51 protein-coding genes, 1 tRNA gene and 3 rRNA genes (1 of these 55 running past the window's edge) are annotated in these 57,671 nt (G+C 47.1%); 50 read left to right on the top strand and 5 right to left on the bottom strand.

Translation table 11 applies throughout. The features are described from left to right. The 17 genes from dnaX to rsmI form a co-directional block, all read left to right on the top strand. Positions 1-1,134 carry the 3' portion of a DNA polymerase III subunit gamma/tau gene (gene dnaX / locus BN1080_RS00275; RefSeq protein ID WP_052649539.1) on the top strand. It extends 606 nt beyond the left edge of the window, so only the last 1,134 of its 1,740 coding nucleotides appear in the window; its start codon lies beyond the left edge, outside the window; its stop codon occupies positions 1,132-1,134. 28 nt (positions 1,135-1,162) lie between these two features. Next, positions 1,163-1,483: a YbaB/EbfC family nucleoid-associated protein gene (locus BN1080_RS00270; RefSeq protein ID WP_052649538.1), complete on the top strand. Its 321-nt coding sequence runs from the start codon at positions 1,163-1,165 to the stop codon at positions 1,481-1,483. 11 nt (positions 1,484-1,494) lie between these two features. Continuing rightward, positions 1,495-2,091, top strand: coding sequence for a recombination mediator RecR (gene recR, locus BN1080_RS00265; RefSeq protein ID WP_052649537.1), 597 nt, complete (start codon positions 1,495-1,497; stop codon positions 2,089-2,091). Positions 2,092-2,184: 93 nt separating this feature from the next. After that, positions 2,185-2,400, top strand: coding sequence for a YaaL family protein (locus BN1080_RS00260; RefSeq protein ID WP_052649536.1), 216 nt, complete (start codon positions 2,185-2,187; stop codon positions 2,398-2,400). A 781-nt stretch (positions 2,401-3,181) separates the two neighbouring features. Continuing rightward, positions 3,182-6,115, top strand: a 23S ribosomal RNA gene (locus BN1080_RS00255). 231 nt (positions 6,116-6,346) lie between these two features. After that, positions 6,347-6,462, top strand: a 5S ribosomal RNA gene (gene rrf, locus BN1080_RS00250). Positions 6,463-6,598: 136 nt separating this feature from the next. After that, complete coding sequence (locus tag BN1080_RS00245) at positions 6,599-8,026, top strand: aminotransferase class I/II-fold pyridoxal phosphate-dependent enzyme (RefSeq protein ID WP_199876562.1); 1,428 nt, start codon at positions 6,599-6,601, stop codon at positions 8,024-8,026. A gap of 16 nt (positions 8,027-8,042) precedes the next feature. Continuing rightward, positions 8,043-9,611: an exopolyphosphatase gene (ppx, locus tag BN1080_RS00240; protein ID WP_407674793.1), complete on the top strand. Its 1,569-nt coding sequence runs from the start codon at positions 8,043-8,045 to the stop codon at positions 9,609-9,611. Between the two features lie 92 nt (positions 9,612-9,703). Beyond that, positions 9,704-11,818 carry an RNA degradosome polyphosphate kinase gene (locus BN1080_RS00235; protein WP_052649534.1) on the top strand — a complete coding sequence of 705 codons (2,115 nt, stop codon included), beginning with the start codon at positions 9,704-9,706 and terminating at the stop codon, positions 11,816-11,818. 122 nt (positions 11,819-11,940) lie between these two features. Further along, on the top strand, positions 11,941-12,576 hold the full coding sequence (gene tmk, locus BN1080_RS00230; protein ID WP_052649533.1) for a dTMP kinase: 636 nt from the start codon (positions 11,941-11,943) through the stop codon (positions 12,574-12,576). Between the two features lie 94 nt (positions 12,577-12,670). Further along, entirely contained in the window at positions 12,671-13,000 is a 330-nt protein-coding gene (locus BN1080_RS00225) for a cyclic-di-AMP receptor (protein WP_052649532.1), read from the top strand. A 390-nt stretch (positions 13,001-13,390) separates the two neighbouring features. Next, positions 13,391-14,383 carry a DNA polymerase III subunit delta' gene (gene holB / locus BN1080_RS00220; RefSeq protein ID WP_052649531.1) on the top strand — a complete coding sequence of 331 codons (993 nt, stop codon included), beginning with the start codon at positions 13,391-13,393 and terminating at the stop codon, positions 14,381-14,383. Between the two features lie 4 nt (positions 14,384-14,387). Beyond that, positions 14,388-15,200, top strand: coding sequence for a PSP1 domain-containing protein (locus BN1080_RS00215; protein WP_052649530.1), 813 nt, complete (start codon positions 14,388-14,390; stop codon positions 15,198-15,200). A 10-nt stretch (positions 15,201-15,210) separates the two neighbouring features. After that, a complete protein-coding gene (yabA, locus tag BN1080_RS00210; RefSeq protein ID WP_052649529.1) occupies positions 15,211-15,570 on the top strand; it encodes a DNA replication initiation control protein YabA in 360 nt (119 codons plus the stop codon). Positions 15,571-15,682: 112 nt separating this feature from the next. Continuing rightward, entirely contained in the window at positions 15,683-16,420 is a 738-nt protein-coding gene (locus tag BN1080_RS00205; protein ID WP_052649528.1) for a tRNA1(Val) (adenine(37)-N6)-methyltransferase, read from the top strand. After that, entirely contained in the window at positions 16,407-16,676 is a 270-nt protein-coding gene (locus BN1080_RS00200) for a GIY-YIG nuclease family protein (protein WP_052649527.1), read from the top strand. Before BN1080_RS00205 ends, BN1080_RS00200 begins: the two co-directional genes overlap by 14 nt. Next, positions 16,673-17,542 carry a 16S rRNA (cytidine(1402)-2'-O)-methyltransferase gene (rsmI, locus tag BN1080_RS00195; protein ID WP_052649526.1) on the top strand — a complete coding sequence of 290 codons (870 nt, stop codon included), beginning with the start codon at positions 16,673-16,675 and terminating at the stop codon, positions 17,540-17,542. Before BN1080_RS00200 ends, rsmI begins: the two co-directional genes overlap by 4 nt. A gap of 63 nt (positions 17,543-17,605) precedes the next feature. Here the strand turns inward: rsmI and BN1080_RS00190 are convergent, their stop codons facing one another. Continuing rightward, on the bottom strand, positions 17,606-17,890 hold the full coding sequence (locus BN1080_RS00190; RefSeq protein WP_199876640.1) for an AbrB/MazE/SpoVT family DNA-binding domain-containing protein: 285 nt from the start codon (positions 17,888-17,890) through the stop codon (positions 17,606-17,608). A gap of 326 nt (positions 17,891-18,216) precedes the next feature. Between BN1080_RS00190 and metG the strand changes: the two genes are divergently transcribed. The 18 genes from metG to BN1080_RS00100 all read left to right on the top strand — a co-directional run bounded on the left by metG (position 18,217) and on the right by BN1080_RS00100 (position 38,548). After that, positions 18,217-20,184 (top strand): methionine--tRNA ligase, encoded by a 1,968-nt coding sequence (gene metG, locus BN1080_RS00185; protein ID WP_052649524.1) that lies wholly within the window; start codon positions 18,217-18,219, stop codon positions 20,182-20,184. Between the two features lie 212 nt (positions 20,185-20,396). After that, complete coding sequence (locus BN1080_RS00180; RefSeq protein WP_052649523.1) at positions 20,397-21,164, top strand: TatD family hydrolase; 768 nt, start codon at positions 20,397-20,399, stop codon at positions 21,162-21,164. Positions 21,165-21,308: 144 nt separating this feature from the next. Next, a complete protein-coding gene (locus BN1080_RS00175; RefSeq protein WP_052649522.1) occupies positions 21,309-22,580 on the top strand; it encodes a G5 and 3D domain-containing protein in 1,272 nt (423 codons plus the stop codon). Between the two features lie 106 nt (positions 22,581-22,686). Beyond that, a complete protein-coding gene (gene rnmV / locus BN1080_RS00170; RefSeq protein WP_052649521.1) occupies positions 22,687-23,244 on the top strand; it encodes a ribonuclease M5 in 558 nt (185 codons plus the stop codon). Next, positions 23,244-24,122, top strand: a complete 879-nt coding sequence (rsmA, locus tag BN1080_RS00165) for a 16S rRNA (adenine(1518)-N(6)/adenine(1519)-N(6))-dimethyltransferase RsmA (protein ID WP_052649520.1) — start codon at positions 23,244-23,246, stop codon at positions 24,120-24,122. The genes rnmV and rsmA overlap by 1 nt, the downstream gene beginning before the upstream one ends. Positions 24,123-24,282: 160 nt before the next feature. After that, positions 24,283-24,546 carry a biofilm formation stimulator Veg gene (gene veg, locus BN1080_RS00160; protein ID WP_052649519.1) on the top strand — a complete coding sequence of 88 codons (264 nt, stop codon included), beginning with the start codon at positions 24,283-24,285 and terminating at the stop codon, positions 24,544-24,546. Between the two features lie 165 nt (positions 24,547-24,711). Next, positions 24,712-25,575, top strand: a complete 864-nt coding sequence (gene ispE / locus BN1080_RS00155) for a 4-(cytidine 5'-diphospho)-2-C-methyl-D-erythritol kinase (RefSeq protein ID WP_052649518.1) — start codon at positions 24,712-24,714, stop codon at positions 25,573-25,575. Between the two features lie 56 nt (positions 25,576-25,631). Then, positions 25,632-26,459, top strand: a complete 828-nt coding sequence (purR, locus tag BN1080_RS00150; protein WP_052649517.1) for a pur operon repressor — start codon at positions 25,632-25,634, stop codon at positions 26,457-26,459. A gap of 1 nt (position 26,460) precedes the next feature. Then, positions 26,461-26,838: a RidA family protein gene (locus BN1080_RS00145; protein ID WP_052649516.1), complete on the top strand. Its 378-nt coding sequence runs from the start codon at positions 26,461-26,463 to the stop codon at positions 26,836-26,838. Positions 26,839-27,138: 300 nt separating this feature from the next. After that, complete coding sequence (spoVG, locus tag BN1080_RS00140; protein WP_052649515.1) at positions 27,139-27,423, top strand: septation regulator SpoVG; 285 nt, start codon at positions 27,139-27,141, stop codon at positions 27,421-27,423. 326 nt (positions 27,424-27,749) lie between these two features. Next, positions 27,750-29,123, top strand: a complete 1,374-nt coding sequence (gene glmU, locus BN1080_RS00135; protein WP_052649514.1) for a bifunctional UDP-N-acetylglucosamine diphosphorylase/glucosamine-1-phosphate N-acetyltransferase GlmU — start codon at positions 27,750-27,752, stop codon at positions 29,121-29,123. A 15-nt stretch (positions 29,124-29,138) separates the two neighbouring features. Next, positions 29,139-30,107, top strand: coding sequence for a ribose-phosphate diphosphokinase (locus BN1080_RS00130; protein ID WP_052649513.1), 969 nt, complete (start codon positions 29,139-29,141; stop codon positions 30,105-30,107). Positions 30,108-30,200: 93 nt separating this feature from the next. Then, complete coding sequence (locus tag BN1080_RS00125) at positions 30,201-30,851, top strand: 50S ribosomal protein L25/general stress protein Ctc (protein WP_052649512.1); 651 nt, start codon at positions 30,201-30,203, stop codon at positions 30,849-30,851. Positions 30,852-30,955: 104 nt separating this feature from the next. Continuing rightward, complete coding sequence (gene pth / locus BN1080_RS00120) at positions 30,956-31,525, top strand: aminoacyl-tRNA hydrolase (protein WP_052649511.1); 570 nt, start codon at positions 30,956-30,958, stop codon at positions 31,523-31,525. A gap of 101 nt (positions 31,526-31,626) precedes the next feature. Further along, positions 31,627-35,160, top strand: a complete 3,534-nt coding sequence (gene mfd, locus BN1080_RS00115; RefSeq protein ID WP_052649510.1) for a transcription-repair coupling factor — start codon at positions 31,627-31,629, stop codon at positions 35,158-35,160. Between the two features lie 45 nt (positions 35,161-35,205). Next, positions 35,206-36,795, top strand: coding sequence for a putative polysaccharide biosynthesis protein (locus BN1080_RS00110; RefSeq protein WP_110925680.1), 1,590 nt, complete (start codon positions 35,206-35,208; stop codon positions 36,793-36,795). Further along, positions 36,792-38,255 (top strand): bifunctional methyltransferase/pyrophosphohydrolase YabN, encoded by a 1,464-nt coding sequence (gene yabN / locus BN1080_RS00105; protein ID WP_052649508.1) that lies wholly within the window; start codon positions 36,792-36,794, stop codon positions 38,253-38,255. Before BN1080_RS00110 ends, yabN begins: the two co-directional genes overlap by 4 nt. A 2-nt stretch (positions 38,256-38,257) precedes the next feature. Next, the gene (locus BN1080_RS00100; RefSeq protein WP_052654258.1) at positions 38,258-38,548 is read left to right on the top strand and encodes an RNA-binding S4 domain-containing protein; all 291 of its coding nucleotides are present in this window, start codon (positions 38,258-38,260) and stop codon (positions 38,546-38,548) included. 61 nt (positions 38,549-38,609) lie between these two features. Here BN1080_RS00100 and argF read toward each other — a convergent pair whose 3' ends face one another. The 3 genes from argF to BN1080_RS00085 are packed head-to-tail and all read right to left on the bottom strand — an operon-like array spanning position 38,610 to position 43,718. Then, entirely contained in the window at positions 38,610-39,563 is a 954-nt protein-coding gene (gene argF, locus BN1080_RS00095; protein ID WP_052649507.1) for an ornithine carbamoyltransferase, read from the bottom strand. Next, complete coding sequence (gene carB / locus BN1080_RS00090; protein WP_052649506.1) at positions 39,560-42,655, bottom strand: carbamoyl-phosphate synthase (glutamine-hydrolyzing) large subunit; 3,096 nt, start codon at positions 42,653-42,655, stop codon at positions 39,560-39,562. Before carB ends, argF begins: the two co-directional genes overlap by 4 nt. Next, entirely contained in the window at positions 42,648-43,718 is a 1,071-nt protein-coding gene (locus tag BN1080_RS00085; protein WP_052649505.1) for a carbamoyl phosphate synthase small subunit, read from the bottom strand. Before BN1080_RS00085 ends, carB begins: the two co-directional genes overlap by 8 nt. A 279-nt stretch (positions 43,719-43,997) precedes the next feature. Here BN1080_RS00085 and BN1080_RS00080 point away from each other — a divergent pair, with 279 nt between their 5' ends. The 3 genes from BN1080_RS00080 (at position 43,998) to BN1080_RS00070 (ending at position 45,547) form a co-directional block, all read left to right on the top strand. Continuing rightward, entirely contained in the window at positions 43,998-44,420 is a 423-nt protein-coding gene (locus BN1080_RS00080; protein ID WP_052649504.1) for an FtsB family cell division protein, read from the top strand. 115 nt (positions 44,421-44,535) lie between these two features. After that, complete coding sequence (locus tag BN1080_RS00075; RefSeq protein ID WP_052649503.1) at positions 44,536-44,967, top strand: S1 domain-containing RNA-binding protein; 432 nt, start codon at positions 44,536-44,538, stop codon at positions 44,965-44,967. Positions 44,968-45,085: 118 nt separating this feature from the next. Beyond that, the gene (locus BN1080_RS00070) at positions 45,086-45,547 is read left to right on the top strand and encodes a DinB family protein (protein ID WP_052649502.1); all 462 of its coding nucleotides are present in this window, start codon (positions 45,086-45,088) and stop codon (positions 45,545-45,547) included. A 43-nt stretch (positions 45,548-45,590) separates the two neighbouring features. Here BN1080_RS00070 and BN1080_RS00065 read toward each other — a convergent pair. After that, positions 45,591-45,664 (bottom strand) — tRNA-Met (locus BN1080_RS00065). 118 nt (positions 45,665-45,782) lie between these two features. On the opposite strand from BN1080_RS00065, the gene tilS reads away from it, so the two are divergent. From tilS to BN1080_RS00005, 12 genes are all read left to right on the top strand, one after another. Beyond that, positions 45,783-47,192 carry a tRNA lysidine(34) synthetase TilS gene (gene tilS / locus BN1080_RS00060; protein ID WP_052649501.1) on the top strand — a complete coding sequence of 470 codons (1,410 nt, stop codon included), beginning with the start codon at positions 45,783-45,785 and terminating at the stop codon, positions 47,190-47,192. A 10-nt stretch (positions 47,193-47,202) separates the two neighbouring features. Beyond that, a complete protein-coding gene (gene hpt / locus BN1080_RS00055; RefSeq protein WP_052649500.1) occupies positions 47,203-47,754 on the top strand; it encodes a hypoxanthine phosphoribosyltransferase in 552 nt (183 codons plus the stop codon). A 120-nt stretch (positions 47,755-47,874) separates the two neighbouring features. Continuing rightward, positions 47,875-49,896 (top strand): ATP-dependent zinc metalloprotease FtsH, encoded by a 2,022-nt coding sequence (ftsH, locus tag BN1080_RS00050; protein ID WP_052649499.1) that lies wholly within the window; start codon positions 47,875-47,877, stop codon positions 49,894-49,896. 145 nt (positions 49,897-50,041) lie between these two features. Further along, a complete protein-coding gene (locus BN1080_RS00045; protein ID WP_052649498.1) occupies positions 50,042-50,809 on the top strand; it encodes a type III pantothenate kinase in 768 nt (255 codons plus the stop codon). 17 nt (positions 50,810-50,826) lie between these two features. Then, a complete protein-coding gene (gene hslO, locus BN1080_RS00040) occupies positions 50,827-51,708 on the top strand; it encodes an Hsp33 family molecular chaperone HslO (RefSeq protein ID WP_052649497.1) in 882 nt (293 codons plus the stop codon). Beyond that, entirely contained in the window at positions 51,692-52,639 is a 948-nt protein-coding gene (locus BN1080_RS00035; protein WP_052649496.1) for a peptidyl-prolyl cis-trans isomerase, read from the top strand. Before hslO ends, BN1080_RS00035 begins: the two co-directional genes overlap by 17 nt. Positions 52,640-52,827: 188 nt before the next feature. Further along, positions 52,828-53,769, top strand: a complete 942-nt coding sequence (gene cysK, locus BN1080_RS00030) for a cysteine synthase A (RefSeq protein ID WP_052649495.1) — start codon at positions 52,828-52,830, stop codon at positions 53,767-53,769. A gap of 113 nt (positions 53,770-53,882) precedes the next feature. Next, complete coding sequence (gene folP, locus BN1080_RS00025; RefSeq protein WP_052649494.1) at positions 53,883-54,695, top strand: dihydropteroate synthase; 813 nt, start codon at positions 53,883-53,885, stop codon at positions 54,693-54,695. Further along, entirely contained in the window at positions 54,695-55,060 is a 366-nt protein-coding gene (gene folB, locus BN1080_RS00020; protein ID WP_052649493.1) for a dihydroneopterin aldolase, read from the top strand. Before folP ends, folB begins: the two co-directional genes overlap by 1 nt. Further along, positions 55,057-55,539, top strand: coding sequence for a 2-amino-4-hydroxy-6-hydroxymethyldihydropteridine diphosphokinase (gene folK / locus BN1080_RS00015; protein WP_052649492.1), 483 nt, complete (start codon positions 55,057-55,059; stop codon positions 55,537-55,539). The genes folB and folK overlap by 4 nt, the downstream gene beginning before the upstream one ends. Before the next feature lie 145 nt (positions 55,540-55,684). Next, positions 55,685-57,169 (top strand): lysine--tRNA ligase, encoded by a 1,485-nt coding sequence (gene lysS, locus BN1080_RS00010; RefSeq protein WP_052649491.1) that lies wholly within the window; start codon positions 55,685-55,687, stop codon positions 57,167-57,169. A 410-nt stretch (positions 57,170-57,579) separates the two neighbouring features. After that, positions 57,580-57,671: ribosomal RNA gene (locus BN1080_RS00005) — 16S ribosomal RNA — on the top strand; the annotation flags it as partial.

Genomic DNA, 57,671 nt, shown 5'->3' with positions numbered 1-57,671 from the left:
CTGAAAGTGATTGCGCAGGCTGCTGCAGGCGGGATGCGGGATGCCCTAAGCTTACTCGACCAAGTCGTTTCTTTCAGCGGAGATGAAATGACGCTTGAAGATGCGTTGCTCGTGACTGGATCGATTAGCCAAGACATGTTCTACGACATTGCCGAAGCGTTGGTGGCAAAAGACATCGGACAAGCGCTTACGCTGCTTGAACAATTGGTGCGGGACGGGAAAGATCCGGTCCGTTTAGTGGAGGATTTCATCACTTTCTTCCGCGATCTGTTATTAATCCAGACAGCGCCCGATCTGCACGATATGCTGGAGCTTGCGAGCCACGAATCGCGTTTTGAAGAGTTGGCGAAACAATTTAATCCAGCGACATTATATGAGTGGATTGACGTTCTCACGAAAACACAGCAGGAAATGCGCTTTTCCAACCATACAAAAATCTATATGGAAACAGCCTTGCTGAAAATGGTGCAAGCGGACGCCCCGGCCTTAACTTCTGCTTCTCAAGCTTCCGCTTCGCCGGAATTGGAAGCAAAAGTGAATCAGCTGGAGCAATTGGTCATCCAACTTCAGCAGCAGCTGAAAAATGGAGCTGCGGCAGCACCGGCTGGGGCCGCTGCAGAACCGAAGAGACGCCAGCGTTCGCAAAGCAGCTATAAGACGCCGGTTGGCCGGATTGAAGATGTCTTGAGAAATGCGACGAAACCGGATATCCAGGCGATTAAAACCAATTGGGCGACGGTGATGGCCCAGCTGCAGAAATCCCATTCGGCTTTATTGAACGAAGCGGAGCCCGTAGCGGCTTCACCGGATGCTTTTGTGTTAAAATTCAAGTATGATATTCATTGTCAGATGGCAGCAGATAACCAAACTTTTTCTGTTGCTTTCAGCCAGCTGCTTGAGCAATATACAGGGAAAGCGTATACGCCCATCTTTGTACCGGATGAAAGCTGGCTGAAAATCCGAGAAGATTTCATTAAGAGCAATGGATTGAAATCAGGTGCAGAGGAAAGACAGGCAGAGTCGGAAGAAGAACATCCTTTCTCGGCGGAAGGCGAAGCAGCGGAAGAAGATCCGTTCATTGCTGAAGCGGAGCGGCTTTTCGGAAAAGACTTTGTCGAAGTACAGGAAGACTAATTAAACGAATCTTAAGGAGGAAACAATTATGCGCGGTGGCGGAAATATGCAAGGCATGATGAAACAAATGCAGAAAATGCAAAAACAGATGGCAGAGGCCCAAGAAGAATTAGGAACATTGAAATTTGAAGGATCAGCTGGCGGCGGCATGGTGAAAGTTACCGTATCAGGCCACAAAGAAGTTTTGGATTTCGTATTGGATCCATCTGTTGTTGATCCGGAAGATGTTGAAATGTTGCAGGATTTATTGATCGTAGCTACAAACGAAGCATTTAAAAAAGCGGATGAACATGCGAATTCCACAATGGGGAAATTCACTAAGGGCTTAAATATTCCTGGCATGTTCTAGGAGGAAACAGTATGCATTACCCTGAACCAATTTCAAAATTAATGGAGAGTTTTATGAAATTGCCAGGAATCGGGCCGAAAACAGCGGCCCGGCTGGCATTTTTTGTGCTCGGAATGAAAGAAGATACTGTTCTTGATTTTGCGAAAGCGTTAGTGGATGCAAAGCGGAATTTAAGTTTTTGTTCTAATTGCGGCCATATTACGGACATCGATCCTTGCCATATCTGCCAGGACCAAAGCCGTGACCGTTCCACTATCTGTGTAGTGCAAGATCCAAAAGATGTTATTGCAATGGAAAAGATGCGCGATTACACGGGTCTGTATCATGTGCTGCAAGGTGCGATCTCTCCAATGGATGGAATCGGGCCGGAAGACATTAACGTACCGTCATTGTTGAAGCGGCTTCAAGACGAGACCGTAAAGGAATTGATCTTGGCGACGAACCCGACAATCGAGGGGGAAGCAACGGCTATGTACATTTCCCGTCTCGTGAAGCCATCCGGCATCAAGACGACAAGAATTGCCCACGGCCTTCCAGTCGGCGGAGATTTAGAGTATGCAGATGAAGTGACTTTATCAAAAGCTTTAGAAGGCCGGCGTGAACTCTAATACCAGATTTGTAATTATAGTTAAGCATTCTCCCACTTGCAAAAGTGGGAGTTTTACTGCCCAGTAAGATAGGGCTGAAGAGGAGATTGGCAAATGCTGTTTTCAAAAAGAGGGAAATTGAAAAAAGAATTCGATGAACAGCTCATCAACCAGTTCATTGAAATAAAGCAAAGTCTTCAGAAAGCCCAAAGGCTTGAGGAACTCTCAGATGATTACGACCTATTCGTCATCACAGAGAGAAAAGTCATCGAAAGCAAATACCTGTTTCTGCTGAAAGAAGCAAGGAACCGAAAAGTGAAGATCCGATAAAAGCAGTGCTTATCAAGCGCTGTTTTTTAATGCTGGATATTTGAAAAGGAAGGTAAATGTTAATGAATCAAACGGCTTTTTATCAAACGCTTATATAGAAGAAACTCATTAACAATAGTGGAATACTTTTTAAATATAATATTTATCGTAAAAAGTGTTGACACCTATGAAAACATGCTTTAATATAATAGGAGTCGCCAAGAGAGAAACAAAAAACGAATAACATCTGAGCGGCAACATGAACCTTGAAAACTGAACAGCAAAACGTCAACAAAAGATGTCACGAGCGCTTCGGCGCGAGAACGGCTTTTGCGAGGGTTGCCGTTAGGCAATCGGAGCAAGGCTGCTTTCATCCGGGTGTTCGTGACTTAACTTACTGATCAGGCTTTGCCAGATCAAAGCGAATCGTGCGCCTCATTAGAGGCGGCGATGCGCCAGCATTGAGCAATCAATACTACTCTATAATGGAGAGTTTGATCCTGGCTCAGGACGAACGCTGGCGGCGTGCCTAATACATGATTGGGGTGAAGTCGTAACAAGGTAGCCGTATCGGAAGGTGCGGCTGGATCACCTCCTTTCTAAGGATTTATTCGGAACCAAGAGCGCAGCTCTTGGGTTGACGTTTTGCGTTCAGTTTTGAAGGTTCACCTTCAGGCGAAAGCCGGGGGAACGTTCAAACTTGTTCTTTGAAAACTGGATAGAACGACATTGAAACAAAGTGAAACAAGCGATTTTCTGTAAGCACGATCCCAGCCGGGATCAACTTTTTAACAAACCACTTGGTTAAGTTAGAAAGGGCGCACGGTGAATGCCTTGGCACTAGGAGCCGAAGAAGGACGGCACTAACACCGATATGCTTCGGGGAGCTGTAAGTGAGCTGTGATCCGGAGATTTCCGAATGGGGGAACCCACCGCCTTTAATGGGGCGGTATCCATGTGTGAATTCATAGCACATGAGAAGGCAGACCCAGGGAACTGAAACATCTAAGTACCTGGAGGAAGAGAAAGCAAATGCGATTCCCTGAGTAGCGGCGAGCGAAACGGGAACAGCCCAAACCAAGAGGCTTGCCTCTTGGGGTTGTAGGACACTCAATGTGGAGTTACAAAATCCGAATTTAAGCGAAGCGACCTGGAACGGTCCGCGGCACAAGGTAACAGCCCTGTAGCTGAAAAGTTCGGATCTCCCGAGTGGATCCTGAGTACGGCGGAACACGTGAAATTCCGTCGGAATCCGGGAGGACCATCTCCCAAGGCTAAATACTCCCTAGTGACCGATAGTGAACCAGTACCGTGAGGGAAAGGTGAAAAGCACCCCGGAAGGGGAGTGAAACAGATCCTGAAACCGTGTGCCTACAAGTAGTCAAAGCCCGTTTATGGGTGATGGCGTGCCTTTTGTAGAATGAACCGGCGAGTTACGATTGCATGCAAGGTTAAGCTGAGAAGGCGGAGCCGCAGCGAAAGCGAGTCTGAATAGGGCGCATGAGTATGCAGTTGTAGACCCGAAACCAGGTGATCTACCCATGTCCAGGGTGAAGGTAAGGTAACACTTACTGGAGGCCCGAACCCACGCACGTTGAAAAGTGCGGGGATGAGGTGTGGGTAGCGGAGAAATTCCAATCGAACCTGGAGATAGCTGGTTCTCTCCGAAATAGCTTTAGGGCTAGCCTCAATCTTTGAGAATCCTGGAGGTAGAGCACTGTTTGGACTAGGGGCCCATCCCGGGTTACCGAATTCAGACAAACTCCGAATGCCAGTGATTTATGATTGGGAGTCAGACTGCGAGTGATAAGATCCGTAGTCAAGAGGGAAACAGCCCAGACCACCAGCTAAGGTCCCCAAATATCCGTTAAGTGGAAAAGGATGTGGCGTTGCTTAGACAACCAGGATGTTGGCTTAGAAGCAGCCATCATTTAAAGAGTGCGTAATAGCTCACTGGTCGAGTGACACTGCGCCGAAAATGTACCGGGGCTAAACGGATTACCGAAGCTGTGGATGGACCTCGTCTGAGGTCCGTGGTAGGAGAGCGTTCTAAGGGCGTTGAAGTCAGACCGGAAGGACTGGTGGAGCGCTTAGAAGTGAGAATGCCGGTATGAGTAACGAAAGACGGGTGAGAATCCCGTCCACCGAATGCCTAAGGTTTCCTGAGGAAGGCTCGTCCGCTCAGGGTCAGTCGGGACCTAAGTCGAGGCCGATAGGCGTAGACGATGGACAACAGGTTGATATTCCTGTACCACCTCCCCGCCGTTTGAGCAATGGGGGGACGCAGAAGGATAAGGCGAGCGCGCCGTTGGTTGTGCGCGTCCAAGCAGTGAGGCGTGGAATGAGGCAAATCCCATTCCTGATACGTTAAGCTGTGATGGCGAGAGGATTCATCCTCGAGTCCCTGATTTCACACTGCCAAGAAAAGCCTCTAGCGAGGCGGGAGGTGCCCGTACCGCAAACCGACACAGGTAGGCGAGAAGAGAATTCTAAGGTGAGCGAGTGAACTCTCGTTAAGGAACTCGGCAAAATGACCCCGTAACTTCGGGAGAAGGGGTGCTCTGGTAGGGTGAATAGCCCGAGAGAGCCGCAGTGAATAGGCCCAGGCGACTGTTTAGCAAAAACACAGGTCTCTGCAAAACCGTAAGGTGACGTATAGGGGCTGACGCCTGCCCGGTGCTGGAAGGTTAAGGGGAGTGCTTAGCGCAAGCGAAGGTGCGAACTGAAGCCCCAGTAAACGGCGGCCGTAACTATAACGGTCCTAAGGTAGCGAAATTCCTTGTCGGGTAAGTTCCGACCCGCACGAAAGGCGTAACGATCTGGGCACTGTCTCAACGAGAGACTCGGTGAAATTATAGTACCTGTGAAGATGCAGGTTACCCGCGACAGGACGGAAAGACCCCGTGGAGCTTTACTGTAGCCTGATATTGAATTTTGGTGCAACTTGTACAGGATAGGTAGGAGCCTTTGAGCCCGGAGCGCCAGCTTCGGAGGAGGCGTCGGTGGGATACTACCCTGGTTGTATTGAAATTCTAACCCACACCCCTGATCGGGGTGGGAGACAGTGTCAGGCGGGCAGTTTGACTGGGGCGGTCGCCTCCTAAAGAGTAACGGAGGCGCCCAAAGGTTCCCTCAGAATGGTTGGAAATCATTCGCAGAGTGTAAAGGCACAAGGGAGCTTGACTGCGAGACGTACAGGTCGAGCAGGGTCGAAAGACGGGCTTAGTGATCCGGTGGTTCCGCATGGAAGGGCCATCGCTCAACGGATAAAAGCTACCCCGGGGATAACAGGCTTATCTCCCCCAAGAGTCCACATCGACGGGGAGGTTTGGCACCTCGATGTCGGCTCATCGCATCCTGGGGCTGTAGTCGGTCCCAAGGGTTGGGCTGTTCGCCCATTAAAGCGGTACGCGAGCTGGGTTCAGAACGTCGTGAGACAGTTCGGTCCCTATCCGTCGCGGGCGCAGGAAATTTGAGAGGAGCTGTCCTTAGTACGAGAGGACCGGGATGGACACACCGCTGGTGTACCAGTTGTTCTGCCAAGGGCATCGCTGGGTAGCTATGTGTGGCCGGGATAAGTGCTGAAAGCATCTAAGCACGAAGCCCCCCTCAAGATGAGATTTCCCATTGCGCAAGCAAGTAAGATCCCTCAAAGACGATGAGGTAGATAGGTTCGAGGTGGAAGCGTGGCGACACGTGCAGCTGACGAATACTAATCGATCGAGGACTTAACCAACTTTGTTTACGGAAACCGCCGGTTTCACCCGTTTCCCATTGCGCAAGCAAGTAAGATCCCTCAAAGACGATGAGGTAGATAGGTTCGAGGTGGAAGCGTGGCGACACGTGCAGCTGACGAATACTAATCGATCGAGGACTTAACCAACTTTGTTTACGGAAACCAACGGTTTCACCCGTTTCAATGTCGCCTATCCAGTTTTGAGTGAACAAGTCACTCTGAAAAAAAGAGTCCAGTGATGATGGCAAAGAGGCCACACCCGTTCCCATCCCGAACACGGAAGTTAAGCTCTTTTGCGCCGATGGTAGTTGGGGGTTTCCCCCTGTGAGAGTAGGACGTCGCTGGGCCCTGAATCAGTCGTTACCGTAGCCGGTAACGGCTTTTTTTGCGTTCATTTATCTGCTTGAATGAAACTGTCTGCTTAAAAAGAAGTGAAGAATTTCTGTATAATGGAGTCTATTAAAGCAAATAAGGATGGCGATTATGACACAGCGAAAACCTTTAGTAGAAGCGTTAACCGAATTTCAGCGGAAGCGGCCCATTTCTTTTCATGTGCCTGGGCATAAAAATGGATTGCTTTCAGAGCTTCCAGCCGACTTTAAACAAGTACTTCCATATGATATGACAGAGCTCACCGGCTTAGACGATTTGCATTATCCTGAAGAAGTAATCAAAGAAGCTCAGCAACTGTTAGCAGAAACTTATGGCGCGGAGCATAGTTTTTTCTTAGTAAATGGTTCCACTGTTGGAAATTTGGCGATGATTTATGCAGTTTGCAGCGAAGGAGACCAGGTAATCGTTCAGAGAAATTCGCATAAATCCATTTTTCATGCCTTGGAGTTGACCAAAGCACGTCCCGTTTTTATCTCGCCTGAATGGGATGGCACTTCATTGACTGCTGGAGGAGTAAGGTTAACGGATGTCGAAGCGGCGATTCGAGAATATCCAAAAGCCAAGGCTGTAATTCTCACCTATCCGAATTACTACGGAATGGCGTCAGCCGAAATGGAAGGAATCATTGAATTGTGCCACGAAAAAGGAATGCCGGTATTGGTGGATGAAGCTCATGGAGCGCACTTTCAGCTGGGGCCGCCCTATCCTTTATCCTCTTTAGCGATGGGTGCAGATGCGGTCGTCCATTCCGCACATAAGACATTGCCGGCTATGACGATGGGGTCGTTTCTGCATGTTCAAGGACCGTTGCTTTCCGCGGAGAAAATAAGAAAGTATTTGCGGATGCTTCAATCCAGCAGCCCGTCATACGTCATTATGGCATCGTTGGATGATGCCAGGGCCTACCTGCAAAACTACTCGCAGCCGGACAAGAAGAATTTTGCTGAAAAGCGCAACCAATTCATAGAGAGTTTGAAGGGTTTGCCGAATCTAGAAGTTTACGAAGCTGACGATCCGTTAAAGTTGATGCTTCGTGTGCCGCATCATAGCGGTTATCAATTAAAAGAACTATTCGAGCAGGAAGGCATTCATGCCGAGCTGGCCGATCCTTACCAGGTCTTATTGATTTTGCCTTTATTGAAGTGGGGGCAGGACTTTTCGTTTGCAGAAGTGAGAAGCCGAATTAAAAAGGCTTTGGAGAAATTAAAAGAAGTACCGCACAATGCGGCAAATGTGACGGTGCAGCCTCAGGAGGCGTTGAGTACGTTAGAAGCAACGTTTGCTGAATTGGAGACTGAAGGGGAATGGATTTCTTATACGAAGGCTCAGGGGCGTATATCGGCAGCTATGATTGTGCCTTATCCGCCTGGAATTCCGCTCGTATTGGCAGGAGAGAGATGGAGCACCGATAAATTAAAGAGTTTGCTGGACTATTTGGCAGCCGGTGCACAAATTCAAGGAGAGCACAGGCTTTCTGAAAAATTAATTCGGGTGCTTCCTGAAAAAAGCCGTCGATGAATGCTTAAAAATGGGTATGGAGGAGTATAAGAAATCCTACAGTCAGGAAGTGATGGTCATGATGAGCGAGGAAAAGTATGCGATTGTGGATATCGGTTCTAACACGATGCGATTGGTGATCTATACGCGGGATAAGAGCGGAAGATTGACGGAAAGCGAAAACGTCAAGGCAGTGGCACGCCTGCGCAATTATTTGACGGCGTCTGGTGCAATGGGAAGTGAAGGGATTGACGTCCTGGTACATACTTTGCAGAGTTTCCAGGAAGTCACACGGCATCATCAGTTGCAGGAAGTGAAATGTGTAGCTACTGCAGCGATTCGCCAAGCCAATAACCAGCAGGAAATCATTGAGCGGGTAGAAGAGGAGACCGATTTCTCGATCCGTATTTTATCGGAATACGAAGAAGCCAATTACGGTTTTTTGGCAGTCGTCAATTCAACCCCTTTTAGAGATGGGATAACCGTGGATATTGGCGGGGGCAGTACTGAGATTACATTTTTCAAAAATCGCAAATTGATTTATTTCTATAGTTTTCCGTTCGGGGCGCTGTCCTTAAAACAGCAGTTCATCAAAGGCGATATGCCGACGAAAGATGAACTGCGAAAGCTGCGGAAGTTTTTGCAGGAGCAATTTGAAAGTTTGCCTTGGCTAGCGGATAAGAAATTGCCGTTGATCGGCATTGGAGGCAGTGCCCGAAATCTGGCGCAAGTTCACCAGGAGTATATCGAATACCCGGTTGCCGGCATCCATCAATACATGATGTCCATCCATGAGGTTAAAAAAATGAACGAGATGCTGCTGTCTTTGGATTTTTCCGATGTCCAGAAAGTAGAGGGCCTTTCCAAAGACCGGTCCGACATTATCATTCCAGCCGTTGAAGTCTTTTCTTGCCTCATGGATTTAATCAAAGCCGAAACCTTTGTCTTGAGCCGAAAAGGGCTGAGAGATGGAGTGTTTTATGAAGAATTGACGAAAGACTTCGAGCTGTCCATTTTTCCGAATGTGATGGAAGAAAGCTTTTATGAGCTTGCGAGTGATTATGACATCAATTTGACGCATGCGACTCATGTCAGTACCCACGCGTTGATGATTGCACATGAATTGGAAAGAATCGGGCTGCTTGAATTAGATGAAGAAGACTTGAAATTCATCCGTCTTGGCAGCGCTTTGTATAATCTAGGCACGTATATCGATGCGGAAGCGAGCAACCAGCATACGTTCTATTTGCTGGCAAACCGGACCATCGACGGACTGCTCCATAAAGAGCGCCTGACGGTCGCTTTGATTGCTTCTTTTAAAAATAAAGAAGTATTTAAACGGAATGCGGCGCTTTACCAGGAATGGTATTCAAAAGAAGAGTTGGCCAAGTACAGCCTATTTGGTGCCATTGTCAAACTTGCCTATAGTTTAAACGCGACAAAACGCAATATTATCGAATCCGTCCATGTCGAACCGGCTAAAGACGGTTTATTGTTTCAAGTCGAATGCACGCAGGACTGGAAACCGGAACAATACCAAGCTGAAAAACAGAAAAAACACTTGGAGAAGCAATTAAAGAAAAATATCGATTTTCAGTTTACATGATCTTAGCAATCGAATCAGCCTTTAGGCAGCAACCCCTAATTTCAACGTACTAAAATTGAAGGAGCGGCAAATTGCAGATAAAGGTGGCGGTGATGGTGAAAACGATAAACAAGCAGGAGGAAGAGTTGAATAGCCCTTCTTACTATAATAACCGGGAGCTTAGCTGGTTGGCTTTCAATGAGCGGGTGTTAATGGAAGCGCTGCATAAGCGAAATCCGTTACTCGAGCGCTTTAAGTTTTTAGCCATCTTCAGCTCAAATCTGGACGAATTTTTCATGGTCCGGGTAGCGGGGCTGCAGGATCAAGTGAAAGTGGGCTTCAGCAAGCCGGAAAATAAAGCCGGGATGTCCCCGAGGCTCCAATTAAAAGAAATTGCGAACAAAACCCACCAATTGGTGAAGCTGCAGCATGAGACCCTTCAAAATGTGCTTATTCCGGCTATGAAGCACGAAGGGGTCAAGTTCTTTAAAATGGAAGAATTGAATCCTCAGGACTTGGCATTTGTCGAGCGTTATTATGATGAACAGATTTTCCCGGTGTTGACGCCTATGGCTATTGACGCTTACCGGCCGTTTCCTATGCTTCTCAATAAAAGCATCAATTTGGCAGTCGTTTTGGAAGACCGGAATGAAGAGGCAGAAATCCGCTATAAGACGGCGATTGTCCAAGTTCCTTCCGTTATTGACCGTTTAGTGCAGTTGGATGCCAAAGCGGGAAAAGAACGCATCGTTTTGCTCGAGGACATCATCAGCCACTTTATCGGGAAGCTGTTTCCGGGCTTTGCCGTCAAATCGGTATCGGCCTTCCGGATTACCCGAAATGCCGATATGACCATCCACGAAGAAGGCGCACGTGATTTGCTGAAAGAAATTGAAAAAGAGCTGAGAAAGCGCAAGTGGGGGGCAGCGGTCCGCCTGGAGATTCAAAAAGAGAGTTTTGACCAAGAGCTGCTGCCGTATTTAATGGATGAACTGGAAGTGCAGAAAAAGGATGTCTATGAAATCCAAGGTCCGCTTGACCTGACCTTATTTTTCAACTTTTATAAAACGATGCAGAAAACCCACGAAAAATTAATCTATACCGCCCGTATTTCCCAGCCGTCGCCTGACCTCGCCTTCAATGAAAACATCTTTTTGAAGGTGATGGAAAAGGATCTCTTTCTCCATCATCCGTATCAGTCTTTCGAGCCGGTCGTCGAATTCGTTTCAGGAGCTGCTGATGATCCGGAGGTACTGGCGATCAAGCAGACCCTTTACCGGGTAAGCGGGGATTCTCCTATTATCAAAGCGTTAAAGCGGGCGGCGGAAAAAGGCAAACAAGTGATGGTGCTGGTCGAATTGAAAGCCCGTTTTGATGAAGAAAACAACGTGCAATGGGCAAGGGAACTCGAACAGGCAGGATGCCATGTAATTTACGGAATGACCCATCTGAAAACCCACAGCAAAATTACGCTTGTGGTGAGAAAAAGAGGCGATCACATCGAGCGCTTTGTTCATTTAGGCACCGGAAATTACAATGACCAGACGGCTAAAATCTACACGGATATGAGTTTATTTACATCGAAAAAAGAATTTGGCGTGGATGCGACGAACTTCTTTAATTATTTAAGCGGGTATACGGAAAAGCCGGAATTCCATCACCTTTCCGTTGCACCTTTTACGATCCGGTACGACTTTATCCAAATGATCGAAGATGAAATCGAATTTCAGCGGAAACATGGCAATGGCCGCATTATTGCCAAAATGAATTCGCTGACGGATAAAGCGATTATTAAGAAGCTCTATCAAGCTTCCATCGCGGGTGTCCGAATCGACTTGATCGTAAGGGGTATTTGCTGCCTTCGTCCAGGAATCAAAGGGGTGAGCGAAAACATACGGGTGATCAGCATTGTCGGCCGGCTGTTGGAGCATAGCCGCATCTATTATTTCCACCACAACGGCAAAGAAAAGGTGTTTTTGTCTTCAGCCGATATGATGACCCGCAATATGGAGAATCGCATCGAAATCCTTTTTCCGATTTTCGAGAATGAAATCAAAAACCAAGTAAAGCATATTTTGGATGTGTCGCTGCGGGATAATGTAAAGGCCAGAGAACAGGATGCGCATGGCCGCTACCACTACGTAGAACGGAAAAAAGGCGACCCCGAAATCAATAGCCAGCTTGTGCTATACAATGAAGCTTACCAAGTGGCAGAAGATGAAGAGTAGCAGAGAAGCAGATGTGCCGGACATCTGTTTTTTCTTTTAGGCACAAGGCTTACAATGTATTAAGCGGCTCCTTTCCTGTATAGTGAAAGGAGTAGAACATGAGGAAAACGGGTGAATGAATAGTGGGTTATTTGATTACATTAGAAGGCGGGGAAGGCTCGGGCAAAACGACGGTCTTGAAGCTGGTGGCGGAAGCGCTGCAGCAGCAAGGCTTTGAAGTCGAATGCACTAGAGAACCGGGCGGCATTGAAATTGCCGAACAGATCCGCCATGTCATTTTAGATAGCAAGAATACGAAAATGGACGGCCGCACGGAAGCTTTATTGTATGCGGCTGCCAGAAGACAGCATCTGGTCGAAAAAGTCATTCCGGCGTTAGATGCCGGAAAAATTGTTTTATGCGACCGCTACATAGACAGCAGTTTGGCGTACCAAGGGCATGCGAGGGGGCTCGGCGTTGCGGAAATCTATTCCATCAATAAATTCGCCATCGACGACTACATGCCGGATTTGACCTTGTATTTTGATGTCGAGCCGGAAATCGGCCTCAGCCGTATCCAGAAAGACGACGGCCGGGAAGTGAACCGCCTTGACTTGGAGTCGATGAAATTCCATCTGGCGGTCAGAGAAGGGTACCAGATGTTGGTGGAAGCATACCCGGAACGCATCCAAGTGATTGATGCGGCTCAGGAATTGGCGCTTGTGTTTGAAGACGCTTTGGAGAAAGTACAAGCTTTTGTCCAGAAGCCGGAAGCTTAGACAACGGCTTTAAAATGTGCGGAATGCTATCTTATGAAGTTTACAATTCATGGTATACTACTTATAGAAAGACTATAAAAAGGAGTGAGTGCTGATGAAACTCGTCGTAGCAGTTGTGCAGGACCAAGACAGTAACCGATTATCCAACGCTTTAACCAAAAATGATTTCCGGGCTACAAAACTTGCCAGTACAGGAGGGTTTTTGCGCTCAGGAAATACCACCTTTTTGATCGGGGTGGAAGATGGCCTTGTGCCGAAATTGATGGATTTGATCCGCGACAATTGCCGTTCACGTGAACAAATGGTTGCGCCGGTATCGCCGATGGGCGGAAATGCCGATTCTTATATTCCGTATCCGGTAGAAGTGGAAGTAGGCGGAGCCACTATTTTCGTCTTGCCGATCGAGCAATTCCATCATTTTTAAAAATTATTAATTAAATCCACGGTTGCCATATAAGTTGAACTTAAGAATTAGCTTTTACACACCGCTTCGGTCGCTCTGGGCAAAGCTCCCGCAATAAGCCGAGAAGAGCACTCGTCTTATTGCTCCGCTCAGCCCGGGGACGCGCCGGCGCTAAGAGACACCTTGATATGGAGCAAAACAGCGGAGACTCCTGCGGGACCAGCGAAGTGCTGAGATCCACTCGGGCGTCTAGCCCGAGTTAGCTTAGCGCGAGCCCGCGGAAAGCGTAGCTGTTTTGTGGAATATCAATTAGTAAAACTATTTAGTTCATCTTATATAGTCAACTATTATACAAGACACCCGTGCTCCATTCGGAACACGGGATTTTTTACAGAGGCTGAAGGTGAAAATGTGCAGAAGACAATTGAAGAGTTTCAAGAAATGCAGCCGGTCGTGATGAAAAGGCTGCAGGGCGCCTATAAGAAAGATCGATTGGCTCATGCCTATCTGTTCGAAGGCCCTGCAGGTTCCGGATTGACCGAAATCACACATTTTTTCGTGAAGCTTTTGCTTTGCGAAACTCCTTTAGAAAATGTTCCATGTGAAACATGCCGAAGCTGCCAGCTTTATAATTCCGGCAACCATCCGAATATTCTCTTCGTAGAACCGGATGGCCAAAACATTAAAATCGATCAAATCCGGGAATTGATCTTCAAGATGAATAAAACAGGCTTTAGTTCCGGCCGTAAGATATATGTGATCCAAGAAGCAGACCGTATGAATAATTCTTCTGCCAATGCGCTGTTAAAGTTCCTGGAAGAACCCGAATTCAACGTCACGGCAATTTTATTGACGGAACGGTTGAATGCCATCATGACGACGATCCGTTCCCGCTGCCAGCTCGTATCTTTCCAGCCGCTATCCAGGCAAAAAATGATGGAGAAGCTGGTGCAGGATGGCATGACCGCTTCAATGGCGGCGACAGTCAGCATGTTGACGCAAAGCACAGAAGAAGCGGTTCAGCTTGCTTCAGATGAAGATTTCATCCAACAGCGCAAGAGTGTGTTAAAATTAGTCGATGTTGCCAGCCAGAATGTCCACGAGGCGCTTTTATTGCTTCAATCGGATTGGCTTCCTTTATTTAAAGAAAAAGAGGATGCCGAAAGAGGGCTGGACATGTTATTATTTGCATATCGGGACATTGCTTCAGTGAAAGCAGGTCTTGAGACGGCAAGAACATATCCAGACATGGAAGAAACTTGGAAGCAGATGGCGTTGCAGCGTTCGTTTAACGTGTTGTCTAAGCAATTGCAGGCTGTTTTGCAAGCGAAGCAGCAATTGCCGCGCAATATGAACCGAACTCTGTTGATGGAGCAATTAATGCTGAATCTGCAGGAGGGGTAAGCGAGTGTATAACGTAATAGGTGTCCGCTTTAAAAAAGCGGGTAAAATATATTATTTTGACCCAGGGGAATTTGTGATCCAAAAAGACGATTACGTCATCGTGGAAACTGCACGGGGCGTTGAATACGGCAAAGTCGTGGTGCCGACCAAAACGGTTGAAGAACACGATGTCGTCTTGCCGCTGAAGCAAGTAGTGCGCGTAGCAAGCGACCGCGACCGAAAGCAGGTAGAAGAGAACCGCCTGGAAGCGAGCCGTGCGTTTGAGATGGGAACGGAAAAAATCGAAGAGCATCGCCTGGAAATGAAATTGGTCGATGTGGAATATACCTTTGACCGCAATAAAGTCATTTTCTATTTCACGGCTGAAGGCCGCGTCGATTTCCGCAACTTGGTAAAAGATTTGGCTTCCATTTTCCGGACACGCATTGAATTGCGCCAAATCGGCGTACGGGATGAAGCGAAAATGCTTGGCGGCATCGGTCCATGCGGCCGCATGCTTTGCTGTTCCACATTCCTTGGCGATTTCGAACCGGTGTCGATCAAAATGGCGAAAGACCAAAACTTATCGTTGAATCCTTCGAAGATTTCGGGGTTGTGCGGCCGTTTGATGTGCTGCTTGAAATACGAAAACGACGAATACGAAACAGCGAAAAAAGAAATGCCGGATGTAGGCGCGCGTGTATCGACGCCGGACGGAGACGGCCGCGTCGTCAGCATGAATATTTTAGAGCGCGTTTTGAAAATCCGTCTTTCTGAGCAGGAACAGACATTAGAGTATGCATTAAGTGAGATCATGGGCCAAGGAACGAGAGCGTGAGGTGGTTTAAGTGAAAGAAAAGAACTTTTTAGACACGGTGATGGATTTTGAGCAGCAGCTCGAATCGATGCAAGAACAATTTCGCGAGTTGAAAGCAGTAGTGGCCCATACAATGGAAGAGCATCATGCCCTGCAGCTGGAGAATCATCATCTGCGCGCACGGCTGGATGAGCTTCACAAAGCGGTGCCTGAAACAGCGGCAGTGGATCCGGTGAAATTGAAAAAAGCAGTCATGGATATCGGGGAAGGCTACGACAACTTAGCACGCCTTTACCACGAAGGGTATCATGTCTGCAATGTTCATTTCGGCAGTTCCCGAAAAGGCGACGATTGCCTGTTTTGTTTATCGTTCTTAAACAAACAAAATTAACATGCCATTTTAACCGAAAGGCTTCCGACACTTCGTGTGGCGGCAGCCTTTTGTTATTAAATAAGAAAATAGAGGAACGAGATTTGCGTTTTCTTTAGAGGAGTGGAAACAAATGTTGATGGATGATGAACGGCTCGATTATTTATTGGCAGAAGATTTACGGATTATCCAGAGCCCTTCGGTGTTTTCGTTTTCGTTGGATGCGGTGCTCTTAGCGCGGTTTGCTTATGTGCCGTTAAAGCGCGGAAAAATCGTCGATTTGTGTACGGGAAATGGCGCGATTCCCTTGTTTTTAAGCGCCCGTACGGAATCGTCGATTGTCGGCGTGGAGCTGCAGGAGCGGCTTGTCCATATGGCACGCAGAAGCGTCGCGTATAATAAACTGACGGAACAGATCGAAATCATCGAAGGCGACGTCAAAGAAATTCCTGCCCGCTTGGGAATCGAAAAATACGATGTGGTCACTTGCAATCCGCCTTATTTTCCAGCCCATGAAATGAGCGATAAAAACATTAGTGAACATATGGCCATTGCCCGCCATGAACTTCATTTAACGTTGGATGAAGCCGTGAATGCGGCCAGCAAATTATTGAAGCAAGGCGGAAAAGCGGCGTTCGTCCATCGTTCGGGAAGGCTGATCGACATCATTTCTGCCATGCGGGCGAACCGGTTAGAGCCGAAACGCATTCGCCTCGTGTACCCGAAAGAAGGAAAAGAAGCGAATACGCTATTGATCGAAGGCATCAAAGACGGCAAACCCGATTTGAAAATTCTGCCGCCGCTGATTGTCTACAACTCCAAAGGCGAATATACAGAAGAAGTGAGAGCGCTGCTTTATGGAGACAACTGATCATTACTTCTATGTGTTGGAATGTGCAGACGGTTCCTATTATGCCGGCTACACGAACGATTTGGAAAAGCGTTTGTCAGCCCATAATGCGGGAAAAGGCGCAAAGTACACCCGGGCAAAAGGGCCGGTGAAAATGATTCACTATGAACGGTTTGACACAAAACCGGCGGCCATGAAAGCGGAATATGCGTTTAAGCAATTGGCGAAGCCGAAGAAAATCCGGTATATTGCCGAAAAGAAAGGGGAGGGCCAATGAAATCCCAAAAAAGTTTTTTGGAAAACAAAGCCACGCTTTATCTCGTTGCCACGCCCATCGGCAATTTGGAAGACATGACAGTGCGGGCGATCCGTATTTTAAAAGAAGTGGACATCATTGCGGCAGAAGATACGCGCAACACGAAACAGCTGTGCAATTATTTTGACATCCAGACGAAGCTTGTCAGCTACCATGAACATAACCAGGAGAGCGGAGGCTTTAAAATTTTGTCGTATTTGCAGGAAGGCAAATCGGTTGCGTTAGTCAGCGATGCCGGCATGCCTTGCATTTCTGATCCAGGGGAAGACGTCGTTCGCCGAGCAGTGGCAGAAGACTTTCCGGTCGTGCCGGTACCGGGAGCCAATGCCGCGCTCAGTGCGTTGATTGCTTCCGGCATTTCGCCGCAGCCATTTCTTTTTTATGGTTTCCTATCCCGCAATAAAAAAGAGCGGCAGATTGAACTTGAAGTGCTCTGCCAAAAACAAGAGACGCTCATTTTTTATGAAGCGCCGCATCGTTTGAAGGAAAGCTTAAAATCGGTGCAAAAAGCTTTTGGGGAGGACCGGAAGATCGTCATGGCACGCGAAGTGACCAAAAAGTTTGAAGAGTTTCTGCGCGGTACGGTAGGGGAAGCTGCCCTATGGGCGGAAGAGAATACAATCCGCGGCGAGTTTTGCATTATAATAGAAGGAAACGATTCGCCGGACGTAGAAATTCAAGAACAATGGTGGGAATCCCTGTCGATTTCCGCGCATGTCGAAGAATTGATGAAGAAGAAAGAACTTTCGTCAAAAGAAGCCATTAAAGAAGTCGCGGTCGAGCGAAAAATGTCGAAACGCGATGTGTACCAAGCGTATCATGTCTGATAAAAACAGCGCCAAAAGCAAAAAACCGAAACGCCAGATGCGTTTCGGTTTTTTCTAAATGATTTATTTTTTGAGGTTGCTCTGAATCTCATTTACGAGCATTTCAGCGCCTTCTTTGCTCAAAATCAGCTTACCGCCAACAAGTTGCATGTTTTCATCGGAAACTTCTCCGGTAACAGCGCAAGTCATATTTGGTAAGTATTTTTTCAAGATAATTTTGTCGTCGTCTACGTAAATTTCCAAAGCGTCTTTCTCAGCAATTCCTAATGTGCGGCGCAATTCAATTGGAATAACAACGCGGCCTAATTCATCAACTTTACGTACAATTCCTGTCGATTTCATAATAATAGTCTCCCCTCAATTTTGTCGGACGTTTTCGTCAAAATTCGACATTTACCACTTCCTGTCATAAATCATACCAACTACTGGCAATTTGGTCAATAAAAAACTATCGAAATCATAATAAAATTCGTTAATTTGTGACGTGAATTTGATATATTTTTTCATTTTTTTATTCTATTTTTAAAAATTCTTTTTTAGAGGTCAAATTTGCCTTTTTTCATGGAATAATTTGTATTTATTTTGTCGAAAAAGGGTGAAGGAATTGAAAGATTGTACAAAATTGTCGACTTCGTTAAAATAAGAACTATACAAAGAAACTGGAGGAATTTTTCGTGACTGCTAAAAACAAAACATTTTACCTCACCACACCTATTTATTATCCAAGCGGAAAATTCCATATCGGCACGGCTTATACGACCGTAGCGTCCGATGCAATGGTCCGTTACAAACGCTTGCGCGGTTTTGACGTCCGGTTTTTGACGGGAATGGATGAGCATGGCCAAAAAATTGAAGAGAAAGCGCAAGAAGCAGGACTAGCGCCGCAAGAATACGTCGACAACATGGCAGCAGCAGCCAAAAACGTCTGGTCGATCATGGACATCACGTACGATGATTTCATTCGTACGACGGAAGACCGCCATAAAAAAGGCGTCGAAAAGATTTTCCAGACGTTCCTCGACAATGGCGATATTTATAAAGGGGAATACGAAGGCTGGTACTGCACGCCGTGTGAATCGTTCTATACCGAAGCGCAACTAGTAGACGGCAAATGTCCGGATTGCGGACGTCCAGTCCATAAAGTAAAAGAAGAGTCGTACTTCTTTAATATGAAGAAATACGCCGACCGCTTATTGGATTACTATGAAAATCATTTGGAATTCATTGAACCGGAATCACGGAAAAATGAGATGATCAACAACTTCATCAAGCCCGGCCTGGAGGATCTTTCGGTTTCCCGTACTTCCTTTGACTGGGGCATTCCAGTGCCTGGAGATCCAAAACACGTAATCTATGTTTGGGTGGATGCGTTATCCAACTACATTACGTCTCTTGGCTATGGATCCGAAGACGATTCGGCATTCAATAAATACTGGCCGGCAGATGTGCATGTGGTCGGAAAAGACATTGTCCGCTTCCACACAATCTATTGGCCGATTTTCTTGATGGCACTCGATTTGCCGTTGCCGAAGAAAATCTTTGCACACGGCTTTATCATGATGAAAGACGGCAAAATGTCGAAATCAAAAGGCAATGTCGTTTATCCGGAAATGCTTGTTGAACGCTACGGCTTGGATGCTACTCGCTATTTCCTTTTGCGTGAGCTGCCATTCGGCTCGGACGGCGTCTTTTCACCGGAATCATTCGTGGAACGCACCAACTATGACCTAGCGAATGACTTAGGGAATCTCTTAAACCGCACAGTTTCGATGATCAATAAATACTTCAACGGGGAAATTCCGCAAATTCAAGGACAAGTAACAGAATTTGACGGCGTTTTGCAGGAAGTGGCGAAACAGACGGTTGAAACGTATGAACAGCATATGGAAAAAATGCAGTTCAGCATGGTCTTAAGCGAAGTTTGGGCGTTGATTTCCCGTACGAATAAATACATCGATGAAACGCAGCCATGGGTCCTGGCCAAAGACGAAGCGCTAAAAGGCCAATTGGCTTCTGCCATGGCGCATCTGGCAGAAAGCTTGCGCATGACAGCGGTAATGCTGCAGCCGTTCTTGCCAAATGCTCCTAAACAAATCATCGAGCAATTAGGTCTGACAGAAGAAGCGTTGGCATGGGAAACGTTGGACAGCTTCGGCAACATCCCTGCAGGCACCAAAGTGGTTGCCAAAGGAACGCCGATTTTCCCGCGTCTTGAAGTAGAGCCGGAAGTGGCTTACATCCGTGACCAAATGCGCGGAGATACGGCTCCTGCAGAAGCGGAAGAAACAATAGAAGAAACTCCGGAAGTGCCGGATGTTCCAGAGATCACAATCGATGATTTTATGAAAGTCGATTTGCGTGTCGGAACCGTTACGGCGTGTGAGCCGGTGCCGAAAACATCGAAACTGTTAAAGCTGCAGCTGGATATGGGCTATGAGCAGCGCCAAGTCGTATCCGGGATTGCTGAGCATTACAAACCCGATGAATTGGTCGGCAAAAAAGTGATTGTTGTGGCGAATTTAAAACCGGTTAAACTTCGTGGAGAATTGTCGCAAGGCATGATTCTCGCCGGAGAGAAAAACGGCTATTTAACATTGGCGGAAGTCGATCAAAAATTGCCAAACGGTGCCCAAATTAAGTAAACTGAAAGCATGTTTGAAGAACAAAAAAATAATAAAATGGTCTGTTTATTGATGCAGACCATTTTTTATTTTGGCTTAAATTGGTCCATATTTATCAGGTAAAGCTCATTTTGATATCGAAAAAACATGTTTTGTTATACAAATGTAATATTGGTGTGAAGAAAGAAACAGGATAAACCATTAAAATAAGGATTAATGTGAGGAGAATGAATATGTTTATTGATACCCACGTACATTTAAACGCAGATCAATACGATGAGGATTTGCAAGAGGTCATTGACCGTGCATTAGAAAACAATGTTACAAAAATGATTGTCATCGGCTTTGAGCGCCCGACAATTGAACGGGCCATGGAGTTAACGGAAACATACGAGTTTATATACGCGGTAGTAGGCTGGCATCCGGTCGACGCGATCGATTGTACGCCTGAGGATTTACAGTGGATTGAAGAATTGGCAGCCCACCCGAAAGTGGTCGGCATCGGCGAAACCGGTTTGGATTACCATTGGGACAAATCGCCAAAAGATGTGCAACAAGATATTTTCCGGAAGCAGATTCAATTGGCTAAGAAAGTGAAGCTTCCAATTATTATCCACAACCGGGAAGCGACAGAAGATGTTTTGCGCATCTTGAAAGAAGAGAAGGCAGAAGAAATTGGCGGCGTGATGCATTGCTTCAGCGGCAGCGTCGAAACGGCCCGTGAAAGCATTGACATGAATTTTATGATTTCGTTAGGAGGTCCTGTAACTTTCAAAAATGCCAAAAAGCCGAAAGAAGTGGCTGAATTGATTCCGATCGAACATTTGATGATTGAAACGGATGCCCCTTACCTTGCGCCGCATCCTTACCGCGGCAAGCGAAACGAACCTTCTTATGTGCCGCTTGTGGCCGAAGAAATTGCCCGTTTAAAAGGGCTGACGGTAGAAGAAGTAGCTGAAAAAACAACCAAGAATGCAGAGCATTTCTTTAATTTGAAATAAGAAGCCCGAATACTCAGCAGGATGATTTTTTTCTTGCTGAGCCCTTATTTGGGAAAAATGTAGCGATCGTCCCTAAAAGCCTTTATGTTGACACGTTGAATTCGAGACTATATAATCACTCAAGTGAATGAGGAGGAGTTATTTTTGACAGAAAAAGCAAATAATAGTAAGTCCGTAAATGCGTTTAAAGGAAAATCTTTAGTTGTGGCGATCGCTACTGTATTACTTTTTGCTGCTGTTTTGACGTTTGCTATTTATGAAGGAACGAAAAACACGGTAACCATGACAGCGAATGGAAAAACGACAGAAGTGAAGACGCATGCGGACTCCGTAGGAGCATTTCTTGAAGAACAAGAAATCCAAGTCAGTGAACATGATTATTTAAGCCAACCCAAAGATGCAGCCATCGAAGAGGATGTAGCCATCGAGTGGGAACAGGCAAAAGAATATAAAGTCGAAGTAGACGGCAACAAGCAAACTGCTTGGACAACCGATAACACAGTGGAAGCGATTTTAGCAAAAGCGGACATTGAAGTAACGGAGCACGATAAAGTATCACCTGCATTAGAAGAAGAAGTAGATGCGGATACAGCGATTTCTGTAGAAAAAGCATACGAGGTGACAATCCTTGATGGTTTGGAAGAGAAAAAAGTATGGTCCACTTCGACTACGGTCGCTGACTTTTTAAAACAGCACAAGATTTCTTTAGGCGAACTTGACCGGGTTGAAAATGGAATGGACGAAATGGTCGTTCCAAATTCGAAAGTAAAAGTAGTTCGCGTCGAAAAGGTCACCGATGTAGTTGAGGATTCTGTAAAATTCGCTGAAGAAACGAAGAAAGACGATTCGCTTCTAAAAGGGAAAAAGAAACTTGTTCAAAAAGGTGAAAACGGCGTCGTTGCGAAAACGTACGAAGTTGTAAAAGAAAACGGCAAAGAAGTAAAACGCGTGTTGAAAAAAGAAAAAACGGTAAAAGAACCGAAGAAACATGTAGTTGCTGTTGGAACAAAAGTGATGGTAGCAAGCGTTTCACGTGGAGCAGATTCCAAAGCTCCTGCTAAGAAAGCTTCTTCCAACCAAGCAGTCGTCAAAACAGCTGCTGCAACTAATGCAGCGCCATCAGGCGGCAAAGAGTTTTATGTATCTGCCACTGCCTATACGGCCAGCTGTGCAGGATGCTCCGGCATTACGGCTACCGGCATCAATTTAAAAGCCAATCCTGGCTTAAAAGTAATTGCGGTGGATCCGAGTGTGATTCCGTTAGGCTCAAAAGTCTGGGTTGAAGGCTATGGCTATGCGGTCGCCGGCGACACAGGCGGTGCGATTAAAGGGAATAAAATCGACCTATTCGTTCCAAGCCAGTCCGATGCATTGGCTTTCGGACGAAAGCAAGTGAAAATTAAGGTCCTTAATTAGTATAGAAGGATTTTCTTTAAAGGCTTTCCCTACCCGGGAAAGCCTTTTACATATCCAGGCGGCTGCGTGTAAAATGGAACAAGATAGGCAGGAAAGAGGAAGACGAATGAAGATTAATGAAATCATTGTAGTAGAAGGCAAAGACGACACCGTGGCTATTAAGCGGGCAGTGGATGCAGATACCATCGAAACGAATGGCTCAGCTATTTCAAAAGAGACGCTGCAGCGCATTCGCCATGCCCAGGATAAGCGCGGCGTCATTGTGTTTACAGATCCGGATTATCCAGGGCAGCGAATCCGTGCTATTATTGAAGAACATGTGCCGCAAGTGAAGCATGCATTTTTGGCGAAAGAAAAGACCATTGCGAAAAACGGCAAAGGGCTTGGCATTGAACATGCATGTGATGAAGACATTCGAGAAGCATTATCGGCCGTTTACACGCCGCGGGAAAAAGACAGTGCGATTGAGATTACAATGGAAGACTTGATCGATGCCGCACTTGTTGCACATCCTCAAGCTAAGATACGCCGAACACGAATAGGCGAGCTTTTGCAGATTGGCTATACGAATGGAAAACAGCTTCAAAAGCGGCTTCATATGTTCGGGATTACAAAAGCGCAATTTATCGAAGCGGTACAAGCGGTAAATCAGGAGGAACTTTAATGACTAAAGATATTGCAACCCCCATTCGAACCCAGGAAATCATGGCCAAATACGGCTTGAAAGTAAAGAAGAGCTTGGGCCAGAACTTTTTGATCGACCCGAATATTCTGCGGAAAATTGTGGGACAGGCAAATTTGACGAAAGAATCAGCGGCCATTGAAATCGGGCCAGGCATCGGGGCCTTAACCGAGCATTTGGCAAGAGACGCGGGGAAAGTGCTGGCATTTGAAATCGACCAGCGGCTTTTGCCAGTCCTTGAAGATACGTTGTCGCCTTATGACAATGTGGCCATCGTCCATTCCGATGTGTTGAAAGCAGATGTCCTTGCAGAAATTGAAAAAGAATTGGCTGGCTATGAAGACATCATGGTTGTCGCCAACTTGCCTTACTATGTCACGACGCCGATCATTATGAAACTATTGCTTGAAAAATTGCCGATCCGCGGACTGGTTGTTATGCTGCAAAAAGAAGTGGCAGAGCGCATCACTGCAAAACCCGGAAGCAAAGCTTATGGATCTTTGTCGATCGCGATCCAATACTACACAGAAGCGGAAATGGCTTTAACGGTGCCGAAAACGGTCTTCATGCCGCAGCCGAATGTGGATTCCGCCGTTATTCGGATGATCAAGCGTCCGGAACCGCAAGTCAAAGTCATCGATGAAGACTTTTTCTTTACTGTGACAAGAGGTTCTTTCGTCCAACGGAGAAAAACCATTTTAAACAACCTTCAATCGGCGATGCCGCTTGGCAAAGAAAAGAAAGAATTTATTTTGAAAGCATTGGAAGAAGCGGGAATCGAGCCATCGCGCCGAGGAGAAACCTTGACAATCAAAGAATTCGGTCTGCTTTCTGACAAGCTTTATGCCTATTTCAAGTAATTTGATTGCTTGTTACAATATTGGCACATGAACCCTTTAAAAAAGATATTTCGAATAAAAAAATATTGACAGTAACTATGCAACGCTGATAAAATATTAAATTTGCTTGACAAAATAGTCGTATTTTGCTATAATTTATTTATAGTGAGGTGTAGACAAGATGCCCAAAACTTTGGCGGATATTAAAAAATCGTTAGATCTGCATTTAGGGAAACGATTGATTTTGAAGGCAAACGGAGGACGCAAGAAAACGGTGGAACGTGCCGGAATTTTGCGGGAAACGTATCACTCCGTGTTCGTAATTGAGCTTGATCAAGATGAGCATGCATTTGAACGTGTGTCTTACAGCTACGCAGACATCCTGACAGAGGCAGTAGAAATTACTGTTTATGAAGGAACAGAAGAAGAACTTGTTGTTAGATAATGAATTCATATTTATATTTTGTAAAATCCACACTTGTTGATTTCAACGAGATCGTGGATTTTTTTGTTTTTACAAGGAGAGCTGATTTCTGATTTTCTTAATTCTTCCTATTCGGGCCGCTTGTGTTAAAATAGTCTTCATCAGTATAGTAAAGGAGGCAGTGGAATGCTCTACGTAAAGGCGCCTGCCAAAATCAATTTGACGTTGGATGTTTTACATAAAAGGCCGGACAATTACCATGAAATCGAAATGATCATGACGACTGTCGATCTAGCTGACCGCATCGGCTTGAAGGCGACAGAAAGCGGAATCCATATTGAATCCGCTGACCGCTTTGTCCCGAACGATTCGCGCAACTTGGCCTATCAAGCCGCACAGCTGCTGAAAGAGAAGTTCCACATCAAGTCGGGTGTCATTATCTCATTGGATAAACAGATTCCGGTAGCGGCCGGGCTTGCCGGAGGAAGCAGTGACGCAGCTGCCACCCTAAAAGGTTTAAATCAGTTATGGCAATTAAACTTGTCGTTGGACGAACTCGCAGAGCTTGGAGCGCAGATCGGTTCAGATGTATCGTTTTGCGTCTACGGCGGCACAGCGCTAGCTAAAGGGCGGGGAGAAATCATCCAGGAACTGCCGACACCGCCGAATTGCTGGGTGATTCTTGCGAAGCCGACAATCGGCGTTTCGACTGCAGACGTTTACGGCGCTTTCGATTTTGCGAAAGCGGAGCATCCGAATACCCAGGAGATGATCCGGGCGTTGGAAACCGGCGATTATCAGGCTATGTGCGACAATCTTGGCAATGCGCTGGAAAGTGTGACGTTGAATTTGTATCCGGAAGTGGCACAGATCAAAGAACAAATGAAGAAGTTTGGGGCAGATGCTGTTTTAATGAGCGGAAGCGGCCCGACTGTATTTGGCTTGGTCCACCAGGAAGCCCGGATTCCCCGTATTTATAATGGTTTAAGAGGATTTTGCGCAGAAGTCTATGCCGTCCGTTTGATCGGTGAACGGGATCCCCTTGCTTAAATACGTATATTTATGGTAAATTTTCTATAAAACATTCGTGTTTAGGAGAGGGTAGTATGAAGTGGAAGCGCAGTGAACGTTTAGTTGATATGACGCATTATCTTTTGGAACATCCACATAAGTTGATTCCTCTTACATATTTTTCGGATCTTTACGAATCCGCTAAGTCTTCGATTAGCGAAGATTTGGGGATTGTTAAAGAGACCTTTGAAGAAAAAGGAATTGGGCTTTTAATGACCGTTCCGGGAGCAGCAGGCGGCGTAAAGTACGTCCCGAAACTGCAAAAGCCGGAAATCAAAGCGATTATGGATGAATTGATCGAAGAACTTAGCCATTCGGACCGGCTATTGCCCGGCGGCTATCTTTATATGACGGATGTCTTGGGCAACCCAAGCATCATGAACCGGGTCGGCAAAGTCTTTGCCACCGCTTTTGCGGATGAAAAGATTGATGTCATTATGACCGTGGCGACAAAGGGCATCCCGATTGCCCATGCCATCGCCCGCCATTTGAACGTGCCGGTGGTCATTGTCAGACGCGACAGCAAGGTAACAGAAGGATCTACCGTCAGCATCAATTACGTGTCGGGTTCGTCGCGCCGCATCCAGACGATGGTGTTGTCGAAGCGCAGCATGAAGAGCGGCCAACGCGTACTCATCACCGACGATTTCATGAAAGTCGGAGGCACGATGAACGGCATGAAGAATTTATTGGAAGAATTCGAATGCACGCTCGCCGGAGTCGCTGTATTGGTTGAAGCCGAGCATTCAGATGAACAGCTCGTAGAAAAATACTTGTCGCTGGTTAAGTTGCGTGAAGTCAGTGAGAAAGAACGCAAAATTGCGCTTGAAGAAGGAAACTATTTTACAAATGGAGGCGTTTAATATGAAATTTGTAGCAACCGATCAAGCCGCCGCAGCAATTGGCCCATACTCGCAAGGTGTGATTGCAGGCAATCTGTTTTACAGTTCCGGCCAGATTCCATTGACGCCGTCAGGAGAAATGGTGGAAGGGTCGATTGTCGAACAAGCCCACCAAGTATTCGCCAACTTAAAAGCGGTCTTGGCAGAAGCCGGCTCTTCTCTTGAAGGCGTGGTCAAAACCACGGTCTTCATTAAAGACATGAATGATTTTGCCGCATTGAACGAAGTGTATGCGTCGTATTTCGGCGATCACAAACCTGCGCGCTCGACTGTAGAAGTGGCGCGTTTGCCGAAAGATGCAAAAGTTGAAATTGAAGTTATCGCAGCACTTGCTGAATAAACCATCCTTCAGGGTGGTTTTTTCTTTGTTTTTTAAAAAGAACTTACCCGGCTGTTTCCGCTTTTCGTTATTGTCCAGCTGCAAGAGCCAGCTTCTCGGTCGTAAACGAGCCCACTGCGGCGGCAACAGCCTCCTCGCGGTCTGCTTTACGACTGCCGAAGCTAAGCGGCTCTTTCCGCTTTTCTGTTCATTAATTAAATTTTCTAATAAATTTTGTAATTTATGAAGGAGTTTAGTCCTTTGCATCGAATTACCTTAAGAGCATTATTTTTTGCAACTTAGAAGAGAGGTGGTGAAACAATGGAAGTAACTGATGTAAGGCTTCGGCGGGTGCAGACGGATGGCCGGATGCGGGCAATCGCTTCCATCACATTGGACAACGAATTTGTTGTACACGATATCCGGGTGATCGACGGCAATGAAGGATTATTTGTAGCGATGCCAAGCAAACGGACACCAGATGGGGAGTTTAGAGACATCGCCCATCCGATCAACTCCAGCACACGCAACAAACTACAGACAGCGGTATTGACTGCTTACCAGCAAAGTGAAAATGATCCGGTTTTTGAAGAAGCCGGTGTTTAATTGAGCCATCTCTTGAGCCTTCGCCCATTGAAAGGCTCTTTTTTATTTTTCTGAAATAATGTCATCGGATTGTCATCCTCCGAAACCTTGAAAAATCAAGGTTTTTCAGATATAGTTAAGGATAGTGCGGGAACTTGTCATGCAATAAGAGTATCCGGATTCGCACTTTTTTACTCAACAATCGCCTCGTGACCTGTTCTGTTTTCCATACGCAAGATCCAAATCGTCGAATCGGCGTTTTTTTTTGGAGATTTAGTTATGGTTGGGGCAGAACCGGGAATATGGACAAATAGATACGAAATACATACAGACGGAGGATCGACTATATGACAAATACATATGCAGTCATTTTAGCTGCTGGGCAAGGAACACGCATGAAGTCAAAGCTTTATAAAGTGCTTCACCCTGTTTGCGGCATGCCGATGGTCGAGCATGTTGCCAACAATGTACAACAATTGGGTGTTGAAAAAATTGTTACGATCGTCGGCCACGGCGCTGAAAAAGTGCAGCAGCAGCTCGGGGGAAAAAGCGAGTATGCGCTGCAGGAAGAACAGCTTGGAACAGCGCACGCTGTCCAGCAGGCAGCTTCCATGATCGAAGGGCTGCCTGGCACGACTTTAGTCGTCTGCGGTGATACACCGTTGATCCGTCCGGAAACGATGGAAGCTTTGCTTAGCCATCACGCAGAAACAACTGCCAAAGCAACCATTTTAACAGCGATTGCTGAGAACCCAACCGGCTATGGCCGAATTCTTCGCGATGAAACGGGAGGCGTTTCAAAAATCGTTGAGCAAAAAGACGCTTCCGCAGAAGAGCAGAGCGTAAAAGAAATCAATACCGGTACCTATTGCTTCGATAATGAAGCCCTTTTTGAAGCATTGAAACACGTTTCCAATAACAATGCGCAAGGCGAATATTATTTGCCGGATGTGATTGAAATCCTTCAAAAACAAGGTGAAGTGGTGGCAGCATATGCGACGGACAGCTTTGAAGAAACATTGGGCGTCAACGACCGTGTCGCTTTAAGCCAAGCGGAAGGCATCATGCGCAGCCGCATCGCTGAAAAACATATGCGTGCAGGCGTGACCATCATCGATCCGGCGACCGCCTATATCAGTGCAGAAGCGGTTATCGGAGCGGATACGATCATTCAGCCGAATGTCACGATTGAAGGGAATTCAGTGATTGGCGAAGATTGCGTGATCACGTCAAACACCCATATCAGCAACAGCACGATTGGCAGCCGAACAGAAATCCGTTCTTCGCATGTCTACGACAGCAAAGTCGGAGAAGACACCGCAGTTGGGCCATTCGCACATTTGCGTCCGGAAACCGAACTGGGCAATGAAGTGAAGATCGGCAATTTTGTCGAAGTGAAAAAATCCACTGTCGGAAACGGCAGCAAAGTCTCCCATCTGAGCTATATTGGAGATGCCAGTGTAGGAACAAACGTTAATATCGGCTGCGGCAGCATCACAGTCAATTACGACGGTAAAAATAAGCATTTAACGACGATTGAAGACGATTCGTTTATTGGCTGCAACTCAAACTTGGTTGCACCGGTAACAGTCGGCAAAGGCTCGTTTATTGCAGCGGGCTCGACGATTTCTAAAGACGTTCCAGCAGATTCGTTAGCGATCGCACGCGCTCGGCAAGAAAACAAAGAAGGCTATGTCAGTAAATTAAACCTGAAAAAATAGGAGGCTACACACGTAATGAGTTATCAAATTGATGCAGCGACCACTAAAATGAAAATCTTTTCATTGAATTCCAACCAAGGATTAGCAGAGGAAATTGCACAGCACGTAGGGTTGCCATTAGGAAAAAGTTCAGTTACCCATTTCAGCGACGGTGAAATCCAGATCAATATCGAAGAAAGCATCCGCGGCTATGATGTCTTCATCGTTCAATCGACTTCACAGCCGGTCAACGAAAACCTAATGGAACTCTTAATTATGATCGATGCTGTTAAACGTGCTTCGGCTCGTACAGTAAACGTTGTAATGCCTTATTACGGCTATGCGCGCCAAGACCGCAAAGCTCGTTCACGCGAACCGATTACGGCTAAACTGGTAGCGAACCTACTAGAGACTGCGGGAGCGACGCGCGTTATTGCACTCGATTTGCATGCTCCTCAAATCCAAGGATTCTTTGATATCCTGATTGACCATTTGGTCGCTGTGCCTCTTATTTCAGATTACTTCTTAAAAGAAAGCGGCATCGATTTGGAAAACGTCATCGTTGTTTCTCCTGACCACGGCGGTGTAACACGTGCGCGCAAAATGGCAGATCGCCTGAAAGCGCCGATCGCCATCATCGACAAACGCCGTCCGCGTCCGAACGTTGCGGAAGTGATGAACATCATCGGGAATGTTGAAGGCAAAACGGCTATCATCATCGATGACATCATCGACACAGCCGGAACGATTTCGATTGCGGCGAGCGCATTGATTGAAAGCGGAGCGAAAGAAGTCTATGCATGCTGTACGCATCCTGTCCTATCAGGGCCAGCTGTCGGCCGCATCAACGATTCCGTGATCAAAGAATTGATCATTACGAACTCAATTGCGTTGCCGGAAGAAAAGAAATCGCCAAAAATCAAGCAGCTTTCTGTTGCGAAATTATTGGCTGAAACCATTGTCCGCGTCCACGAACAAAAATCTGTCAGCACGCTGTTTGATTAATGACAAAGTGCAGCTCATGCCGTTGAAAGGTTTGGTTTTTGCAAGATAGGGGTATTTACTCACTATGCATAATTAAACTGGAGGATGAGGTATATGAGTACAAAAATTACAGCACAAAAAAGAGAGAGCGGCACACCGCACTCGTCATTAACCGAACTAAGAGGAAAAGGCGATGTTCCTGGAGTTGTTTACGGCTTCCAGACAGAGACGACGCCTTTAGTGGTATCGGAAATCGATTTGATTAAAACATTGCGTGAATCTGGACGCAATGGCGTCATCAATTTAGAGATTGATGGAAAATCCATAAATGTAGTATTGAACGATTTCCAAAGAGATGCGTTAAAAGGAAACTTTGAGCATGTCGATTTCTTAGCGATTAACATGTCTGATGAGCTTGAAGTTTCAGCACCTGTGCATACAGTCGGCGAATCTCCAGGGGAAAAAGAAGGCGGCATTGTCAACCAGCCGAACCGCGAAGTGACAATCAAAGTGAAGCCTTCAGACATCCCGGATGCAATCGAAGTGGATATTTCGAATCTGGCGATTGGCGATACGGTGACAGTCGGCGATATCCGCGGAAACGTTTCGTATGACATTTTAGACGAAGACGACTTCATTTTAGTATCCATTGCAGCGCCTCGCACTCAAGAAGAGTTGGATGAACTGGAAGCGCCTGCTGAAGATGCAGCTGGCGAGCCAGAAGTCATCAATGGCGACGCTGAAGACGGCGAAAAAGAAGCTTAATCAAAAAAAGAAAAGGGGCTGTCTCGCGACAGCCCCTATTTTTCTGTTTTAATGAACGTTTGTGGTAAAATGTGAAGCAGTGAAAACAGCAAAGGAAGATGGCTATGAAATTGATTGTGGGCCTGGGAAATCCCGGGAAAGCATATGAATCAACCCGGCACAATGTCGGTTTTCAAGTAATCGACTATTTGGCGTCTAAATGGAATGCCCCTTTGACTCAATCAAAATTCAAAGGAATGTATTCGATCATCCACCGTCCGGAAGGAAAAGTCATGTTATTGAAGCCGTTGACCTACATGAACTTGTCGGGTGAGAGTGTCGGCGCTCTAATGGACTATTACGATATTGCGATTGAAGACTTAGTGGTTATTTATGATGACCTCGACTTGCCGACGGGGCAGCTGCGGCTTCGCCAAAAAGGCAGCGCCGGCGGGCATAACGGCATCAAATCGCTTATTCAGCATTTAGGCACTCAACAGTTCAACCGCATGCGTGTCGGCATCAGCCGCCCGCCGACCGGGATGAAAGTACCGGATTATGTACTGGCACGTTTTTCGGAAAATGAAGCTCCGGAAATTTCCGAAGCCATCAAGAAAAGTGCAGAAGCCTGTGAGCTATGGCTGTCAAAGCCGTATCTAGAAGTCATGAATGATTACAATGCAACGGTCAAATAGAATTTCGCTTTGGCGCAAGACCGCGTCCAGAGCTTTTTTCTGTTTCTAAATGACGCATGAAAATCACGAATACACTGTTTATTTTGAAAGGAGGAAGCGGGATGGACCGTATACTAAAATCGTTTGCTGAGGATTCTCATACCCAGGCATTAATTAGCGATTTGAAAAAAGGGCAGGACCACCAATTGATTTCAGGGCTGTCCGGCAGTGCGCGCCCCATTTTTTACCAGACGGTTTGGGCAGAATCGAATACGCCTTTATTGATTGTGGCACCGAACTTATTGCATGCCCAGCGCACTTATGATGATTTGGTCAAATTGATGGGGGAAGAGCTTGTCCATTTGTATCCGGCAGATGAATTGATCGCGGCAGATGTCTCATTCTCCGGCCCAGAACTGCGTGCCCACCGAATTGATACACTGGATCACATGAAAAATGTCGGAAAAGGCATTTACATCACACCGGTTGCGGGCATGCGAAAACTGATGCCTTCCCATGAGCAATGGGAATTTTCAACTTTGCGTACGCACATGGGAGATGAAATCGACGCAGAGGAATGGATCGGGAAATTGGTGGCGATGGGCTATTCGCGCACGCCGATGGTCACGACTCCAGGCGAATTTGCTTTGCGCGGCGGGATATTGGATATTTATCCGCTGAACTTTGAACACCCGGCCCGCATTGAGCTGTTCGATACCGAAGTCGATTCCATCCGCCAGTTTTCAGCCGAAGACCAGCGTTCACTTGAGAAGATGGAGTCCTTGTGCATCTTGCCCGCCACGGAACTGGTGCTGACGCGTCTGCAAAAGCTTGAGCTGGCAGAAAAAATCGAAGAGAAATTGGCAGCTACTTTGAAAAAAGTGAAAGCGGATGACACAAAAGAAGCGTTGCTTCTGCATATCCAGCATGATATCGATATGCTGCGGGAAGGCAATGTGCCCGAACAGGTGGCGAAGTATGCGGCCTTGGTGGACAGCCAATCAGCTTTCTTGGGCGATTATTTCCCGGGGAATGGCGTGATTTTCTTTGATGAACTTGGCAGAATCCAGGAAATGACCGAAACCTTGGAGCGTGAAGAAGGCGATTGGATCGTTTCGCTGCTTGAGGAAGGGAAGTTCCTTCAGGATCTCCCGTTGTCGTATACGTTCCGTGAAGTGCTCCAGAAAACAAAACAGCAAGTCTCATTTCTTTCTTTATTCGTCCGGACATTTCCATTGATTCAAATAAAGAAATCGATTACGTATTCGTGCAAGCCGATGCAGTCTTTCCATGGGCAGATGAATTTGCTGAAAGCGGAAGCCGAGCGCTGGGCATTGGCCAAATTCCAGGTGTTTATCATCGCGGAAGGCGAAGAGCGGCTGCGCAAAGTGCGTTCGGTGCTCGAAGACTATGGAATGGAAGCGGAAATCATTACAGATGCAACCACCGTGCAAGGGGGACATATGTATTTGGTCGACGGCGATTTGTCGGGCGGTTTTGAAATGCCGCTGCAGCGCATGGCCGTCATCACCGATGCAGAAATGTTCAAACTGCAGGCAAAGAAAAAGACGCGTCCGCAAAAACTGACCAACGCGGAGCGCATCAAGAGCTATTCGGAAATCAAACCGGGCGACTATATTGTCCATATCCACCATGGCATTGGCCGTTATATCGGCATTGAAACGTTGGAAATCGGCGGCGTCCATAAGGATTATTTGCACATTGTCTATAAGGCAGACGATAAATTATTCGTACCGGTCGACCAGATTGACTTAATCCAGAAATACATTGCTTCCGAAGAGAAAGAGCCGAAGCTGCATAAGATGGGCGGAGCCGAATGGAAGAAGACGCGCCGGAAAGTATCCGCGGCGGTTCAGGATATCGCAGATGATCTTATTAAACTCTACGCAGAACGCGAAGCTTTGAAAGGCTATGCATTCTCCGAAGAGCAGGATATGCAGCGGCAATTCGAAGCGGAATTCCCGTATGAGGAAACCACGGATCAGCTGCGTTCGATTACAGAAGTGAAGCGCGATATGGAAAAAGAACGGCCAATGGACCGCTTGATATGCGGAGACGTCGGCTACGGCAAAACCGAAGTCGCGATTCGTGCCGCATTCAAGGCAGTGCTTGATGGCAAACAAGTAGCCTTCCTCGTGCCGACGACCATCCTGGCGCAGCAGCATTTTGAAACGATGAGTGAAAGGTTCAAAGACTACCCGATTACCGTCGGGTTGATGAGCCGCTTCCGTTCGAAAAAGCAGCAGGCTGAAACGGCCAAAGGCTTACGTAACGGGACAGTTGATGTGGTCGTCGGAACCCATCGCATCTTATCGAAAGACATTGGCTATAAAGACTTAGGGCTGCTGATCATCGATGAAGAACAGCGCTTCGGAGTTACCCATAAAGAGAAGATTAAGCAGATGAAGACGAATGTGGACGTTCTGACCTTGACGGCGACACCGATTCCGCGGACGCTACACATGTCCATGATCGGCGTGCGTGACCTTTCCGTTATTGAAACGCCGCCGGCTAACCGGTTCCCGGTGCAAAGTTATGTCATGGAGCACAACGGTGCGCTTGTGCGCGAAGCGATTGAACGTGAAATGGCGCGGGGCGGCCAAGTGTTTTATTTATACAACCGGGTGGATGATATGACCCGCAAAGTAGAAGAAATTCAAGCTTTGGTGCCGGAAGCGCGCATCGGGCATGCCCACGGGCAAATGTCCGAAACCGAATTGGAGTCCGTTATTCTCGGATTCCTGGACGGCGACTACGATGTGCTCGTAACGACGACGATCATTGAAACCGGAATCGATATTCCGAATGTCAATACCTTGATCGTCCATAATGCAGACCGCATGGGCTTATCGCAATTGTATCAATTGCGTGGGCGCGTCGGCCGTTCGAGCCGTGTCGCTTATGCGTACTTCATGTACCAGCGCGATAAAGTGCTGACGGATGTAGCGGAAAAGCGCCTCATGGCCATCAAGGAATTTACAGAACTCGGATCCGGCTTCAAGATTGCGATGCGGGATCTGTCCATTCGCGGTGCCGGAAACCTGCTCGGTTCGCAGCAGCACGGCTTTATTGACTCCGTCGGTTTTGACCTGTACTCGCAGATGCTTGAGCAGGCCATCGAAGAGCGCCGCACCGGCATTAAGAAAGAGGAGATTCCGGAAGTGGAGATTTCGCTTGATGTGGATGCTTATATTCCAGACAGCTACATTGGCGACGGCTACCAGAAAATCCAGATGTACAAACGCGTCAAAGGCATTGAAACCGAAGAGGAAGTTACGGAACTGCAAGATGAATTGATCGACCGTTTCGGCGATATGCCGATTGAGACCGATCGTTTGCTGAGTGTTGCCCGCATGAAAGTTTGGGCGCGCATGACCGGTGTCGAGGCGATCAAGCAAACCGGCAAAATCATCACGATCAAGCTATCGGCTGAAGGGACCGCTGCGATGAACGGCGGCAAGCTCGTGGAAGAATCTGCCGCTTATGGCCGCGCTGTCGGTTTCAGTATGGCCGGGCAGCAGCTCGTGATGACCATTGATGAAAATAAAACCAAGAAGCACCATCCGTTCGATGTGCTGGAAGGTGTGATGAAGCTGCTTCCGGAATCGCTTCGGGAAGAAAAGCCGGTCAGTTAATTTAGTAGAGGGAATGAGTGAAGCCCGTTGGCGAATGAAGGAACAATGAAAACATTTATGAAAGGCGCAGTTCTTTTGACGATGGCGGGCTTTATCGTCAAATTGCTGAGTGCCATTTACCGTGTGCCTTTCCAAAACTTAGTCGGGGACCAGGGCTTTTATATTTACCAGCAAGTGTATCCGTTTGTCGGCATTTTTAGTGTCTGGACTTCTTACGGTTTTGCAGTAGCGGTCTCAAAGCTGCTTGCTGATTCAGAGAAACCGAACCATGGCGCAATTTTGCGGATTTCTCTCGGTTTTATTGCGGCTGTGTCGCTCGCGGTTTTCCTGGTGCTGTTTTTGGGAGCGGAAGGGTTGGCCGGTTGGATGGGCGACGGGCAACTCGCCCCGCTTTTGCAAATTGCGGCTTTGGCGGTATTGCTGATGGCACCGATTGCGGTGATGAAAGGGCATTTCCAGTCCCGTAACCATATGCAGCCCGTCGCTTATGCCCAGGTGATGGAGCAGGCAATCCGGGTATCGGTCATTTTGCTTGGTTCTTGGCTAGTGGTCATGGCGGGCTATTCGCTGTATGCGGCAGGAAGCATGGCGATACTCGGTGCCGCTGTCGGTGAACTGGCAGCCGTGCTTTTGCTGTTTTATTTTTTCCGGCGTTCGTACCATCGAGAAGAGCGCAGGGCTCCAGCGATCCGCCCGTGGCCGATCATCAAAAAAATGACTGTCATCAGCTTGAGCATCAGTATGAGTTCATTGATTCTGCTGTTCTTTCAACTGGTCGATTCGTTTTCGGTCTTTCGTCTGCTGACAGAGGCAGGCGTAGATCGGATGGCAGCAATGGAGCAAAAAGGCGTCTATGACAGAGGGCAGCCCCTTGTGCAATTCGGCATTCTCATGGCCACGTCGCTTGCGCTTGCCATCGTGCCGCTTGTGGCGCAAATGGCGAAAAACCCATCCGGCAGGCCGGCTCAAGCTTATGCGCAATTGGCTTTCCGGGTGTCATTTTTATTTGCCTTTGCTTCAGCTGCCGGCCTGTCGCTCGTGATGCCGTATGTAAATGAAATGCTGTTTGAAACCCGTGAAGAATCAGCCGCGTTGATCGTTTTCAGCTGGCAGATCGTCTGGATGGCGTTATTGCTGGTTTTGACTTCCTTGCTTTACGGGTTGGGAAAAGTGAAGATTCCGGCTTGGCTATTAGCCGGAGGCATCGGAGTCAAAATCATCGGCAATTGGCTGTTGATACCGATCTGGGAAGTGACGGGTGCTGCGCTTGCAGGAAATATAGGGCTCGCCTTTGTCGTTTTCGGCCTCCTTCTTTATTTCAAACGGGTCTGGCCGATCCGCTTGGCGCCAAAGCGCTATTACGGCTGGATTTTCGCTGCAGCTTCAGCAATGGCGATTGCGGTTGCCGGTTGGTCGCTGTTCGCTGACGGGGTCCTCTTCGATGGCTTGGAAAGCCGCTTATCTGCTGCCTTGATTGCCGTGACGGCTGTTCTTCTCGGTGCGGCGGTATTTCTGGTTGTGGTGGCGCGCAGCCGCATCATCACGGAAAGAGAATGGTTTATCATTCCGTTCGGAAGGAAACTGGCAGGGCTTCAATTGAAATTGAATGCCAGAAAAAAAGGAGATCGTATATGAACACCATCCATGTAATCGGGCTGGGCGCAGGAGATTTGGATCAACTGCCGCTTGGCGTCTATAAAAAATTAAAGAATGCTTTGAAGTTGTATGTGCGGACGGAAGACCATCCCGTCTTGCAGGAATTGGCCGAAGAGGGCATGAGTTTTAACTCTTTCGATGCCGTTTACGAAAAACACGATACCTTTGCCCCGGTCTATGCAGAAATCGCAGATACGCTGATTGCCTTAGCAAAAGAGCAATCGGTCATTTATGCCGTACCGGGCCATCCATTGGTCGCCGAGCAGACAGTTCAATATTTAGTGGAAGCCGAAAAAGAAGGAAGTTTCCGCTTAGTGATCGAAGGCGGGCAAAGTTTTCTGGATCCGATTTTCGGAGCGCTCCGCATCGACCCGATTGAAGGGTTCCAGCTGCTCGATGGCACAGCGATGGCAAGCGACGACGTCAATATGGCGCAGCATGTGTTAATTGCGCAAGTCTACGATTCCTTTAGTGCATCGGAAGTGAAGTTGACGCTAATGGAAAAATATCCGGAAGACTACGAAGTGACCATCGTGACCGCGGCGGGTTCAGCAAACGAAGTGCTGCGGAAGGTTCCGCTCTATGAACTGGACCGTGCAGCGGAAGTGGATAATTTAACGACGATTTATGTGCCGCCGGCCGTGGACCAAATGGATCGCCTAAAGGAATGGCAGACGTTCCGCCAGATTGTCGCCCGTTTAAGAAGCCCTGAAGGCTGCCCATGGGACCGCGAGCAAACGCATGAATCATTGCGCCCGTATTTATTGGAAGAAGCGCACGAGCTGCTCCAGGCGATTGAGGAAGAAGATGACGAAGCAATTGCGGAAGAATTGGGCGATGTGCTGCTTCAAGTATTCCTGCATGCACAAATTGGCCAGGACAACGGCTATTTCCAGTTGGAAGATGTCTTGTCAGCAGTCAGCGCGAAAATGATCCGGCGCCATCCGCATGTCTTCGGCGATGTGGAAGCTGCCACGTCAGACGAAGTCGTATCGAACTGGCAAGCGATCAAAGCCCAGGAAAAACCGCAGACGGCTTCCATTCTGGACGGACAGGAACGCTTCAGTTCCTCGTTGATGACGTCTTATAATTACCAGAAAAAAGCGGCCAAAGTCGGCTTTAGCTGGTCGGATGCAGAAGGGGCTTGGGAGAAATTCCAAGAAGAATTGCAGGAATTTCAGGAGGAAACGGCGAAAGGTTCTAAAGAGCGGCAGCTCGATGAACTGGGCGACCTGCTATTTACTCTCGTCAATATTGCCCGCTTTTATGGATTGTCGCCTGAACAGGCCATGGTCCATGCCAACCAGAAATTCCAGCAGCGCTTCAGCCATGTCGAAAAGCGCGTCAACGAAGGAAGCGGCAATTTCAGCGACTATACATTAGCGCAATTAGATGAATTTTGGAACGAAGCCAAAACATTGGCAAGAAGGGAAGAATGACGATGCGTCTGGATAAATTTTTGAAAGTCTCCCGTTTGATCAAACGCCGTACGTTGGCTAAAGAAGTAGCTGACCAAGGACGGATTACCGTAAACGGCAATAAAGCAAAGGCAAGCTCGGTCATCAAAGAAAATGACGAATTGCAAATCCGCTTCGGCCAAAAAGTGGTCACGGTACGTGTGGATATGCTGAAAGAAAATGCCCGTAAAGAAGAAACGGCCAATATGTACACCATCTTAAAAGAAGAAAAGCTGGATAAAATTGAACCCGAATTCATCGATGACGAAGCGTGAGGGTTTGAAAAAGAAAAAGCTGTTCCGGAAGCCAAGCGCTTTCGGAACAGCTTTTTTGTATTTATTGGCCAGCCATCAAGGCGACAAGCAAGGCTTTCTGTGCATGCAGACGATTCTCCGCTTCCTGGAAAACGACCGAATGCGGGCCTTCAAGGATGCCCGTTGAAACTTCTTCTTCACGGTGAGCCGGAAGGCAGTGCATAAAGATATAATTTGGATTTGCGTGAGCTGCCAGTTCTTCGTTCACTTGATAGCCCTGAAAATGTTCCAAGCGCTCCAAAGCTTCCGCTTCTTGGCCCATGCTCGCCCAGACATCGGTGTAAATGACGTCGCAGCCGGCCACTGCTTCAACCGGATCTGTTGTGACCAAAATCGTTGCCCCCGTTTTCAAGGCAATCGCCTGCGCCAGTTCGACCATTTCAGGTTTTGGTGCATAAGCCGCAGGGGAAGCGATTGCGATGTCCATGCCGACTTTTGCCGCGCCGATCATCAGTGAATTCGCCATATTGTTGGCATCGCCGATATAAGCCATTTTCTTTCCTGCACAGCTGCCGAAATGTTCTTGGATCGTGAGCAAATCGGCCAGTACCTGGCATGGGTGAAAATCGTCCGTCAATCCGTTAATGACCGGCACCGAACTGTGGTCTGCCATTTCCTGGACCGTTGCTTGGTCGAATGTCCGGATCATGATGCCGTCGAGGTAGCCGGATAACACTTGTGCAGTATCTGAAATCGCTTCGCCGCGCCCCATTTGGATGTCGCGTGTGCTGAGGTGCATTGCATGTCCACCGAGCTGCAGCATGCCTGCTTCAAAAGACACACGCGTGCGGGTGGACGACTTTTCAAAAATCATGCCGAGCACTTTGCCTTCCAATAACGGAAGGGTTTTATTCTCCGGTTTCTTGAGTTCTACTGCGAGCTCAAGCAACTCCAAAATCTCTTCGCTGCTGTAATCCTTTAGCGAAAGCATGTGTTTTTGGGCAATTTGTGGAGCATAAGGCAAAATCGCTGTCATTGGACAAGCACTCCTTTCGGTTTTCCGTTGATGGCTTTGACATATTCCTGGAAAGCACGGATGGTTTCCGTACGCGTCCAAACGTGAAGGCGGTGGACAGCGGCTGCAGCTGCCTGGATTTTGTCGGGATTCGGGACTAAGTCGATATACGCTTTTTTATTCTCCGTTTTCAGCCATTTCTCGAATGGCATCGATGCAGCGGTCTGGAAAGTGAAGCCTTGAGCTTTCCAAAAGTTCTCATCAATGAGCGAAAGCGAAGCCTCCGTAATGAAAATGGTGCCGCCGCCTTTCAGCGAAGCGAGTTGCTGAGAAGCGCCGTCCAGCGCTTTTTGCATGGCGAAATTTGAATCCGGGCTGCTGCCGATGACTTCCCCCGTCGACATCATTTCGGGCGACAGGACAGGAGACAAGCCAGGCAATTTAATATGAGAAAATACTGGAGCCTTTACGGTATATTCCGGCTGGCCATTGTAGGATGCCTCGATGCCCAGCTCCTCAAAAGGAACACCGAGCATCAACGCTGTCGCCAATTGCACAAGCGGAACATCGGTCGCTTTCGAACTGATCGGCACCGTACGCGAAGCCCGCGGGTTGATTTCCATGACGTATAGTTGATCCTCTTCATAAACAAACTGGATGTTGAATAAACCCGTGTACTTCATATTGCCGGCGATATGCCGTGCGGTCGCGGTTAAGGCTGCAAGTGCTTTCGAAGACAGCGAAACCGGCGGCGTGATGGAAAGGCTGTCGCCGGAATGGACGCCGGTTCCTTCAATGTGTTCAAAGACAGCGGCAATCCATACATTTTCACCGTCCGATAAGATGTCCGCTTCCACTTCTTTCCCGGTGATGAAATGATCCACGAGCACGGGATAAGACATGGACGTGTGCACAAGCCATTGCTGCAATTCTTGCTCGTCGTGCAAAACCGTCATGCCTTTGCCGCCGATGACATAAGAGGGGCGCAGCATGACCGGGTAGCCAAGAACGCCGGCGAACTCTTGAACTTCTTCCGGCGTCTCCGCCGTGAAACTCGGGATAACCGGCAAGCCGATCGATTCCAAAAATCCATAAAATCGCTCCCGGTCTTCCATTTGATCCAATAGGTCCACTTCGGAACCGAGGATCGTGATGCCGGCCTCTTCCAATTCCGCTGCCACATTCAACGAGGTCTGGCCGCCGAATTGGACAATGACTTGCGTAATGCCTTCAAAATCGAGCACATTCAAAATGTCTTCAGCGGTCATCGGTTCAAAATACAAAGCATCTGCAATTTCATAATCGGTGGATACTGTTTCCGGATTGTTGTTGATCATGATCGCTTCATAGCCATGCTGTTGAAGGGCGAGCACACTGTGTACGCAGCAATAATCGAATTCGATGCCTTGTCCGATGCGGATCGGGCCGGAGCCGATCACCGCCACTTTTTTCTTCGTGGACGTTCGTCCGTCTGCCTGGCCGTTCCAAGTGGAATACAAATAGTTCGTCTGCGAACGGAATTCCGCTGCGCACGTATCAATCACCCGGTAAGACGGGAACAAGCTCCAGCTTTTGCGCTGGCCCCAAATCTCAGCAGGAGAGACATGCCATAGCGCCGCTAATTGCTTGTCGCTGAATCCGAGTGCTTTCGCCTGCTTCAACCGGCTGTAAGTCATGCTGTTCCAGGACAATAAATGCAGTTTATGCCATTCATCAACGATGCGTTTCAAGACATACAAGAAATAAGGAGCAATCGCAGTCACATCATGCAATTGTTGGACCGTTTTATTGCGGATCAGCAATTCGAATAAAACGAAGAGCCGGCGGTCATCCGGTTCTGCAGCCATTTTTTCAAGCGTGCCGATCGGCAATTCGGCGAGGGCCGGCAAACGGAAGCCGTCGAGCGGCATATCGAGTGACCGGATGGCTTTTTGAAAAGCGGCTTCCATGCTGCGTTCAATCGCCATCACTTCGCCGGTCGCTTTCATCTGCGTGCCGAGTGTGCGGTTTGCTTGCTGGAATTGATCAAAGGGCCAGCGCGGAATTTTGACCGTGACGTAATCGAGCGCCGGTTCAAAGCTTGCAAAAGTAGTACCCGTCACGGGATTTTTCAATTCATTCAATGTGTAGCCGATTGCCAATTTGGCGGCAATTTTTGCAATCGGGTAGCCGGTCGCTTTGGAAGCGAGTGCTGAAGACCGGCTGACCCGCGGATTGACTTCGATTAAATAATAAGCGGAAGTTTCAGGGTGCAAGGCGAATTGGACATTGCAGGCACCGACAATGCCAAGTGCATCGATAATGTTGATCGATGCTGTACGGAGCAGATGATATTCGCGGTCATTCAATGTCTGGCTCGGAGCCACTACAATGGAATCGCCTGTATGTACGCCGACCGGATCCAGATTTTCCATATTGCAGACCGTGATGCAGGTGCCGTTTTGGTCGCGCATCACTTCATATTCAATTTCCTTGTAGCCGGCAATGCTTTTTTCAACCAGGCATTGGCGAATCGGGCTCGCGCTCAAACCTTGCGCAACAAGCGAAACATATGCGGCTTCATCTGCCGCGATGCCGCCGCCGAAACCTCCGAGCGTGTAAGCAGGGCGGACAATCAAAGGATAGCCGGCTGTATCGGCAAAGTTCAAGGCTTCTTCGATGGAATAGACGATATCGCTGCTTGGAACAGGCTGCTCCAAGTGGTTCATCAGCGCACGGAACTGTTCGCGGTCTTCTGCTTGTTTGATCGAATCGATATTGGTTCCAAGCAGCGAGACGCCATATTTGGCGAGGATGCCGGCATCCGATACCGCCATGGCCAAATTCAAGCCGGTTTGGCCGCCGACTGTCGCCAGCAAGCCATCGGGACGTTCTTTTTCCAAAATACGGGTAAGGCTATCAACAGTCAGTGGTTCAAAATACACTTTATGGGAAATGGTTTTATCGGTCATGATGGTAGCGGGGTTGTTATTGACAAGAATTACTTCAATGCCTTCCTCCTGTAAAGCGAGGCAGGCTTGAGTCCCTGAATAATCAAATTCCGCGGCTTGGCCGATCACAATGGCGCCGGAACCAATCACCAATACTTTCTGGATGTCTGGATGTTTAGGCATGTAGGGTCACCTTCTTTTTCTGATGGATAAATGCGAGAAACTCATTGAATAGTTCTTGGTGTTCAGCAGGGCCTGGCGCTGCTTCCGGATGAAATTGAACCGTCAGCAGCGGAAGTTCGGGATGGCTCAACCCTTCTATGCTTCCGTCATTGACGTTTTTATAAAGAATGGAAAGCGGGGTTTCCAAAATGCTTGCTTCTTCGACGACGTAGCTGTGGTTTTGGGAACTCATGGTCACTTGCTGCGTCTTTATATGGATGACAGGATGGTTGGCGCCGCGATGGCCATAAGGCAATTTCGCCGTTCGTGCGCCAAAAGCGGAAGCGATGATTTGATGGCCGAGGCAAATCCCGAACGTGGGATAGCGCTCTGCCCAGTCCCGGTAGACCGGAAACAGCGGAGCTAACGCAGCGGGGTCGCCAGGGCCATTGGAAAACAGCAAGCCGTCCAGCTGAAGCGCATCCAGCTTCTCGGTCGGCAAATGATGGGGAAGAATGCTGACTTTGCAATTGCGCTGCAGCAATTCCGTTAAGATAGAAGATTTAAAATGGAAATCGACTAGTCCAATATGAATCTCCCCGTCGCCGAACACCGTAATTTCCTCTGTAAGCGGCTGTTCCGGGAGAAAATCGGTTTGGATAGGGTTCCATGAAATCGGAGAAGAAGGGAAGGGGCTCATTTCCGACTGCATTGTTCCGTATTCGCGGACAATTTGAATAATGGAGCGGGTGTCTACGCCGGTTAAAATCGGCACCTGTCCATTTGCTGCAAACTCACTAAGAGGCACTGCCCCTTTTTCTAAAGGCCCTTCGTATAGCTCGGCTACAACAATTCCAGCTGCCTGAATCTTCTCGGATTGAATATGCTGGCTTTGGATGCCGTATTGGCCGATCAGCGGATAGGAGAACACGATGAGCTGCCCCTTATAGGAAGGGTCCGTCAGCACTTCTTCATATCCCGTCATGCCCGTGAAAAAAACAATTTCGCCTTGAATGGCTGTTTGAGCACCGTGCCACTGCCCTTTGAAGCTGATTCCGTTCGAAAGTGTTAACAAGCCTGCCATATTTCCACTCCATTCTTTATTCATTGATAATGCATATTTATAAATGTAATTTCAAAATCAACGTCAATTCACTTAATAAAATAAGTGTTTTTGAATAATGTCTCTTATTATATAATGTATAAAAATTAAGTCAATAGTATTTTTATTAATTAAAATAAATGTTCGGCTAAATCTATTCCCAAAAATGTTTCAAAAGTAGTAAGAATTGCAAAAAAACCTTATACTTACTGGGTTTTTCATGTATAATGACATCAAAGTGAGTCGGAGGAGGGAAGAGTCATGAGTTTGAAGAGAGAAAAGCCGTCGGAACAGCGCGAAGTCGCTTCAATTCGCAATGACTATGTCCGCTCGGTTGAACGGAAAGAAAAGCGCCATCAAGCACATAAAGTTCGGTTATTCAGACGTCTGTCTGTTTTTGGCATTTTGGTGTTAATGGCGAGCATTTGGATCGGCACCACTATCTATGCGCAATCCCAGACGATTTCTGAAAAAGAACAGATGCGTGCGGAAACCTTAGCTTCGCTGGAAAAAGCGGAGAAAGAACAGAAGAAGCTGGAAGAGCAGATTCTGCTGCTGAATGACGATGAATACATTGCGAAATTAGCGCGCAAAGAGTACTTTTTATCTGAGGACGGGGAAATCATTTTCACCCTTCCAAACGAGGACCAAAAAACAAAAGAAAAAGCCGATGGAAAAGAGTAGTCAGTTGACACTCTTTTTTTGATGGTTATAATAAAAAGTGGGACAAGTGCCCGTTATAAAGAGCTTATGGCCCAAGTCGGTGTCATTTTAATTTTTAAGGAGGAGCATTTTTTTTATGTCGATTGAAGTAGGCAGCAAGTTAGAAGGTAAAGTTACAGGTATTACAAATTTTGGAGCGTTCGTTCAGCTTCCAACCGGTGCAACAGGCCTCGTGCATATTAGTGAAGTTGCTGACAATTATGTCAAAGACATCAACGATCATCTTAAAGTCGGCGAAATGGTTGAAGTGAAAGTGATGAATGTGGAAGCAGATGGAAAAATCGGGCTTTCAATCCGTAAAGCGAAGCCACAGCCAGAAGGTGCGCCACAGCGTCCGGACCGCCCACAACGTCCACGTCCAAACAACAACCGTTCGTTTGAACGTGCTCCTAAAGAGAACTTTGAAACAAAAATGGCGAAGTTCCTAAAAGAAAGCGAAGACAATTTGACTTCTTTAAAACGCGCTACAGAATCTAAACGCGGTGGCCGCGGTGCAAGAAGAGGCTAACTTGCTAGCTGTTTTAATAGCATAGGAAAATGCTTCAACACAGCTTAACAATTTAAACTGAAACGCTTCTCAATCGGGAAGCGTTTTTTTTATCAAATAAAGCTGGAGGGGTGCAGGGATGGAAAAAATGCAGCTGATTGATGGATTGAATGATTACGAGGTGTTTTTAGCGTCACTGAATACTTCAGTGAGAACGGAAGCGGAGGCGAACACGCCGATTGCTGAAGGAAAATGGTCGATTGCCCAAATCATTATGCATCTGGCTGAATGGGACCGTTTCATGAGGGAAGAGCGTTTGCCTCAAATGGAACAAGGCGGGGAAGTGGAGAGATTGCCGGACGTGGATGCGTTTAATGAAGCGGCAGTAAAACCGGTAGCTTCAATGAAATTCCAGGAAGTGCTAGCCCATGCCCAAAAACAGCGGGCCTTATTGGTGCGGGAAATCGAAGGCATGAGCGATGCAAGATGGCATTCCCGCTTTCGCATTGGCCAGCGAGAAATGGATCCGGCTGCGTATTTTGCAGGCATCCTTGAACACGACGCCCATCATCGCCAGCAGATAGAAGATTTTTTGGCATGAAAAAAGCAGCACCCGGTATGGGTGCTGCTTTTAAAAAGAATGATGGCGGCAGAGGGGATCGAACCCCCGACCTCACGGGTATGAACCGTACGCTCTAGCCAGCTGAGCTACGCCGCCTTGATTAAACGAACATTTAATATCATACTATCGAATAGTTGGTGTGTCAATTGCAAGTTGAAAATAATTTGCAGGCTGATGGACATATTGAAACTGAAACAAAAGAGGTGGCCGGTGCATGAACACATTTCATCAGAAATTGATGGATTATATAGACAGCCATCGTTTGCTTGAGCCGGGAGACCATGTATTGGTGGGGTGTTCTGGAGGAATCGATTCATTGGTCTTGCTGCATTTTTTGAAAACCCACGAACAGCGTTACGGCATTCGGCTTTCTGCCGTACATGTAAATCACATGCTGCGAGGAGAAGAGTCTTTGCAGGACCGCATTTTCACGGAGCGCCTATGCGAGGAATGGGGCATCCACTGTTTTAGCCGCGATATTCCGATCCCGAGCATCTTACAGGCAGAAGGCGGCAACAAACAGCAAGTATGCCGGCAGCAGCGCTATGCGTATTTTGCTGAAATCATGAAGAGCAGCGGCGCTAATAAATTGGCCACTGCCCATCATGCAGACGATCAGTTGGAAACGATTCTTTTATCCGGTCTGCGGGGAACGCTTGAAACGGCCAGTTTCGGCATACCGCAGCACCGTCCTTTTGAAGGCGGTGAATTGATTCGTCCGCTGCTCGCTGTCACGAGGGAAGAAGTGGCAAATTATGCAGCTGAAGAAAAGATCGCCCATCGCGAAGACTCCAGCAACGCAGAAACGGCTTATACAAGAAATCGCATACGCCATACGATTTTGCCGCTGTTGAAAAAAGAGAATGTGCGAGTATCTGAACATTTCGCAGCACTTGCGGAAGCGATCCAGGAGGACCGGCAGTTTTTATCTGAGCTTGCCCGCATGAAACTGGAGGAAATTGCCGTTTTTGATGGAGGAACCATCTCTTTATCGGCGGAAAAGTTTACTACAGAAGCACTTGCTTTACAAAAAAGAATGGTTCTACTACTATTAAATTATCTATATAATGAGCAGGAAGTGCCGATTAATAAGCATTTGGCAGAACAAATCCGAGAAACGATGGGAAGTTCGTCAGGTACTGTTTTTTTGCATTTGCCGGGTCATTATCAGATGGTTCGCGAGTATGACACGGTTTTATTCAGCCGGCGTTTATCGGTTGAACCGACACAATCAGTTATTTCCACTATATCTACGGAGTGGTCTGAAATAATGAATGGTTTTCGCTACAAAGCAGTACCGGCTAGCCAGCTCGATGAAGAAGATGCTGCATATTGGTATTTTGATTCAACGAAAGGGTCATCGTTAGTATTGAGGAGCCGAAAACCGGGGGATCGCATCCAGCTTGCTGGAATGGAGCGCCCTAAAAAAGTGGCACGCTTGATGATTGATGAAAAAGTGCCAACCCTGCAACGGGAAAATTGGCCAGTCATTGCAGCACCAGAAGGTGAAGTGCTGCTTGTGCCAGGTTTACGCCATTCTTGTTTTTTCAGCCGGAACCAACGGCCAAAAGACGATTGGGTACTCATTGAACAACATGTTAAGATCGCAAAAAGCGGATTATAGGAGGTCCACCATGCTAGAGAAAGACATTGAAGAAATATTGATTACTGAAGAACGTTTGCAGGAAAAGGCAAAAGAATTAGGGGCTATTTTAGCGCGTGACTACGCAGACAAATATCCTTTGGCTATCGGCGTATTAAAAGGCGCCATGCCGTTTATGGGAGATTTGATGAAGCGCATGGACAGCTACGTGGAAATGGATTTCATGGATGTTTCAAGTTACGGCAATGCGACCGTTTCTTCAGGCGAAGTAAAAATCATCAAAGATTTGAATGCAAGTGTGGAAGGCCGCGATCTTCTCATTATTGAAGATATCATTGACAGTGGATTGACGCTTAGCTACTTGGTGGATCTATTTAAGTACCGTAAAGCAAATTCCATCAAAATTGTTACATTGCTTGATAAACCTTCAGGTCGCAAAGTGGATTTGAAAGCGGATTACATCGGATTCGAAGTGCCGGATGCATTTGTGGTCGGATACGGATTGGATTACGCTGAAAAATACCGGAACTTGCCGTATATCGGCGTTCTAAAACCTTCTGTTTACAGCGGGGAAGAAGAATAGTCAAGAGTTGGTCACAGACGTTAGAGTTGTCGGCAACGGCAAGGGCTTTTCGTTGTATGCTTAAATGTTCCTATGTTAGTATTTAGTATAGTTTTGGGAAACTTTGTGAGGAGGCTTAGGATGAATCGGATATTTCGATACACCATATTTTATTTACTGATTTTCCTTGTTATTATCGGTATCTTGGGAACATTTAACAATAGTAACCAACCGACTAAAAATATAGGATATAACGAATTTCTGGACGCGCTGGAGAGTGGCGAAATCACGGAAGTAACCATTCAGCCAGATGCCATGGTTTATGAAGTGACAGGGAAGATGGCCGGCTATGAAGAAGGCGAATCTTTCATCACGAACATTCCATTGGAAAACGAAGCATTGACAGCTGAAATCGATGCTGTTGCAAAAGCACAAGATGGCGTTGAAGTAAATTACTTGAAAGCGCCGCAGACTAGCGGTTGGGTTTCATTCTTCACGGGGATCATTCCTTTCATCATTATCTTCATCCTCTTCTTCTTCTTGCTTAACCAATCACAAGGCGGCGGTGGCGGCCGAGTAATGAATTTCGGGAAAAGCAAAGCGAAGCTGTATGACGATCAAAAGCATAAAGTCCGCTTCCCGGATGTTGCCGGAGCAGACGAAGAGAAACAGGAACTTGTGGAAGTGGTTGACTTCCTAAAAGATCCGCGCAGATTTGCTGATATCGGTGCGCGCATTCCAAAGGGGATTTTGCTTGTCGGACCTCCGGGTACTGGTAAAACACTTTTAGCTCGTGCAGTTGCCGGAGAAGCGGGTGTTCCGTTCTTCTCAATCAGTGGATCGGATTTCGTTGAGATGTTCGTCGGAGTCGGGGCTTCCCGTGTCCGTGACCTTTTCGAAAATGCGAAAAAGAATTCACCTTGTATCATTTTCATCGATGAAATTGATGCAGTAGGGCGTCAACGTGGAGCTGGCCTCGGCGGCGGACACGATGAGCGCGAACAAACTTTGAACCAGTTGCTCGTTGAAATGGATGGCTTTGGCGCAAACGAAGGCGTCATTATCATTGCAGCGACTAACCGTCCGGATATTCTGGATCCGGCACTTCTGCGCCCAGGCCGTTTTGACCGTCAAATCACGGTTGGACGTCCAGACGTAAAAGGCCGCGAAGAAGTATTGCGCGTTCATGCACGCAATAAACCGCTTGATGAAAACGTTGATTTGAAAGCAATTGCTCAACGTACACCTGGTTTCTCAGGGGCGGATTTAGAGAACCTCTTAAACGAAGCAGCGCTTGTAGCTGCCAGACGCAACAAAGCGAAAATCGATATGTCCGATTTGGATGAAGCTTCTGACCGCGTTATTGCGGGACCTGCTAAAAAGAATCGCGTCATTTCGAAAAAAGAACGCAATATCGTGGCTTTCCATGAATCTGGCCATACTGTTGTCGGCCTGACATTGGACGATGCAGATGTTGTGCATAAAGTGACCATCGTTCCTCGCGGACAAGCTGGCGGCTATGCAGTTATGCTTCCAAGAGAAGATCGCTACTTTATGACAAAACCCGAATTGCTTGATAAAATTGCCGGCTTGCTTGGCGGCCGTGTAGCGGAAGATTTGATTTTCGGCGAAGTTTCTACAGGCGCCCACAATGATTTCCAGCGCGCGACAGCTATTGCCCGCAGCATGGTAACTGAGTACGGGATGAGCGATAAGATCGGACCGATTCAATTTGGCCAGGCGCAAGGCGGAAACGTCTTCTTGGGCCGTGACTTTAACTCAGAACAAAACTACTCAGATGCAATTGCTTTCGAGATTGACCAAGAAATCCAACGCATCATCAAAGAGCAGTATATCCGCACGAAAGAAATTCTGACTGAAAAGAAAGAGTTGCTTGAATTGATTGCGAATACATTGCTTGAAGTTGAAACGCTGGATGCGGCTCAAATTCTTCACTTGAAAGAACATGGCACACTGCCGGAACGTTCTTATGAAGCGTTAAACGGAGATTTCGGAAATGATTCAACTACACCGAATCTAAAAAAAGATAACGACGTAAATCCGGATGTGACCGGTGCTCCAGCGGATCCTTCAGCAGGCGATTTGCCGAAAGAAGGCCAAACAGGCGAAGCACGCGGACCAATTCAGGAAGATCGTAAATAAAATGAAATCGAAGCTGTTTGCTGATCCTTTTAAAAGGGACAGCAAACAGCTTTTTTCATTCGGTTAAAGAATATGGGTTTTTCTAATTTGTCTAAAAATATGGTATGATGTGTTGGAAAAATTGTTGATAAATGGGGACGCAAATATGATTTTAGTAATGGATGTCGGCAACACCAATATTGTTTTAGGCATTTATGAGCAAGACCAACTCGCTTATCATTGGCGTTTAGAAACAGCCCGCCATAAAACAGAAGATGAATTTGGCATGCAGATCAAGGCTTTATTGAATGATGCTGGTTTGGCGTTTAACGACATTACGGGCATTATCATGTCTTCGGTTGTTCCGCCGATCATGTTTTCTCTGGAGCGGATGTGCAAAAAATATTTTCATCTTGCTCCGGTAGTGGTGGGCCCGGGTGTTAAAACGGGATTGAATATTAAATACGACAACCCGAAAGAGGTAGGGGCAGACCGGATCGTGAACGCGGTGGCTGCAATCCGCGAATACGGTGCGCCGCTCATTATCGTTGATTTTGGTACGGCAACGACGTATTGCTATATTGATGAACATGAGCAATATATGGGTGGAGCTATTGCGCCAGGAATTGGCATTTCAACAGAGGCGCTTTATGACCGCGCCTCTAAATTGCCGCGCATCGAAATCATCCAGCCTTCTCATGTCGTCGGCCGAAACACGGTGGCTGCCATGCAATCCGGCATTGTCTATGGCTATGTAGGACAAGCGGAAGGCATCGTCAGCCGGATGAAAGCGCAAAGCCGGAAAAAGCCGACCGTGATTGCGACGGGCGGCATGGCTTCGCTAATTGCCAACGAATCCGCCATAATCGATAAAGTGGATCCATTTTTGACGTTAAAAGGGTTATATTTAATATACAAACGCAATCAAGCGTAAAGAAAGGAACGATCACAGTGGGAGATTATTTAGTGCGCGGATTGGCTTTTAACGGAAGTGTCCGCGCTTTTGCAGTCGATACGACTGAGACGGTCGCTGAAGCGCAGCGGCGCCATATGATGTGGCCGACAGCTTCGGCTGCATTAGGGCGCACCATGACAGGCGGCGTTATGCTTGGAGCGATGCTAAAAGGCGACAATAAGGTCACGATTAAAATTGACGGCGGAGGTCCGATTGGATCGATCCTTGTGGACAGTGATGCAACAGGCGGCGTGCGCGGCTACGTCACCAACCCGCAAACGCATTTTGATTTAAATGAAAAAGGGAAATTGGACGTGCGCAGAGCTGTCGGAAATGAAGGGATGCTTTCCGTCGTGAAAGATTTAGGCCTTCGCGAAAATTTCACAGGGCAAAGCCCGATCGTGTCAGGAGAAATCGCGGAAGACTTCACTTATTATTTCGCGGTGTCTGAACAAGTGCCTTCTTCTGTCGGTTTGGGTGTGTTGGTCGATACGGACAATTCCATCCTGGCAGCAGGCGGATTTATCATTCAATTGATGCCGGATACCGAAGACGAAGTCATCAGCCAATTGGAAAAGCGCTTATCGGCGATTGAGCCGGTTTCCAAAATGATTCAGCGCGGGTTGAATCCAGAGCAGATTTTAGAAGAAGTTCTGGGAGAAGGAAATGTTCAAATCTTAGATACAATGCCGGTGAAATTTGAATGCAATTGTTCAAAAGAACGATTTGCCGCGGGGCTTATTGGCCTTGGGCAGCAGGAACTTGAACAGATGATCAGCGAAGATGGGATGGCGGAGGCCCAGTGCCATTTCTGCCTTGAAACGTACCATTATTCTAAAGAGGAATTAGAAGCGTTCATCGATGAGCTCCAATCTTAATCGCCGGCGGCCCGCACCTTCACCGGCAGAACCCGGGCGCCCGAAACGAAAACTAAAGACAGGGCCGTTGCTTGTCCTGTTGCTTATTTTATTTCTTGGAAATTTACTTTGGTTTATCGCTTGGCTCATCCCGAATGACAAAGGCGGCAGTAAGGAAGAAGTGGCTTCGGTCAGCGGAGATGAAATTACGCGCGAAGAATGGCTAGCAGCAATGGAAGACCAGCACGGCCGCGATACCTTGCTTGAATTGGTCAACCAGAAAGTGATGGAGACAGCGGCGAAAGAATACGGCATCAAAGTCACGGATAAAGAAGTGGACTTGGAACTGGCCATGCTGCGCTCGACGCAAGACAGCACTGAAACCGCTCTTTTTGCAGGGGATTCCGCTCGAGTGCGCGACAAATTGAAAGCGCAATTGATTTTGGAGAAAGTGCTGACGAAAGACGTCGTCGTGGAAGAGGAGCAGATTAAAGCTTTCTACGAAGAAAACCAGTCGCTTTACGATGTGCCCGATGCTTACCGCACGCGCATGATTGTGGTTGATTCGATGGAAAAAGCGGAAGAGGCCATTGCTGAGCTTGAAGACGGCTCTTCTTTCGAAGCTTTGGCGAGAGAGCTTTCAATCGATACAGCAAGCGGCAGTTTGGGAGGGGATATCGGCTATATCTCCTCGAAGCAATCCTCCGTTGATGCGGTGATTTCGGAAACGGCGTCTTCATTGGATGTTGGCAAATGGTCAAAACCATTGACCTTGGAAAATGGGGATATTGCGATCATCACTGTTACTGAAAAAGCAGATGGCCAAACGTTTTCTTTCAAAGAAGTTTCAGGGCATATCAGCCGCGAGCTGGCACTAGAACAATTGCCGCAATCGGTAACGCCTGAAGCCTTCTGGAACGAATTTGATGCTGAATGGTTTTACAGCGAATAAAACACCAGGGTTTTCCATGGGCTGCGGCTCAATGGAAAGCCTTTTTTTATTGGTAAAAAGCTAACTCGAAAAATTAGGACCTTCTCCTTTTTGGACGATTCATACAATTTGACAGAGTTCCAAAAACACTGATACGATGAAGAGAGTATAATGCAGATAAAATTAGTAGGAATTAGGAGTGTTGACAAATGGCGCGTATTGGAAATTCTGTGGCTGATTTAATTGGCCAAACACCTATTGTAAAGTTAAACCGTCTGACAGGTTCGGAAGATGCAGAAGTCTATTTGAAATTGGAATACTTCAATCCCGGCAGCAGCGTAAAAGATCGCATTGCATTAGCGATGATCGAAGCGGCTGAAAAGCATGGCGATTTAAAAGAAGGCGACACGATAATTGAACCGACTAGCGGGAACACGGGTATCGGCTTAGCGATGATTGCTGCCGCTAAAGGCTACAAATCGGTATTGGTTATGCCGGAAACAATGAGCATGGAACGCCGGAATTTATTGCGTGCTTATGGGGCTGAACTTGTATTGACGCCAGGCCCGGACGGGATGAATGGACCAAATGGCGCCATCAAAACGGCAGAAAAACTAGCAGCTGAAAATGGCTGGTTTATGCCGCAGCAATTCAAAAACGAAGCAAATCCGGAAATCCACCGCTTAACAACAGGGCCGGAAATCGTTGAAACAATGGGCGATCAACTCGATGCTTTCGTATCTGGGATCGGTACAGGCGGCACAATCACCGGAGCGGGCCAAGTGCTAAGAGAGAAGTATCCTGAAATTTTGATTGCGGCTGTAGAACCGACAGATTCACCCGTTCTATCCGGCGGCAAACCAGGCCCGCACAAAATCCAAGGGATCGGCGCAGGGTTTGTTCCAGATATCTTAGACACGAAAATCTACGACGAAATCATTCAAGTAACAAACGACCAGTCCTACGAAACGGCTCGTAAAGCAGCTCGTGAAGAAGGCATTTTAGGCGGCGTTTCTTCCGGAGCGGCAATCTATGCGGCGCTTCAATTAGCTAAGCGCCTTGGCAAAGGGAAGAAGGTATTGGCAATCATCCCGTCAAACGGCGAACGTTATTTGAGCACCCCGCTTTACCAATTCGACGAAGAAAAATAAGCTTTTCTAAAAAAAGAGCGTGCGCCTTGCATGCTCTTTTTTGTGTGGCAAAAAAGGGTTCATTCGCGTTAAGATAAGGCAATGGAAACTACTAGAAAGTGCAGGTGTACATAATGGAGATCAACTTCGAGGAAAAAACGTGGGTAATGGGGATTTTGAACGTTACACCGGATTCTTTTTCGGATGGCGGCAATTACACGACCATCGACAATGCGGTATCCCGTGCTAAACAGATGGTGCGGGACGGAGCGGATATTATCGATGTCGGAGGCGAATCAACCCGGCCGGGCTATACCATGATTTCGGATGAAGAAGAGATCAATCGGATTGTGCCGGTTATTCAAGCCTTGGTTAACGAAGTAGATGCCCTGATTTCGGTTGATACCTATAAAGCAGCAGTAGCCGAGGCAGCTATTGAAGCAGGCGCCCACATTATCAATGACATTTGGGGAGCCAAATACGAACCGGAAATTGCAGCCGTTGCGGCTAAGTGGAATGTGCCAATCATTCTCATGCACAACCGTAACGATACGTCATACGTGAATTTCTGGAAAGATGTAAAGAAAGATATGGAGAACAGCATCCAGATCGCTTTGGATGCAGGTGTTCAAAAAGCGCAAATATGGTTAGATCCTGGTATTGGCTTTGGAAAAACGACTGCTCATAACATTGGAATGATGCAGCATCTCGATCAATTTGTTGCGCTTGGCTATCCCGTCCTGCTTGGAACTTCCCGTAAATCATTAATTGGCAAAGTATTGGATTTACCGGTTGCCGAACGTTTAGAAGGGTCCTTGGCAACGGTATGCTATGGCGTGGAAAGAGGGTGTCATATCGTCAGAGTTCACGATGTGAAAGAAACAAGCCGAACGGTGCATATGATGGATGTATTAACAGGGAAACGAATTTATAAAGGGGTGGAGTAATGGATTTTATTCATTTGAACGACATGGAGTTTTATGGGTATCATGGCGTTTTTCCTGAAGAAACCAAACTTGGCCAGCGCTTTCGATTAACGGTGTCGCTAGCGGTCGATTTGAAGCAGGCGGGCGAAACGGATGCGCTGGAACATACGGTGCATTACGGAGAAGTGTACGAAACGTGTAAATCTGTGGTGGAAGGCGAACCGAAAAAATTGGTAGAAACTGTCGCGGAAGAAGTGGCCAGCCGTATCTTATCGGAATTTTCACTGGTCCAAGGAATTCGGGTGCAATTGATCAAGCCGGATCCGCCAATTCCTGGCCATTATAAATCGGTAGCGATCGACATAACGCGAGGAGAATTTGTATGAACATCAGTTACCTCTCACTAGGGTCGAATATGGGAGACCGTTTCGATATGCTGAAGCAGGCTGTGAAATTATTGGATCAGCATCCGCAAATTTGGGTGAAAAGCATATCCTCTTTATATGAAACTGATCCTGTCGGTTATACAGAACAAGAGCCGTTTTTGAATATGGTGGTTTGTCTTCATACGGCATTGACAGCGATCGATCTGTTGGATGTCTGCCAGGGAATTGAACAAAAATTGGATCGCAAGCGCCTCATTAGATGGGGGCCCCGAACGATCGACCTCGACATCCTGCTTTATAACCAGGAGACGATTGAGACTGAACGGCTTGTCGTTCCGCATCCGCGCATGTATGAAAGGGATTTTGTGCTTATCCCCTTAATGGAGATTGCCCCGTCTTTAAAAGAAGAGGCCAAGCCGTTGAACCAGGGCGTGCGTCTCTGGAAAACTTATACGAGTGTTGAAGATTTTATTGAATAATGGCAGTTGAAAAAGATGCAGTTCAAGCGGAAAGTGCAAGCCACCTCAAATTTATGGCAGCTTTCTATGTAGATTGAAGAGAAATTGTGTACAATAGATGAATACACGAACGAGCGTGGTTTTTATAAATAAAGGAGTGTAGGACATGTCAGAAGAGTTAAATGATCAACTAGTGGTGAGACGGCAAAAAATGCAGGCTTTCAGAGAACAGGGAATGGATCCCTTTGGCGCACGTTTTGAACGTACGCACGCTTCTCAGGAAGTCATTGACCAATACGGTGAGTTTTCAAAAGAAGAACTTGAAGAAAATCCACACGAAGTAGTAATTGCTGGACGCATTATGACCAAGCGTGGAAAAGGGAAAGCTGGATTTGCGCACGTTCAAGATCTGCAAGGGCAAATTCAAATTTATGTACGCAAAGATGCGATTGGCGATGAAGCTTATGAAATTTATAATTCTGTAGACTTGGGCGATATCGTTGGCGTTAAAGGAACTGTTTTTAAAACAAATGTAGGTGAATTGTCCGTTAAAGCAAAAGAATTCGTCTTTTTAACAAAAGCGCTTCGACCGCTTCCGGATAAATTCCATGGTTTGAAAGACGTTGAACAACGCTACCGCCAGCGTTATTTGGATTTGCTTACAAGTGAAACAAGCAAAGAAACGTTCATCCTTCGCAGCCGCATTATCCAATCGATGCGCCGCTATTTGGATAACCAAGGATTCTTAGAAGTAGAAACACCGATGCTGCATTCAATTGCAGGGGGAGCGGCAGCCCGCCCATTTATTACACATCACAATGCGCTAGACATGGAATTATATATTCGCATTGCCATTGAGCTGCATTTGAAGCGATTAATTGTCGGCGGACTAGAAAAAGTATACGAAATCGGCCGCGTGTTTCGAAATGAAGGAATCTCTACGCGCCACAATCCGGAATTTACAATGCTCGAGCTTTACGAAGCATACGCGGATTACAAAGACATCATGGCGCTAACCGAAAACTTAATTGCACATGTTGCGCAAGAAGTCTTCGGCACCACAACCGTTCAATACGGTGAAGATCAGATCAACCTGGCACCAGGCTGGAGACGCCTGCATATGGCAGATGCAGTTAAAGAATATACAGGAGCAGATTTCTGGCAGCATATGACCAAAGAGCAAGCCCAAGCTCTAGCTAAAGAACACAACGTAGAAATAAAACCTACTATGGAAGTAGGGCATATTTTAAATGAGTTCTTTGAACAAAAAGTTGAAGAAGAATTAGTTCAACCTACTTTTGTATACGGTCATCCTGTGGAAATCTCACCATTAGCTAAGAAAAATCCTGAAGATGAGCGCTTTACTGACCGTTTCGAATTATTTATTGTTCGTCGAGAACACGCCAACGCTTTCACAGAATTAAATGATCCGATAGATCAGCGTGAACGCTTCGAAGCACAGTTAATCGAAAAAGCTGAAGGTAATGATGAAGCTCATGAAATGGATGAAGATTTTATAGAGGCATTGGAGTACGGTATGCCGCCAACTGGTGGATTAGGAATTGGGATTGACCGCTTGATTATGCTGTTGACTAACTCCGCATCTATTAGAGATGTTTTGTTGTTCCCTCAGATGCGCCCCCGGGATTAATCCTTTTGATCTTATATAATAGAGCTCTGAAATAGAAAATATTCAGAGCTCTATTATTTTTTGTAAATAAGTGTTGCATTGAAATATAAGAGGTGCTACAATAATAGATGTCGTGTTTTTAGTAATTAAATCACGAAAAAATATTTTTAAAAAGCTGTTGACTTCTGGTTAACAAGCTGATAATATTGAAAAGTCGCCATTACGAATTGGTGATGAACATGAACCTTGAAAACTGAACAGCAAAACGTCAACAAATACTCGATACGAGCGTTTATCGCGCGTACGAGAATTTGCGAAGGCTGCGCAAGCAGTCGGAGCAATAATACTGATCAGGCTCAGCCAGATCGAAGCGAATCGTGCGCCTTTTCGGAGGCGGCGATGCGCCAGCATTGAGCAATCAACACTACTCTATAATGGAGAGTTTGATCCTGGCTCAGGACGAACGCTGGCGGCGTGCCTAATACATGCAAGTCGAGCGGAACTGGGGGAGCTTGCTCCTTCC

The organism is Planococcus massiliensis, assembly GCF_000821325.1.
GTDB classification, from domain to species: Bacteria; Bacillota; Bacilli; order Bacillales_A; family Planococcaceae; genus Planococcus; species Planococcus ruber.
Note: the sequence above shows the minus strand (reverse complement) of the source record. Positions and strands in the feature narration are given on the sequence as shown.

Coding starts and splice junctions, on each gene's coding strand:
- argF (WP_052649507.1), bottom strand. CDS start 39,563: ATGACAGCGATTTTGCCTTATGCTCCACAAATTGCCCAAAAACACATG.
- lysS (WP_052649491.1), top strand. CDS start 55,685: ATGTCAGAAGAGTTAAATGATCAACTAGTGGTGAGACGGCAAAAAATG.
- BN1080_RS00245 (WP_199876562.1), top strand. CDS start 6,599: ATGACACAGCGAAAACCTTTAGTAGAAGCGTTAACCGAATTTCAGCGG.
- BN1080_RS00130 (WP_052649513.1), top strand. CDS start 29,139: ATGAGTTATCAAATTGATGCAGCGACCACTAAAATGAAAATCTTTTCA.
- spoVG (WP_052649515.1), top strand. CDS start 27,139: ATGGAAGTAACTGATGTAAGGCTTCGGCGGGTGCAGACGGATGGCCGG.
- BN1080_RS00045 (WP_052649498.1), top strand. CDS start 50,042: ATGATTTTAGTAATGGATGTCGGCAACACCAATATTGTTTTAGGCATT.
- BN1080_RS00200 (WP_052649527.1), top strand. CDS start 16,407: ATGGAGACAACTGATCATTACTTCTATGTGTTGGAATGTGCAGACGGT.
- rsmA (WP_052649520.1), top strand. CDS start 23,244: ATGACTAAAGATATTGCAACCCCCATTCGAACCCAGGAAATCATGGCC.
- mfd (WP_052649510.1), top strand. CDS start 31,627: ATGGACCGTATACTAAAATCGTTTGCTGAGGATTCTCATACCCAGGCA.
- BN1080_RS00110 (WP_110925680.1), top strand. CDS start 35,206: ATGAAAACATTTATGAAAGGCGCAGTTCTTTTGACGATGGCGGGCTTT.
- purR (WP_052649517.1), top strand. CDS start 25,632: ATGAAGTGGAAGCGCAGTGAACGTTTAGTTGATATGACGCATTATCTT.
- rnmV (WP_052649521.1), top strand. CDS start 22,687: ATGAAGATTAATGAAATCATTGTAGTAGAAGGCAAAGACGACACCGTG.
- BN1080_RS00075 (WP_052649503.1), top strand. CDS start 44,536: ATGTCGATTGAAGTAGGCAGCAAGTTAGAAGGTAAAGTTACAGGTATT.
- BN1080_RS00085 (WP_052649505.1), bottom strand. CDS start 43,718: ATGGCAGGCTTGTTAACACTTTCGAACGGAATCAGCTTCAAAGGGCAG.
- hpt (WP_052649500.1), top strand. CDS start 47,203: ATGCTAGAGAAAGACATTGAAGAAATATTGATTACTGAAGAACGTTTG.
- BN1080_RS00145 (WP_052649516.1), top strand. CDS start 26,461: ATGAAATTTGTAGCAACCGATCAAGCCGCCGCAGCAATTGGCCCATAC.
- BN1080_RS00260 (WP_052649536.1), top strand. CDS start 2,185: ATGCTGTTTTCAAAAAGAGGGAAATTGAAAAAAGAATTCGATGAACAG.
- BN1080_RS00070 (WP_052649502.1), top strand. CDS start 45,086: ATGGAAAAAATGCAGCTGATTGATGGATTGAATGATTACGAGGTGTTT.
- BN1080_RS00180 (WP_052649523.1), top strand. CDS start 20,397: ATGTTTATTGATACCCACGTACATTTAAACGCAGATCAATACGATGAG.
- BN1080_RS00205 (WP_052649528.1), top strand. CDS start 15,683: ATGTTGATGGATGATGAACGGCTCGATTATTTATTGGCAGAAGATTTA.
- cysK (WP_052649495.1), top strand. CDS start 52,828: ATGGCGCGTATTGGAAATTCTGTGGCTGATTTAATTGGCCAAACACCT.
- BN1080_RS00080 (WP_052649504.1), top strand. CDS start 43,998: ATGAGTTTGAAGAGAGAAAAGCCGTCGGAACAGCGCGAAGTCGCTTCA.
- folP (WP_052649494.1), top strand. CDS start 53,883: ATGGAGATCAACTTCGAGGAAAAAACGTGGGTAATGGGGATTTTGAAC.
- carB (WP_052649506.1), bottom strand. CDS start 42,655: ATGCCTAAACATCCAGACATCCAGAAAGTATTGGTGATTGGTTCCGGC.
- ftsH (WP_052649499.1), top strand. CDS start 47,875: ATGAATCGGATATTTCGATACACCATATTTTATTTACTGATTTTCCTT.
- folK (WP_052649492.1), top strand. CDS start 55,057: ATGAACATCAGTTACCTCTCACTAGGGTCGAATATGGGAGACCGTTTC.
- BN1080_RS00225 (WP_052649532.1), top strand. CDS start 12,671: ATGAAACTCGTCGTAGCAGTTGTGCAGGACCAAGACAGTAACCGATTA.
- recR (WP_052649537.1), top strand. CDS start 1,495: ATGCATTACCCTGAACCAATTTCAAAATTAATGGAGAGTTTTATGAAA.
- BN1080_RS00035 (WP_052649496.1), top strand. CDS start 51,692: ATGAGCTCCAATCTTAATCGCCGGCGGCCCGCACCTTCACCGGCAGAA.
- BN1080_RS00270 (WP_052649538.1), top strand. CDS start 1,163: ATGCGCGGTGGCGGAAATATGCAAGGCATGATGAAACAAATGCAGAAA.
- BN1080_RS00235 (WP_052649534.1), top strand. CDS start 9,704: ATGGTGAAAACGATAAACAAGCAGGAGGAAGAGTTGAATAGCCCTTCT.
- BN1080_RS00125 (WP_052649512.1), top strand. CDS start 30,201: ATGAGTACAAAAATTACAGCACAAAAAAGAGAGAGCGGCACACCGCAC.
- rsmI (WP_052649526.1), top strand. CDS start 16,673: ATGAAATCCCAAAAAAGTTTTTTGGAAAACAAAGCCACGCTTTATCTC.
- glmU (WP_052649514.1), top strand. CDS start 27,750: ATGACAAATACATATGCAGTCATTTTAGCTGCTGGGCAAGGAACACGC.
- tilS (WP_052649501.1), top strand. CDS start 45,783: ATGAACACATTTCATCAGAAATTGATGGATTATATAGACAGCCATCGT.
- BN1080_RS00100 (WP_052654258.1), top strand. CDS start 38,258: ATGCGTCTGGATAAATTTTTGAAAGTCTCCCGTTTGATCAAACGCCGT.
- folB (WP_052649493.1), top strand. CDS start 54,695: ATGGATTTTATTCATTTGAACGACATGGAGTTTTATGGGTATCATGGC.
- ispE (WP_052649518.1), top strand. CDS start 24,712: ATGCTCTACGTAAAGGCGCCTGCCAAAATCAATTTGACGTTGGATGTT.
- pth (WP_052649511.1), top strand. CDS start 30,956: ATGAAATTGATTGTGGGCCTGGGAAATCCCGGGAAAGCATATGAATCA.
- ppx (WP_407674793.1), top strand. CDS start 8,043: ATGGAGGAGTATAAGAAATCCTACAGTCAGGAAGTGATGGTCATGATG.
- veg (WP_052649519.1), top strand. CDS start 24,283: ATGCCCAAAACTTTGGCGGATATTAAAAAATCGTTAGATCTGCATTTA.
- yabN (WP_052649508.1), top strand. CDS start 36,792: ATGAACACCATCCATGTAATCGGGCTGGGCGCAGGAGATTTGGATCAA.